General features: G+C 74.3%; 36 protein-coding genes, 2 tRNA genes and 1 pseudogene. 14 read left to right on the top strand and 25 right to left on the bottom strand.

Annotation, left to right across the window (positions count from 1 at the left end; translation table 11 throughout):
• A pseudogene (locus CCE02nite_RS20495) lies at window positions 1-466 on the top strand (hypothetical protein); the annotation flags it as partial.
• Between the two features lie 198 nt (window positions 467-664).
• Here CCE02nite_RS20495 and CCE02nite_RS13440 read toward each other — a convergent pair.
• A tRNA-Glu gene (locus CCE02nite_RS13440) sits at window positions 665-737 on the bottom strand.
• A 99-nt stretch (window positions 738-836) separates the two neighbouring features.
• Window positions 837-908, bottom strand: a tRNA-Gln gene (locus CCE02nite_RS13435).
• A 202-nt stretch (window positions 909-1110) separates the two neighbouring features.
• Here CCE02nite_RS13435 and CCE02nite_RS13430 point away from each other — a divergent pair.
• Both CCE02nite_RS13430 and CCE02nite_RS13425 read left to right on the top strand, forming a co-directional pair.
• Entirely contained in the window at window positions 1111-1890 is a 780-nt protein-coding gene (locus CCE02nite_RS13430; protein WP_141390132.1) for a class I SAM-dependent methyltransferase, read from the top strand.
• On the top strand, window positions 1887-2525 hold the full coding sequence (locus CCE02nite_RS13425) for a hypothetical protein (RefSeq protein WP_141390131.1): 639 nt from the start codon (window positions 1887-1889) through the stop codon (window positions 2523-2525). The genes CCE02nite_RS13430 and CCE02nite_RS13425 overlap by 4 nt, the downstream gene beginning before the upstream one ends.
• Before the next feature lie 22 nt (window positions 2526-2547).
• Here CCE02nite_RS13425 and CCE02nite_RS13420 read toward each other — a convergent pair whose 3' ends face one another.
• Window positions 2548-3474: a LysR family transcriptional regulator gene (locus CCE02nite_RS13420; RefSeq protein WP_141390130.1), complete on the bottom strand. Its 927-nt coding sequence runs from the start codon at window positions 3472-3474 to the stop codon at window positions 2548-2550.
• A 70-nt stretch (window positions 3475-3544) separates the two neighbouring features.
• Between CCE02nite_RS13420 and CCE02nite_RS13415 the strand changes: the two genes are divergently transcribed.
• Window positions 3545-4732 (top strand): YeiH family protein, encoded by a 1188-nt coding sequence (locus tag CCE02nite_RS13415; protein ID WP_141390129.1) that lies wholly within the window; start codon window positions 3545-3547, stop codon window positions 4730-4732.
• 83 nt (window positions 4733-4815) lie between these two features.
• Here the strand turns inward: CCE02nite_RS13415 and CCE02nite_RS13410 are convergent, their stop codons facing one another.
• The 5 genes from CCE02nite_RS13410 to CCE02nite_RS13390 form a co-directional block, all read right to left on the bottom strand.
• Complete coding sequence (locus tag CCE02nite_RS13410; protein ID WP_141390128.1) at window positions 4816-5610, bottom strand: HAD family hydrolase; 795 nt, start codon at window positions 5608-5610, stop codon at window positions 4816-4818.
• Window positions 5607-7109: a glutamate--tRNA ligase gene (gltX, locus tag CCE02nite_RS13405; RefSeq protein WP_174774916.1), complete on the bottom strand. Its 1503-nt coding sequence runs from the start codon at window positions 7107-7109 to the stop codon at window positions 5607-5609. Before gltX ends, CCE02nite_RS13410 begins: the two co-directional genes overlap by 4 nt.
• A 66-nt stretch (window positions 7110-7175) precedes the next feature.
• A complete protein-coding gene (locus CCE02nite_RS13400) occupies window positions 7176-7436 on the bottom strand; it encodes a hypothetical protein (protein ID WP_141390126.1) in 261 nt (86 codons plus the stop codon).
• Between the two features lie 26 nt (window positions 7437-7462).
• Window positions 7463-8245, bottom strand: a complete 783-nt coding sequence (locus CCE02nite_RS13395) for a fumarylacetoacetate hydrolase family protein (RefSeq protein ID WP_141390125.1) — start codon at window positions 8243-8245, stop codon at window positions 7463-7465.
• A gap of 57 nt (window positions 8246-8302) precedes the next feature.
• Window positions 8303-9193 carry a methyltransferase domain-containing protein gene (locus CCE02nite_RS13390; protein ID WP_141390124.1) on the bottom strand — a complete coding sequence of 297 codons (891 nt, stop codon included), beginning with the start codon at window positions 9191-9193 and terminating at the stop codon, window positions 8303-8305.
• 140 nt (window positions 9194-9333) lie between these two features.
• On the opposite strand from CCE02nite_RS13390, the gene CCE02nite_RS13385 reads away from it, so the two are divergent.
• The 3 genes from CCE02nite_RS13385 to CCE02nite_RS13375 all read left to right on the top strand — a co-directional run bounded on the left by CCE02nite_RS13385 (window position 9334) and on the right by CCE02nite_RS13375 (window position 12016).
• Entirely contained in the window at window positions 9334-10554 is a 1221-nt protein-coding gene (locus tag CCE02nite_RS13385; protein WP_141390123.1) for a heparan-alpha-glucosaminide N-acetyltransferase domain-containing protein, read from the top strand.
• A gap of 9 nt (window positions 10555-10563) precedes the next feature.
• On the top strand, window positions 10564-11568 hold the full coding sequence (locus CCE02nite_RS13380; protein ID WP_141390122.1) for an aldo/keto reductase: 1005 nt from the start codon (window positions 10564-10566) through the stop codon (window positions 11566-11568).
• Window positions 11569-11635: 67 nt separating this feature from the next.
• Window positions 11636-12016: an MmcQ/YjbR family DNA-binding protein gene (locus CCE02nite_RS13375; protein WP_141390121.1), complete on the top strand. Its 381-nt coding sequence runs from the start codon at window positions 11636-11638 to the stop codon at window positions 12014-12016.
• A gap of 18 nt (window positions 12017-12034) precedes the next feature.
• On the opposite strand, the gene CCE02nite_RS13370 is transcribed toward CCE02nite_RS13375, so the two are convergent.
• On the bottom strand, window positions 12035-12967 hold the full coding sequence (locus CCE02nite_RS13370) for a hypothetical protein (protein WP_141390120.1): 933 nt from the start codon (window positions 12965-12967) through the stop codon (window positions 12035-12037).
• 29 nt (window positions 12968-12996) lie between these two features.
• Window positions 12997-14070 carry a DUF4190 domain-containing protein gene (locus CCE02nite_RS13365; protein ID WP_141390119.1) on the bottom strand — a complete coding sequence of 358 codons (1074 nt, stop codon included), beginning with the start codon at window positions 14068-14070 and terminating at the stop codon, window positions 12997-12999.
• A gap of 212 nt (window positions 14071-14282) precedes the next feature.
• Between CCE02nite_RS13365 and CCE02nite_RS13360 the strand changes: the two genes are divergently transcribed.
• Window positions 14283-15308, top strand: a complete 1026-nt coding sequence (locus CCE02nite_RS13360) for a 3-methyladenine DNA glycosylase (RefSeq protein WP_371861928.1) — start codon at window positions 14283-14285, stop codon at window positions 15306-15308.
• Here CCE02nite_RS13360 and CCE02nite_RS13355 read toward each other — a convergent pair.
• Window positions 15286-15756, bottom strand: coding sequence for a peptidoglycan-binding domain-containing protein (locus CCE02nite_RS13355; RefSeq protein WP_141390118.1), 471 nt, complete (start codon window positions 15754-15756; stop codon window positions 15286-15288). The genes CCE02nite_RS13360 and CCE02nite_RS13355 overlap by 23 nt on opposite strands.
• Before the next feature lie 125 nt (window positions 15757-15881).
• Here CCE02nite_RS13355 and CCE02nite_RS13350 point away from each other — a divergent pair, with 125 nt between their 5' ends.
• Window positions 15882-16691, top strand: coding sequence for an aminoglycoside 3'-phosphotransferase (locus CCE02nite_RS13350; RefSeq protein ID WP_141390117.1), 810 nt, complete (start codon window positions 15882-15884; stop codon window positions 16689-16691).
• Between the two features lie 75 nt (window positions 16692-16766).
• On the opposite strand, the gene CCE02nite_RS13345 is transcribed toward CCE02nite_RS13350, so the two are convergent.
• Window positions 16767-17162 carry a nuclear transport factor 2 family protein gene (locus CCE02nite_RS13345; RefSeq protein WP_141390116.1) on the bottom strand — a complete coding sequence of 132 codons (396 nt, stop codon included), beginning with the start codon at window positions 17160-17162 and terminating at the stop codon, window positions 16767-16769.
• A 144-nt stretch (window positions 17163-17306) separates the two neighbouring features.
• Here CCE02nite_RS13345 and CCE02nite_RS13340 point away from each other — a divergent pair, with 144 nt between their 5' ends.
• Window positions 17307-18095, top strand: a complete 789-nt coding sequence (locus CCE02nite_RS13340) for an MmyB family transcriptional regulator (RefSeq protein WP_141390115.1) — start codon at window positions 17307-17309, stop codon at window positions 18093-18095.
• A gap of 9 nt (window positions 18096-18104) precedes the next feature.
• Here the strand turns inward: CCE02nite_RS13340 and CCE02nite_RS13335 are convergent, their stop codons facing one another.
• From CCE02nite_RS13335 to CCE02nite_RS13320, 4 genes are all read right to left on the bottom strand, one after another.
• Window positions 18105-18698, bottom strand: coding sequence for a YdeI/OmpD-associated family protein (locus tag CCE02nite_RS13335; RefSeq protein ID WP_141390114.1), 594 nt, complete (start codon window positions 18696-18698; stop codon window positions 18105-18107).
• Between the two features lie 156 nt (window positions 18699-18854).
• Window positions 18855-20990, bottom strand: a complete 2136-nt coding sequence (locus CCE02nite_RS13330; RefSeq protein WP_141390113.1) for an acid phosphatase — start codon at window positions 20988-20990, stop codon at window positions 18855-18857.
• A 208-nt stretch (window positions 20991-21198) separates the two neighbouring features.
• Window positions 21199-24684, bottom strand: a complete 3486-nt coding sequence (locus tag CCE02nite_RS13325) for a GH92 family glycosyl hydrolase (protein ID WP_141390112.1) — start codon at window positions 24682-24684, stop codon at window positions 21199-21201.
• Window positions 24685-24765: 81 nt separating this feature from the next.
• Window positions 24766-28449, bottom strand: coding sequence for a GH92 family glycosyl hydrolase (locus tag CCE02nite_RS13320; RefSeq protein WP_141390111.1), 3684 nt, complete (start codon window positions 28447-28449; stop codon window positions 24766-24768).
• Window positions 28450-28687: 238 nt separating this feature from the next.
• Here CCE02nite_RS13320 and CCE02nite_RS13315 point away from each other — a divergent pair, with 238 nt between their 5' ends.
• Window positions 28688-31426: a DEAD/DEAH box helicase gene (locus CCE02nite_RS13315; RefSeq protein ID WP_141390110.1), complete on the top strand. Its 2739-nt coding sequence runs from the start codon at window positions 28688-28690 to the stop codon at window positions 31424-31426.
• An 82-nt stretch (window positions 31427-31508) separates the two neighbouring features.
• Here the strand turns inward: CCE02nite_RS13315 and CCE02nite_RS13310 are convergent, their stop codons facing one another.
• Window positions 31509-31934: a carboxymuconolactone decarboxylase family protein gene (locus CCE02nite_RS13310; RefSeq protein ID WP_141390109.1), complete on the bottom strand. Its 426-nt coding sequence runs from the start codon at window positions 31932-31934 to the stop codon at window positions 31509-31511.
• 69 nt (window positions 31935-32003) lie between these two features.
• Window positions 32004-32930 carry a GNAT family N-acetyltransferase gene (locus tag CCE02nite_RS13305; protein ID WP_141390108.1) on the bottom strand — a complete coding sequence of 309 codons (927 nt, stop codon included), beginning with the start codon at window positions 32928-32930 and terminating at the stop codon, window positions 32004-32006.
• Window positions 32931-33035: 105 nt separating this feature from the next.
• On the opposite strand from CCE02nite_RS13305, the gene CCE02nite_RS13300 reads away from it, so the two are divergent.
• Both CCE02nite_RS13300 and ybaK read left to right on the top strand, forming a co-directional pair.
• On the top strand, window positions 33036-33761 hold the full coding sequence (locus CCE02nite_RS13300; RefSeq protein WP_141390107.1) for a VIT1/CCC1 transporter family protein: 726 nt from the start codon (window positions 33036-33038) through the stop codon (window positions 33759-33761).
• 25 nt (window positions 33762-33786) lie between these two features.
• On the top strand, window positions 33787-34296 hold the full coding sequence (ybaK, locus tag CCE02nite_RS13295) for a Cys-tRNA(Pro) deacylase (RefSeq protein ID WP_141390106.1): 510 nt from the start codon (window positions 33787-33789) through the stop codon (window positions 34294-34296).
• Between the two features lie 70 nt (window positions 34297-34366).
• Here the strand turns inward: ybaK and CCE02nite_RS13290 are convergent, their stop codons facing one another.
• Window positions 34367-34765, bottom strand: a complete 399-nt coding sequence (locus CCE02nite_RS13290) for a YccF domain-containing protein (protein WP_141390105.1) — start codon at window positions 34763-34765, stop codon at window positions 34367-34369.
• 109 nt (window positions 34766-34874) lie between these two features.
• Here CCE02nite_RS13290 and CCE02nite_RS13285 point away from each other — a divergent pair, with 109 nt between their 5' ends.
• The gene (locus CCE02nite_RS13285; RefSeq protein WP_141390104.1) at window positions 34875-35624 is read left to right on the top strand and encodes a YggS family pyridoxal phosphate-dependent enzyme; all 750 of its coding nucleotides are present in this window, start codon (window positions 34875-34877) and stop codon (window positions 35622-35624) included.
• A gap of 37 nt (window positions 35625-35661) precedes the next feature.
• Here the strand turns inward: CCE02nite_RS13285 and CCE02nite_RS13280 are convergent, their stop codons facing one another.
• From CCE02nite_RS13280 to CCE02nite_RS13255, 6 genes are all read right to left on the bottom strand, one after another.
• Window positions 35662-36642, bottom strand: coding sequence for an N-acetylmuramic acid 6-phosphate etherase (locus tag CCE02nite_RS13280; protein WP_141390103.1), 981 nt, complete (start codon window positions 36640-36642; stop codon window positions 35662-35664).
• Entirely contained in the window at window positions 36639-37946 is a 1308-nt protein-coding gene (locus CCE02nite_RS13275; protein WP_141390102.1) for an anhydro-N-acetylmuramic acid kinase, read from the bottom strand. The genes CCE02nite_RS13280 and CCE02nite_RS13275 overlap by 4 nt, the downstream gene beginning before the upstream one ends.
• Window positions 37946-39700, bottom strand: coding sequence for a glycoside hydrolase family 3 N-terminal domain-containing protein (locus tag CCE02nite_RS13270; RefSeq protein WP_141390101.1), 1755 nt, complete (start codon window positions 39698-39700; stop codon window positions 37946-37948). The genes CCE02nite_RS13275 and CCE02nite_RS13270 overlap by 1 nt, the downstream gene beginning before the upstream one ends.
• A complete protein-coding gene (locus CCE02nite_RS13265) occupies window positions 39697-40530 on the bottom strand; it encodes a carbohydrate ABC transporter permease (protein ID WP_255318860.1) in 834 nt (277 codons plus the stop codon). The genes CCE02nite_RS13270 and CCE02nite_RS13265 overlap by 4 nt, the downstream gene beginning before the upstream one ends.
• Before the next feature lie 56 nt (window positions 40531-40586).
• On the bottom strand, window positions 40587-41594 hold the full coding sequence (locus CCE02nite_RS13260; protein ID WP_141390100.1) for a carbohydrate ABC transporter permease: 1008 nt from the start codon (window positions 41592-41594) through the stop codon (window positions 40587-40589).
• Between the two features lie 86 nt (window positions 41595-41680).
• On the bottom strand, window positions 41681-42988 hold the full coding sequence (locus CCE02nite_RS13255) for a sugar ABC transporter substrate-binding protein (RefSeq protein ID WP_141390099.1): 1308 nt from the start codon (window positions 42986-42988) through the stop codon (window positions 41681-41683).
• Window positions 42989-43216 lie beyond the last annotated feature (228 nt).

The raw sequence follows: 43216 nt of genomic DNA, 5'->3' as shown, positions 1-43216 counted from the left end.
ACCGGCGAGCGGGCCCGGCCCGGCACTGGCCGGTCCCCAGGGCGCCGCACCCGCGACGGTCCCGCCGCCGGGCCCGCGCCCTCCCCAGCCGGCCGAGCCGGCGCCCGTCGAGCCCGCGCCCGCGTGGGACGGCCGCAGCCCGGCCGGGAGCCTGCCGCCGATCCCCGCGCCACCTCCCGCCGACCAGCGCGTCGTCGTGGTCCCCGGGCGCGCGTCCGGCGAGTCGAGCGGGCCGACGCAGCCCATCCCGGTCGCGGGACGGTCGGAGGCGACGCCGGGTGCCGCAGGACGCAGGGACGGGTGGCTCGGCGGCGAGCACCCCGCGGAGCGTCACGACGACGAGCCCGGCTGGGCGGTCTCCGGCGAGCACCGGGCGACCTACGTGCCCGTCATCCACCCGCGCCCCACGCCGACGCCGATCCCGAAGCCCTACGAGCCGGGCCCGGGTCGCGACGACGCGCCCTGACGGCACCTCGACGGGCTCGCGCCCGCGGGCTGACGGGTCGGTCGTTCCAGCACGGCGACCAGCCCTCCTCACCGTGGGCCGCGACCTTCGTCACACCGGCGCGCGCCAGCACCACGACACGTCGCGTCGAGCGCCGCTGTAACTTCTCCGCACATGACAAAGGCCCGGTCACCGTGATGGTGACCGGGCCTTTCTCTGTACCCCCAACGGGATTTGAACCCGTGTTACCGCCGTGAGAGGGCGACGTCCTAGGCCGCTAGACGATGGGGGCCTGTGGATCTCCGTACCGTTTCCGGTCCGTTTCTCCGTCGAGAACTCTACCTCATGTTTCGCGCGGTCTTGACCGCTCGATCTGAGCCGGAGCTCTTCGCTGGGGTACCAGGACTCGAACCTAGACTAAGTGAACCAGAATCACTCGTGCTGCCAATTACACCATACCCCAAGGGGGTAACCAGCCACTGTCGGAGAGCCGCCGTGACGAAGTTGAGACTCGTCCCCTGGCTCCCTCCCGTGGAGGTCCCACCGGCCGAGAACATTACCGGACATGACGACGCGGACCAAATGCGACCCGAACCGCTGAGCCAGGCACGCGGAGGTCCCCCTCCGGGTCGACGCGCGCCGCCGCCGTCTGGCACCGTCGAGGCATGAGCTCAGGAGACTCCCCCGACCCCGGCTCGCGCGCCGACCGCGCCGCGTCGTTCGAGCAGGGCGCCGCCCAGTACGCGTCCACGCGGCCCTCCTACCCGGACGCGGCGGTCGACTGGCTCCTGCCCGACGGCGCACGTCGCGTCCTCGACCTCGCCGCGGGCACCGGGAAGCTCACCGAGCGGCTCGTCGCCCGCGGGCTGGAGGTCGTCGCCGTCGAGCCCTCGGACGCGATGCGTGCGCGCCTCGCGGAGTCCGTCCCGGGCGCGCAGGCCCTGCCCGGCTCGGCCGAGGCGATCCCGCTCCCCGACGCGAGCGTCGACGCCGTGCTCGTCGCCCAGGCATGGCACTGGTTCTCCCCCGCCGCCCAGCCGGAGATCGCGCGCGTGCTGCGCCCCGGCGGCCGCCTCGGCATCGTGTGGAACGTTCGGGACAACGCGGTCGACTGGGTCGGCCGCTTCACCGAGGTCATCCACCGGGGCGACACCCTCGAGCACAGCTACCGCGAGCCCGTGCTCGCCGAGCAGCTCTTCGCCCCGCCCGAGCACCGTACGGTGCCCTGGGCCGACCGCGTCCCGACGTCGTCGCTCCGCCCGCTCGCCGCGTCACGCAGCTACCTCCTGACGCTTCCCGACGCACGCCGGGAGGAGCTGCTCGGCGAGATCGACGACCTCGTCGCGACGCACCCGGCCCTCGCGGGGCGCACCGACGTGGAACTGCCCTACCTCGCCGAGTGCTGGCGGGCCGACGTGCTCACGACGACGTCGGACGACGCGTGAGCGCCCGCACCGACCGCTCTCCCGACGTCGTCACCGGCGACGACGTCCGGACCGCGACGCGCTGGCTCGCGGACCACCTGGTGCGGCACCCGGTCGCCGCGTTCGACGCGCAGGCCGGCCCGGTGCGGTGGCCGTGCTGGACGACGGCGGAGCACGTCGTGGACGACCTGCTCGCCTACGCCCTCCAGCTCGCCGCGCTCCCGCGCCTGGCGTACGTCCCGCTCGTCGGGCCGCGCGGGGAGGACGAGATCGCGCACGTCGACCGCGCGGCGGGGACGGCGGGTCTGTGCGAGGCGCTGCTCGGCAGCGGCGAGCTGCTCGCGACCCTCGCCGAGACACGGCCGGGGGCCGCGCGCGCCTACCACCCCTACGGAACCTCCGACGCGACCGGTTTCGCGGCGATGGGCGTCGTCGAGGTCCTCGTGCACGGCCACGACGTCCTGCTCGGGCTCGCGGGCGAGCACGTGCCGTTCCCGGCGGATCTCGCGCCGAGAGTGCTCGCCCGGCTCTTCCCGGACGTCGAGCCCGGACCGGACGACGACACGGACCTCCTGCTCCTCTGGGCGACCGGGCGCGGCGAGCTGCCCGGCCGACGGCAGCGCACGCGCTGGCGCTGGGACGCGTCGGTGCGCTGAGGCGCCGCGGGACGGCGACCGCTCAGCCCGACGAGACGGCCGCCGCGGCCGCGATACGGCGTGCGGCCGAGGAGAGCGCGGTGCCGTCCTTCCACACCATGCGCAGTCGCCGGTCGAGCTCGAGCCCCGGGACGGCGACCGTGACCAGGGAGCCGCGTGCGACGTCGTCGGCGACGGCGAGGCTCGACAGGACCGCGACGGCGCCGCCGTGCTGCACGGCGGTCTTGAGCGCCGCCGTGGAGCCGAGGTAGGGCAGGTGGTCGGGCAGCCGCTCGCCGACCGCCGCGAGGCCGCGCTCGAGCGTCTCGCGCGTCCCCGAGCCACGCTCGCGCACGACCAGCCCGCCCGCGAGCAGCTCGTCGACCCGCAGCGCGCTCCGCCGTGCCCACCGGTGCGCCAGCCCGACGACGACGACGAGCCGGTCGTGCGCGACGGTGCGGCTGCGCAGCCCACGGCGCAGCGTCGCGCTCTCGACGAAGCCCAGCTCCACGCCGCCGTCGAGGACGAGGTCGGTCACCTCGCGCGAGTTGCGGACGACGAGCTCGACGTCCGGCGCTCCCCCGCCGGGTCCGGACCCCTCGAGCGCGAGGCGCGCGAGCCAGCGCGGCGCGAGGTACTCGGCGACCGTGAGGCTCGCCGCGACGCGCACCCGGGCGGCGGGGGCCTCGCGGAGCGCGGCGACCGACGTCTCGAACCGGTCCGACGCCTCGATCACCTCGCGCGCCCACGCCGCCGTGGCGCGACCCGTCTCCGTGAGGCGGGAGCCGCGCGTCGTGCGCTCGAGGAGCTCGAGCCCGAGGCGGCGCTCCAGCGCCCGCAGGCCCGCCGACGCCGTCGGCTGCGCGACCCCGAGGGCCCGGGCCGCGGCGCTGATCGAGCCGTGCGAGTCGGTCGCGACGAGCAGCTCGAGCGCGGAGAGCGAGGTCCGGTCGCGGGAGGTCTGGGCCATAGGGCCACTCTATGGGTTGCGAGGTAGATCGCTCTTCCGCGGCGTCGTCGCGCGCAGCAGGCTCGTGAGCATGACCCCTCCCGCACCTCGCACGACCCGCACAGCACCACCCGTCGCGACGGCGAGCGCGTCCCGCCACGTGGCCGGCTCCCGTGCGCTGCTGCCCGGGCTCGGGCTGGTCGCCGCGGCGACGGTCGTCGTGCTGCTCGGGGCGCGGCTCGTCCCGACGGTGTCCCCGCTCGTCGTCGCGCTCGTGCTCGGCGCGCTCGTCGCGCCGATGCTCGGCCGGGCGGGCAGGACGCGGCGCGGGACGGTCGCGGTCGCGGCGACCCGACCCGGCGTCGCGTGGACGTCCCGCGTCGTCCTGCGCACGGGCGTCGTGCTGCTCGGGTTCCAGCTCTCGGTGCCCGAGGTCCTCGCGCTGGGCTGGCGCGGGCTCGTCGTCGTCACGACGACCCTCCTCGTCACCTTCACCGGCACGCTCGCGCTCGGCCGCGCGCTCCGGGTGCCGCGTGTCACGACGCTGCTCGTCGCGACCGGGTTCTCGGTCTGCGGGGCCGCGGCGATCTCGGCCATGCAGGGCGTCGTCGCCGGCCCCGGGCGCACCCCCGGGCAGGTCCGCGAGGACGACGACGGCGTCGCCGCGTCCCTCGCGCTCGTCACCGTCTACGGCACGCTCGCGATCGTCGCGCTGCCGTGGCTCGCCGCGCTGGTCGGCCTCGGCGACGAGCAGGCCGGGCTCTGGATCGGCGCGAGCGTGCAGGAGGTCGCGCAGGTCGTCACGGCCGCCGGGACGATCTCCGACCCCGCCCTCGCGACCGCCACCGTCGCCAAGCTCGCGCGCGTCGCCCTCCTCGCCCCGCTCGTCGCGGTGGCGGGCGTCGTGGTCGCCCGCGGCGCGCGGCGCGCGGCGATCGCCCAGGTCGGCTCGGCCGGTGCGGACCACCTCGGCGCCGCCGGCACGGCCACGGACCCGGCGGCGGACCCCGCCACGCCGCGGGTCGCGCCGGTGCCGTGGTTCGTCGTCGGGTTCGTGGCGGCGGTGGCGCTGCGCAGCCTGGGCGTCGTGCCGGCCCCGCTGCTCGCCGCGCTCGCGTCGGCGACGACGCTCGCGTTCGTGGCCGCGATGTTCGCGCTCGGGCTGGGCGTGGACGTCCCGTACCTGCTGCGCACCGGGCGGCGCGCGCTCGTCCTCGGCGGGCTGTCGGCGCTCCTCGTGACGACGACGGCCCTCGTCGGGGTGCTGCTCCTCACCTGACCCGTCTCCGCCGAGAGCGAGGCCCGGTCAGCCGAGGTAGAGGCCTGGTCATGACCACACCTCTACCTCGGCGGACCAGGGCTCTACCTCGGTGCGGGGGCCTCGGCCGGGGCCGTGACCCCGAGGGCCGCGGGGAGGTCGGCCAGGGCGTGGACCACGTGCACGCCCGACGCGCGGGCCGACGCCGGGTCCTCCGGGTGCGGGCCGCCGCGGCGCGTGCCGGGGCGGTCGAGCCACACGCCGACGAGGCCGGCCGCGAGCGCGGCGCGCGCGTCGACGTCGAGCTCGTCACCGACGTACGCCGTGCGGGCCGGGTCGGTGCCGAGCCGCGCGCACGCCTCGGCGAACACGCGCGGGTCGGGCTTGCCGAAGCCGAGCGTGTCCACGCCGACGAGCAGCGGGACGTCGGGCAGGCCCGCCGCGGCGAGCTTGCGGGTCTGGAGCTCGACGCGGGCGTTCGTCAGGGACCCCACGCGGACCCCCGCCGCGACGAGCGCGTCCACGACCGGGCGCGAGTCGTCGAACGCCGCCCACGACGCCTCGAACGTGCCCCAGAAGAGGTCCTTCCACTCCACGTACGCGGCGTCGTCGAGCAGCTCGCCGCCGAACGTCGCCTGGAGCTCGTTGGCGCGCGCCATGCGCTGCGCGTCGAAGTCGACCTCGCCGCGCGTGTACGCGCGGTAGTGCCCGTTCGGGTCGGAGCGCCACAGCGCGAGCACCTCGTCGTAGCGGTCCTCGGGCAGGTGCGGCAGCCACACGCGCGACGCGGCGGCGATCGCCTCCGCGAACGCGGCGCGCGTGTCGACGAGCGTGTCGTCGACGTCGAACAGGACTCCCTCGACCGGCGCGGCGGCCGCCTGGACGCCGAGCTCCGTCACAGCGTGTCCCGCAGGCGCACGAGGCGCTCCAGCGTCGAGCCCTTGCCGAGCAGCTCCATGGACTCGAACAGCGGCGGGGAGACGCGGCGGCCCGTGAGCGCGACGCGCAGCGGCGTGAACGCGAAGCGCGGCTTGACGCCCATGCCCTCGACGATCGCGTCGCGCAGGCGCTCCTCGATGGCCGCGGTGACGAACTCGCCGTCCTGGAGCACGTCGAGCGCGGTGATCGCGGCGGCGAGGATGTCCTTCGCGTCGTCGCGCAGGGCGCCGCGCGCGTCGTCCTCGACCGTGAGCGCGTCGTCGGCCGTGAAGAGGAAGCCGAGCATCCCGACCGACTCGCCGAGCAGCACCATGCGCTCCTGGACGAGCGGCGCGGCCGCCGTGAGGATCTCCTGGTTCCGGGGCGACAGGTCCGCGAACGAATCCGCCGGCACGAGCCCGCCCGCGTGCAGGTACGGGACCAGGCGGTCGCGGAAGTCCTCCGGCGCGAGGAGGCGCACGTGCGTCGCGTTGATCGCCTCGGCCTTCTTGAGGTCGAAGCGCGCCGCGTTGGGCAGGACGTCGTGGACGTCGAACGCCTCGACCAGCTCGGTGACGGTGAAGATGTCGTGGTCCGGCGAGATGGACCAGCCGAGCAGCGCGAGGTAGTTGAGCAGGCCCTCCGGCGTGAATCCGCGCTCGCGGTGCAGGAACAGGTTCGACTCGGGGTCGCGCTTGGAGAGCTTCTTGTTGCCCTCGCCCATGACGTAAGGGAGGTGGCCGAACTCCGGCATCACCTCGGCCACGCCGATCTCGAGCAGCGCCCGGTACAGCGCGATCTGGCGCGGCGTGGACGACAGGAGGTCCTCGCCGCGCAGCACGTGCGTGATGCCCATGAGCGCGTCGTCGACCGGGTTGACGAGCGTGTAGAGCGGCTGGCCGTTGCCGCGCACGAGCGCGTAGTCCGGGACCGAGCCCGCCTTGAACGTGATCTCGCCGCGGACGAGATCGGTGAACGTGATGTCCTCGTCGGGCATGCGCAGGCGCAGCACGGGCTCGCGGCCCTCGGCGCGGAACGCGGCCTTCTGCTCGTCCGTGAGGGTGCGGTCGAAGTTGTCGTACCCCTTGGTCTTCACGCCCGCGGCGGCGTTGCGCGCGTCGGACTCCTCGGGGGTCGAGAACGACTCGTACACGTACCCGCCGTCGACGAGCCGCGCGATGACGTCCTGGTAGATGTCCGCGCGCTGCGACTGCCGGTACGGCTCGTGCGGGCCGCCGACCTCGACGCCCTCGTCCCAGTCGAGCCCGAGCCAGCGCAGCGCGTCGAGGAGCTGCTGGTAGCTCTCCTCGCTGTCGCGCGCGGCGTCGGTGTCCTCGATGCGGAACACGAACGTGCCGCCCGTGTGACGCGCGTAGGCCCAGTTGAACAGCGCGGTGCGGATGAGCCCGACGTGCGGCGTCCCGGTCGGGGACGGGCAGAAGCGGACGCGGACGGGCGAGGAACCAGGTGCGGGGATCACGGTGCCCAGCGTAGTTGCCCGACGCCGCCCGCCGCCCGGGCGTCCGGCGTCGCACCGGTCGTCGTCTCAGTCCCGGGCGGCACCCGCCGACGGCGCACCGGTCGTCGCCGGGCGAGGCGCGTCACGCCGTCGCGAGCCCACGAGGACGACCAGCCCGCCGACCGCGGCGCCCGTGAGGGCGCAGACCGGGACGCTGACGATCGCGAGGACGATCCCGTACGACAGGGCCTCCCCGGTGGGGACGCCCCCGGCGAGGACCGCCAGGACCACGAGCACGACGACGACCGCGCACGGCGCGAGCGCGCCCCACCCGGCTCCTCGCGCCACGGTCCGACCGGGGGCGGGTCGCACGCTCAGGCCCGCCGGACGACCGGGTTGCTCAGGACGCCGATCCCCTCGACCTCGCACTCGACGCGGTCGCCCACGTCGACCAGGCCGACGCCGGCGGGCGTACCGGTGAGGATGACGTCACCCGGCAGGAGGGTCATCGCCTCGGAGATGTACGACACCAGGAAGGGGATGTCGAAGATCATGTCGCTCGTGCGACCGTCCTGCTTCACCTCGCCGTTGACGCGGCTGCGGACGCCGACGTCCTCGGGGTTCAGGTCCGTGTCGATCCACGGGCCGAGCGGGCACGACGAGTCGAAGCCCTTGGCACGTGCCCACTGCCCGTCGGTCCGCTGGGCGTCGCGTGCGGTGACGTCGTTCGCAACCGTGTAGCCGAGCACGTACCCCGGCGCCGCCTCGGGCGACACGTCCTTGGCGAGCCGGCCGATGACGATCGCGAGCTCCGCCTCGTACGAGACCTCCTGCGAGAAGTCGGGCAGGACGATCGGGTCGTCCGGGCCGACGACCGAGGTGTTCGGCTTGAGGAAGAGCAGCGGGCTCGTCGGGACGTCGTTGCCCATCTCCTTCGCGTGGTCCGCGTAGTTGCGGCCCACGGCGACGATCTTGGAGCGCGGGATCACCGGCGCGAGGAGCCGGACGCCGTCGCCCAGCTCGATGCGCTCGCCCGTCGGCGTGACGGGCATGTAGAGCGGGTCGCCCGTGAGGACCGCGAGGTACGTGCGGTCCCCCTCCTGCTGGACGAGGGCGTAGCGGGGGTCGTCTCCGGTGGTGAATCTCGCGATGCGCACGGGCCCAGGCTATCCGGCCCGCGCCCGCGCGACCGCGCCGGACCGTGTCGCGCACGGTCACGCGCGGGCGAGGACCTCCCCGTTGAGGACCGCGAACCAGCCCGCGGGCTCCTCGGCCCAGCGCAGCCAGTCCTGCGCGAGCTGCTCGAGCGCGACGTCGTCCGCGAGCTCCGACTCCTTCGCCTGCACCGCGAAGTTCGAGGCGACGCAGCGCTCGGCCCACAGCCCGCCCCACCACGTGCGGTCGGCGGGGGTCGCGTAGCACCACGTGCTCGCGGTGGGCACGATCCCGTCGAGGTCGAACCCGGCGTCCTGCACCCACGAGAAGAGGCGACGGCCGGCGTCGGCCTCGAACCCGTACGCGTGCGTGACCTCGTGGTAGAGCGTGTTCCACTCCGTCAGGCCCGGGGACTCGGGGTACCAGGTCATGGCGGCGTAGTCGGCGTCGCGCACGGCGACGAGCCCGCCGGGCTTGGCGACCCGCTTCATCTCGCGCAGCGCGCCGACCGGGTCGGACAGGTGCTGGAGGAGCTGGTGCGCGTAGACGACGTCGAACGTGCCGTCCGCGAACGGCAGCTCGTACGCGTTCGCGTGCTGGAAGGTGATGTTCGCGGTGCCGCGCTGGGCGGCGAGCTCGCGCGCGCTCTCGAGGACGGCCTCGGACGCGTCGACCCCGACGACGCGTCCCCCGGCCACGCGGTCGGCGAGGTCGACGGTGACCGTCGCCGGGCCGCAGCCCACGTCGAGGACGCTCATGCCCGCGCGCAGGTGCGGCAGGAGGAACCCGGCCGAGTTCTCGGCGGTGCGCCACCGGTGCGAGCGCAGCACGGACTCGTGGTGGCCGTGCGTGTACGACTCGGACTCCTGCGCGGGGTCGCTCCCGGCCCCGGTGGGGGCGTCGGCGGGGTGGTCGGCGGCCGCGTCGGCGCCGTGGGGGGTGTGCGTCATACCCGCACCGTAGGCCGGACGTGCATCGTTCTCGACCCCGTTCTCACACTCTGGGCGCGCGGTCCGTGCACGGGTCGCGTCGTCGTCCGCTCCGGCGTGGCGGCCCGGTGGGAGCGCGCCCGCACGCGGACAATCCCCCCATGACGGCCGCGACCGGCACGACTCCCGCCCCCGGCGAACCCGCTCGCCCCTCCCCCGGGTTCGCGCGCCGCCACGCCGCGCTCCTGCTCGGCGGCCCGGGCCGCGTCACCGGCCTCGACGTCGCGCGCGGGATCGCGGTCCTCGGGATGTTCACGGCCCACGTGGGGTACACCTCCGAGGACTTCGGCGAGGTCTCCGGCTGGCTCTCGTTGTCCCACGGGCGGTCGTCGATCCTCTTCGCGCTCGTGGCGGGGGTGTCGCTCGCGATCGTCTCGGGAGGGCGGACGCCCCTCGACGGGCTCCCCGCGCTCCAGAGCCGCACGCGCATCCTCGTGCGCGCCGTGATGCTCCTCGGGCTCGTGGGCCTGCTGGACCTGCTCGGGACGCGCGTGCTGCTCATCCTCGGCTTCTACGCGGCGTACTTCGTGCTCGCCCTGCCCTTCCTGCGCTGGCGCCGCCGGGACCTGCTCGTGCTCGCGGGAGCGGTCGCCGTGGTCGGGCCGGTGCTCGCCTACTGGCTCCCCGAGGTGCTCGCGCGCGCCGGGCTGCACCTGCCCGACGACGGCTCGGGCGCCTTCACGGACTTCCTCGTCTCGGGCCACTACCCCGCGGTCGTGTGGATGGCGTACGTGCTGGTCGGGATCGCGATCGGGCGCTCCGACCTGTCCTCGACCGCCACGCGCGTCGGGCTCGTAGGCGGCGGGCTGCTCGCCCTGGGCATCGGGTACGGCCTCTCGGCGACGATGACCGCGCCGCTCGGCGGGGCCCAGGCCGTCGAGGACGCGGCAGCGGCGTGGTCGAGCAGCTTCCGGCCCGAGCCGCTGGACTGGTCCGACCCGTGGCCGACGAGCGCGTACCTGTGGCTCGCCGGCCCGCACACCGACACCCTGCCGGAGGTCGTGGGGTCGGGCGGGTTCGCCGTCGCGGTGCTGGGTCTGTGCCTGTTCGCGGGCCGGGTCGGGCGCTGGGTGCTCGCACCGGTCGCCGCGGTCGGTGCCATGGCGCTCACGGTCTACTCGGCGCAGATCGTCGTGCTGTGGGCGTGGGGCGACGCGGCCTACGAGCAGACGACGAACGGTCCCCTCCTCGCGCTCGTCCTCGCCACGCTCGCGATCGCGACGCTGTGGCGCTGGGCGCTGGGGCGAGGGCCGCTCGAACGGCTCTTCGCCGCGGTCGCGGCGCGTGCGTCGGCGGTCACGGCCGCCCGCGGCGCGTCGTAGGGTCGCCGCATGACTGCGAACGACGCGACCGCACCCCGCCCCGCCCTGCGCCGCCTCGGCCGGTCCGGACTGGCCGTGTCCGCCGTCGGGCTGGGGTGCAACAACTTCGGCCGCCCCCGCACGGTGACCGAGACGCTCGAGGGGACGCGCGCCGTCGTCGACGCCGCGCTCGACGCGGGGGTGACGTTCTTCGACACGGCCGACTCCTACGGGGGTCGACCCGGGCTGAGCGAGGAGCTGCTCGGCCAGGCGCTCGGGTCGCGCCGCGACGACGTCGTGGTCGCGACGAAGTTCGGCATGTCGATGCGCGGCGCCGCGGGCGACGACTTCGACGCCCGCGGGTCGCGGCGCTACGTCGTGCGCGCCGTGGAGGACTCCCTGCGCCGCCTCGGCACGGACCGCATCGACCTCTACCAGTTCCACACGCCCGACCCGCGGACGCCGATCGACGAGACGCTCGCGGCGCTCGACGACCTCGTGCGCGCGGGCAAGGTGCTCTACGTCGGGCACTCCAACCGGGCGGGGTGGCAGGTCGCCGAGGCCGAGCTCACCGCCCGCGCCGCGGGGACCGTGCGCTTCGTGTCTGCGCAGAACCAGTACAACCTCGTCGACCGCGCGGCCGAGCTCGAGGTGCTGCCCGCCGCGGCCGCGTACGGGCTCGGGGTGCTCCCCTACTTCCCGCTCGCGAACGGGCTGCTCACGGGCAAGTACGCGCACGGCGCGCGGCCCGACGACGGCCGCCTCGTCACGAGCAAGCCGCACCTCCTGGAGTCGGCGCCCTGGGAGGCGCTCGCGCGCCTCGGCGCGTTCTGCCGGGTGCGCGGGATCACCGAGGTCCAGGTCGCGTTCGGGTGGCTGCTGTCGCGCCCGCAGGTGTCGAGCGTCATCGCCGGCGCGACGAAGCCCGAGCAGGTGCGGCAGAACGCCGCGGCCGGGGCCTGGGCTCCCACGACCGACGACCTGGCCGAGCTCGACGAGATCTTCCCGCCGCTCGGAAAGGTCGCGCCCTTCTGACGCACCGCGGCCCGGCCAGGCAGCCGATCGTGTGGTCCGTCCTCGACGGGCGGCCTACCGTGGAGGCATGGCCTCGTGGGAGGACGTCGAGCGGATCGTGTCGGTGCTGCCGGACACGGACCTCAAGGGTCCGCGGCAGTGGACCGTGCACGGGAAGCTGTTCGTCTGGGAGCGGCCCCTGCGGGCGAAGGACCTCGACGAGCTCGGGGACGCCGCGCCCGCCGGACCGCCCGTCGCGTTCCGCGTCGCCGACGAGGGCGAGAAGGCGGCGCTGCTCGGCGACGACCCCGCCGTGTTCCTCACGACGAGCCACTTCGACGGGTACCCGATCGTGCTCGCGCGGCTCGACCGCGTCGCCGTGCCGGAGCTCGAGGAGCTGCTGCAGGACGCGTGGCTCTCCCGCGCACCGAAGCGCCTCGCGCAGGAGTACCTCGACCGCACGGAGTGATATCCGGCGTACGCGGGGTCACCAGGAGAACACGGCCACCGCGTAGTTCGCCCAGGTCGGCTCGAGCCCGACGACGACGTCCTCGGGGTCGTACACGTTGTACACGAGGTCCCACTCGGCGCTCGTCCCGCGGGCGATCGTGTCCGGGTCGTCGAGCAGCACGTCGGGGGCGTAGTCGAAGACCCTGCGGGCGACGAGACCGCCCGACACGGGCTGGAGGTCGAGCCCGCCCGGGTCGACCTCCTGACCGGTGCCGTTCGTGACCCGCACGCGGAGGCGGACCGCGTGCGGGTGGTCGTCCTCGCGCTCGGAGGCGTCCTCGGTCGGCGTGTACGGCTGGGGCGCCGAGACCGAGACGACGAGGCCGTCCGCGTAGCGCACGGACTCCCCGTACCAGACCCGGTCCGAGGCGGCGCCGATCTCGGGACCCTCGTCGTAGCCGCCACCCAGCGGGTACCCGCGCAGGGAGCTGCCGAGACCGTACCCGGTCCCGCCGCCCGTCATGACGTCGACCGTCACCCAGGCGGTGAGCACCACGGTGCCGGCGAGGAGCGCGACGAGCGCGCGCGTCGCGCCGGCCACGCCACGCGTGCCGCGCCGCCACACGACCGCACCCACCGCGACGACCGCGGCGCCCGCGACCGCGTAGAGGCCCCCCACGTGCGCCCAGCCGCGCCGCGCCGTCACCGCCTCGGTGGCGAGCACGGCGACGACGAGGAGGACGCCGAGCGTCGCGGCCACGAGCGCGGCCGTCGCCCACGACCAGCGCCCACGGGCTCGCGCCGTCGTGGCCGCCCCCGCGGGGTCGCTCTCGCCGGACGCCGGGGGCGCCTGCGGGTCCTCGGGGTCGGACGAGCCACCGACCTCGGCGGGCTCCGGCTCGGTGCCGGGCGCCGTCCCCCAGTCGGGCTCGCGCGAGCCGGCGCCGGGCGAGCTCGTGGGGTCCTTCACGCTCGGTCCTCCGTCCCGTGCAGCAGCCGTCAGTACGCGCTCGCCTGCGTCACCTCGAACGTGGCCGTCTTCATGGCCTCGAGGTTCTCGGCGTCGATGAAGTCGAAGATCTCCACGGTCTCGGACGCACCCGGCTCCAGCGTCTCGGAGTACGCCCAGTCGCTCTCGATCACGGTGCCGTCGGCGGCGACGGCGTCCACGTCGATGTCGAACGTGAGGGGCTCGTCGGACGTGTTGGTGAACGTGACCGGCAGCGAGGACTCGACCCAGCCGAGCTCGTCGGCCGTGCCCTCGAAGGTGCCGAACTCGACGCCGAGGTCGTTGGCGAGGACGTCCTCGGTGGCCTCGCCGAACGCGCGGTCGGAGTCCTCCTGGATCTCGGACAGCGTCTGCTCGTACTGCGTCGACGCCTCGTTCGCCGCGACGACGAAGACCACCCACATGAGGATCGTCGCCAGGACGGACAGCACGCCGAGCACGATCGCCGTGATCGAGAAGCCCTTGCCCGACCGCCCCTGCTTCACCTGCGACAGCCCGACGAACCCGAGCACGACCCCGGTGATGCCGAGCAGGGCCGCGAAGATGTTGACGAACGGGATCCAGCTCCCGAGGAAGCCGAGGATCGCCAGGACGAAGCCGACGATCGCGATCGTGCTCGTCGCCGGGGCGGGCGCGGTGTACGCCGAGTAGCCGTTGCCGTACGGGCTGCCGTACGGCTGCTGCGCCGGGTCGCCGTAGGGCTGGCCGTACGCCTGCTGCGCGGGGTCCGGGTACGGCTGCGGGTAGGGCTGCTGCGCGGGGTCGCCGTAGGGCTGGCCGTACCCGGGCTGCTGGCCGTACGCCTGCTGCTGGTCCGCGCCGTACGCGGGCGCCTGGCCGGCGCCGTAAGGTGCCGGGCCCGCACCGTAGGGAGCCTGCTCCGGCGCCGCGCCCTGGCCCGGGGCTGCGAACGCGTCGTTCGGCGAGCCGTACGGCTGCGTCGGCGCCTCGCCCTGCGGCGCCCAGGCGTCGTGCGACGGCGCCTGCTGCGCGGGGTCGGCGCCGTGCGGCCGGTAGGGGTCGAACTGGTACGGGTCCTGCGGTGCCGTGGGCGGCTGCGACATGGTGCTCCTCCGCGGCGTCGCCGCGAGATCGGTCCAACGGGTCGGGGTGACCGGTCGACGGGAGGTCGTCCGGTCGGGCGTGCCGGGCCTTCACAGCACGTTCACGGGCATTCTTCCCGCTCGCGCCCACATCGGGAAAACGCCCGCCCGGGTGAAACCGTCTCGTGGGCCGGCTCGTCGGCGGCGCCCCGGCGCTCTCGTACCCTGGAACAGTGCCCCCGACCGTCACCGCGACTGCCCCGACGCCCGCCCCAGCGACCGGCGTCGTCGGCCCGGTCGTGCTCGCGGCCGAGGCATGGACGGCGCGCGAGCACGCCCACGCGGAGCGGGCGGACGCGTTCACCGCCGGGTGGCGCGAGCGCAAGCCGCGCGGCGAGAAGCACGCGATCGAGGACTTCCTCTTCACCTACTACCCCACGCGCCCGGCGCAGCTCCGCCGCTGGCACCCGGGCCCCGACGTCGTGCTCGCCCCGCCGACGGGCCACGTGCCCGCACCCGAGACCGCACCTCGGCCCGACGACGAGCCCGCCGACCCGTACACGGCGCGCGCCACGTGGAGGTGGTACCGCCAGACCCCCGCGGGACTGATGCTCGACGCCGGCGCGTTCCTCGCCGACCGCGGCGACACGGTGCGCTACCTGCGCGCCCTGCTCGCCGCCACGGCGTCGCGGCCCGGCCGGTTCGGGTGCTTCGGTCTGCACGAGTGGGCGATGGTCTACCGCGACCGGGCCACCGGCCGCGACCACCGTCACCCGCTCCCCCTGCGCCTGGGGCACGACGGCACCGACCGCGTCGTCGAGACCCATCCCGTGCAGTGCTCGCACTTCGACGCGTTCCGGTTCTTCACCCCCGAGGCCGGCCCGCTCAACCGCCTGCAGCCGACGCGAGAGACCCAGCCCACCCTGGAGCAGCCCGGCTGCCTGCACGCGACCATGGACCTCTACAAGTGGGCGCTCAAGCTCACGCCCGCCGTCCCGGGGGACCTCGTGCTCGACTGCTTCGAGCTCGCGCGCGACGTCCGCGTGGTCGACATGCAGGCGTCGCCGTACGACGTGTCGTCGTACGGGCTCGACCCCGTGGCGATCGAGACGCCCGAGGGCAAGGCCGAGTACGTGCGCCACCAGCGCGCCTTCGCGGAGCGCGGCGCGGCCCTGCGCGAGCGGCTGCTCGCGGTGTGCGACGCGCTCCTCGGCAGCGAGCCGGGCGCGCGCGAGGTCAGTGCGACAGCATCCCGCTGACCAGGCAGCGCCAGGTCACGGGTCCGACGACGCCGTCGACGGCGACCTCCGGGAAGCCCGCGTGCAACGCGTCCTGGAAGCCGCGCACCCAGGCCTCGGTACGCGGGCCGAGCTGCCCGTCGATGGTGAGCACGGGGTCCGGTCCGCCGGACAGGTCGCGCGCGACGGCCTCGCGCTGCACCGCGCGCACGGCCTCGCCGACGCTCCCCCGGCGCACCACCACGACGAGCGCGGCCCACGTCGCCGGGCCCGCGACGCCGTCGGCGTCGAGACCGGCCGCGTCCTGGAAGACGCGCACCGCGCCCTCGGTGCGCGGCCCGAGCAGCCCGTCGACGGCGAGCTCGTGACCACGGTGGCGCAGCAGGTGCTGGAGCGTCTGGACCGGGTGCCCGTTCGCGCCACGTCGCACGCGCGGCCAGGTCGGCAGTGCCGTCAGGACGTTCGTCATCGTCGTTCCCTCCGTCGTCGCGGGACCGGCGGGCTCTCCCACCGTGGGGGTCCCGCGCCCCCGTCCGGAGGGAGGGCCGACGCGGCCTCCCTGATGCGCGGGACCGGCGTGCGAGGATCGCGCGCATGAGTCGCGTCCCGCTCGCCGCCGTCCCGACCGGCCCGGTCGTCGTGCCCGACGCCGTCCGCGCGCTCGCCGGCGACGACGTCGCCACGCCCGTGTGGCGCAACGAGCTCGGTGGCCTGACCTTCCGCCTCGACGGCGCCGACGACGCCCGGTTCGCCAAGTGGGTACCCGCAGGCACGCCCGAGATCGACCTCCCGGGCGAGGCCGCGCGTCTCGCCTGGGTCGGCGACCGCGCCCCGGTCCCGCGCGTCCTCGCCCAGGGCTCCGACGACGACGGCGCCTGGCTCGTCACGCAGGCCCTCCCGGGACGGTCGGCGGTCGAGCCGCGCTGGGTCGCCGACCCGGCGACCGCCGCCGTCGCGATCGGGCGGGGGCTGCGCGCGCTGCACGACGCGCTGCCCGTCGCGTCGTGCCCGTTCACCTGGGCCGTCGAGGACCGCGTGGCGAACGCCGACGCGCGCCTCGCCCGCGGCGACGGCCCGGACGGGTGGTTTCCCGAGCACCGCGGCCTGGGCGTCTCGGCGGCGCGGGCCCGGCTCGCAGAGGCCCCCGCCGTGGACCGGCTCGTCGTGTGCCACGGCGACGCGTGCGTGCCCAACACGCTCCTGCACGACGACGGCGCGTTCGCCGCGCACGTCGACCTCGGCTCGCTCGGGGTCGCGGACCGCTGGGCCGACCTCGCCGTCGCGGCCTGGAGCACCGAGTGGAACTACGGCCCCGGGTACGACGGCCACGTCTACGCGGGCTACGGCGTCGACCCGGACCCGGAGCGCATCGCCTACTACCGCCTGCTCTGGGGCCTCTCCTGACGCCCCGACCCGCTGAGTGCATGAAATAGTCGCCGTCGTATCGATGCGACAGCGACTATTTCATGCACTCAGCGGTCAGTGGTGGTGGGTGGCGAAGCCGTCGGGCGCGCGGTCCAGGAACGTCGTCACCGACGACACCAGCCCGTCCGGCCGGACGTGCAGGACGTCGGTGCCCGTCGCGAACTCCGACCCGTCGGGGGCGACCGCACGCCACTGCAGCCGCAGCCGGTCGTCGTGCAGGTCCGGCGCGGTGCGCGCCTCGAACCGGTGCCCCGCGACGTGCGTGAGCAGCTCGGTCGCGAACGCCAGGACCGCGTCGCACCCCTCGGCACGCGTCACGGGGGCGACGTACTCGACGTCGCGGGAGAACGTGTCGCACGCGAGCCGGTCGCGCCCGGCGGCGTCCGCCGTGTTCCAGAACTCCAGGTACCGCTCGACCGCCGTCGCGGCCCGCGTCGTCGTCTCGGTCATGATCCCTCCTCTGCCGGCGTCTGGTCCGCGGCGCCGTGGCGGTCCGGCGGGTGGCCGGAGCACCACCGTCGGCCGGAGCACGACACGGTGTCGATGACCTCGGAGGTAGTTGGCGGGCACCCCGAGGAACGGCAGGGTGGGTCCATGCCTCCCGTGGCCACACCCGCCGGATCGATGCTGCGCGAATGGCGCGTGCGGCGTCGGCGCTCGCAGCTCGACCTCGCGCTCGGCGCCGAGGTCTCGCCGCGTCACATCAGCTTCCTGGAGACGGGCCGCGCGCAGCCCAGCCGGGCGATGATCGACCGCCTGTGCGACGAGCTCGACGTCCCGCTGCGCGCACGCAACGACGTCTACCTCGCGGCGGGCTACGCCCCGCGGCACCGCGAGACGCCTTTGTCGACCGCGACGCTCGCCGCCGCACGTCGCGCCGTCGACCTCGTGCTCGCGGGGCACGAGCCGTTCCCGGCGATGGCGGTCGACGGGCGCTGGAACCTGCTGGCCGCCAACCCCGCCGCGGGCGCGTTCCTCGACGGGGTCCCCGACCGGCTGCGCGAGCCTCCCGTCAACGTGCTGCGGCTCACGCTGCACCCCGACGGCCTCGCGCCGCGGATCGCGAACCTCGCGGAGTGGGGCGGGCACGTCCGCCGACGCGTGCGCCGCCAGCTCGACCGCACGGGCGACCCCGCGCTCGTCGACCTGCTCGCCGAGGTGGAGGGCTATCTCCCCCACCCGGAGCACCGGCGCGACGATCGCTCCCCCGCGAGCGACGCCGTCGTGCCGCTGCGCCTCGCGACCCCGCAGGGCGAGCTCGCGTTCCTCTACACGATGACGGTGTTCGGCTCCCCGCGGGACGTCACGCTCGACGAGATCGCGATCGAGTCGTTCTTCCCCGCCGACGACGCCACGGCCGCCGCCCTGGGCGTCGTGCGCTGAGCGTTCGGGCTAGCGGCGCGGCTGGTGGGCCGCGACGCCCTGCTCGGCCTGCTCGGCGGTCTCCGCGATCCGGCGCGCGCGGGTCTCCGGCCGCTTCGCCTCGACGATCCAGCCGAGGATCGACCGCCGGACCCCGGGCGTGAACGCGTCGAAGTGCTCGCGAGCACCCGCCCTCTCGGCGAGCGCCGCGCCGAGGTCGTCGGGCACCACGAGGGCCTCGGCGTCGTCGTGCCGCGTCCACGACCCGTCGGCCTTCGCCGCGTCCACGACGGCGCGCCCGGCGTCGGTCATGCGCCCGTCCGCCTCGATGCGCGCGACGCGCTCCTTGCTCAACCGGGTCCAGCGGCTGCCGCGGCGGCGGCGCGTGAACCAGAGCGCGTGCCGGTCGGCGTCGACCGTCGCGGCCTGCCCGTCGATCCAGCCGTAGGACAGCGCCTCCTCGATCCAGGGCTCGTACCCGTAGGTCGCGCGGCCGCTCTCGCGCCGCCAGGTGAGGAGCCACACCCCGGGCTCGGGGTCGTCGTGGTGCTCGGTGAGCCACACCCGCCACTCCCGCGGAGTCTGCGCGTGGAACGCCGGCTTTCCCTGGTACTCCTCGGTCACTGCGCCTCCGTCGTCGGTGGGGGCACCAGCGTGCCCGACGTGCCGGCGGAGCGCCAGGTGGTCTCGACCGTGCAGCCCCGCCCCGCGAGCCGACCCAGGAACGACCCGGGCGAGTGACCCGGGAGGCGTTCCCTCGGCGTCTCCCGGGTCGGTCCGTCAGCCGCAGGCCGGGACGGCGACGTCCCGCGCGACCTCCTGGGTCGCGCCGCCCGGGCCGGTCGCCGTGACGGTCACGGGCACGTCCGCCCCCGTCTCCGTGCCGCGCACGGCGAAGGACTGGTACGCGTTGGCGCCGGGGGCCACCGCGGCGAAGGACTTCTCCCCCGCGCCGGTGACGAGCGCGACGGCGAGCGCCCCGTCGGACACGTTGCGAGCGCGGACCGCGACGTACGGCGCCCCGGCGAGGCACCGCGCGGACGTCTCGACGTCGACGAGCGGCGCCGTCGGCTCGCCCACGACCTCGCCGTCCACGGTGAGCGTGCCGTCGGCGTTCACGACGACGTCCGCCGCCATGGCGGCCGCGAGGTCGAGGCGCTGCCACTCGGCCTCGCCCGCGACGTCGAGCGCGTAGCCCGAGTCGAGCGCGGTCGCCGCGAGGACGAGCCGCCGCTGGTCGCCCATGAGGTCGGGGAACGCCGTGCGCAGCAGGTCCTCGGCGCCGGTGGGCACCCGGACCTCGCGGCCCGCCGCACCGACGCGCGGGAACCCGTACGTCAGGCGCTGGTCGTAGACCGCGAGCGCCTGGTCGGTGGGGAGGTAGGGCACCTGGTCCTGGGCGCACACGGCGACCTCGTCGCCGCACGCCCGCTCCAGCACGGTGACGAGCTCGGTCCGGGCCTGCTCGAGGAGCACGCGGAACGCGGGGTCGGACCAGCGAAGCTGCGCGATGTTCTGCCCGGCCATGCGGCCGCCCATGACGTCGAGCGGGTAGTGGAAACCGAGCACGAGGCGGTTGTCGCCGTACTCGGACGCGCGCGCGAGGATCTGCGGCGCGAGCTCCGGCAGGAGCGTGGCGAGCACGGTGCCCTGCGCGTAGCCGTGGTTGGTGTGACCGCTGGGGAACGAGCCGTTGTTGCGCAACCCCTCGTAGCTCCCGGAGGTCTCGAACGCGTTGACGTGACCGCCCGCGGACGCGAAGCCGAGGCGCACGAACGGGCGCTTGTAGTCGTACGCGGCCTTGGCGGGCTCGTGGTTGCCGACCGACTTCTCGACGCGCCCGGACAGCAAGGCCTTCGTCTTGGGGAGCTGGCCCGCCGCGAGCGCGTCGCGGTAGATCGGCCCCAGCTCGCTGCCGAGCGCGTCCGCCATGGTCTCGTACGCCGAGCCGCGCCCGTCGGTCAGGGCGCGCTGCACCTGCGGGTCCCCGGCGACGTAGGCGTTGTTGCGTGCGAGCGAGCCGAGGTCGTTGGCGCTCGTGGGCTGGCCGGGCTCGTTGGGCGAGAGGATCTCCGGGTGGTTCGCGCGCAGGTCGGCGAACCCGCGCAGCATCCAGGTGAACCAGTCCTGCCCCGCTGGGGCCGACGGCGTCGCGTCGGACGCGTAGGTCCGGTCGAGGACGTCCTGCGGGAACGGCATCGACGGGTCGTCCGTCGTGGAGAGCGCGAGGGAGAAGTAGACGTCCGAGCTCGTCTCGTTGCACTGGTGGATCTCGACCGCGATCGTGTTCTCGCCCGGGACGAGCGCGTCGGCGGGGATGACGAGCGTCTCGCGCAGCGGCGCGGTCGCGCCGGCCCTGTCCTGGTACTGGAGGTTCCGGGTGATCATCGAGTCGCCCCAGCCCGCGACGCGCTCGCCGTTGACGTACACGGTGGCGGAGTCGTCGTAGACGAGCGTGCCGCGCAGACCGGTGATCGCGCCGAGCGTCGCCTCGTCGAGGGTCACGGTCGTGCGGAAGAAGTACGCGGGCACGACGACCTTGGGGGTCTGCGTGATCCAGTAGTCGAGCAGCGTCGTGATGGTGTTGCCGCCACCGATGCCGCTCGCGGTCCCGTTGACCGCGCCGAATCCTGGCCGTCCGGTCTTCCAGGCCGCGTCGTCGAACGCCGGGTCCGTCCACACGGTCCGGTCAGCGTTCCCCGCGGCCGGGTCGGTGTTGTCGTCCAGGTAGCGCCAGGTCGTGCCGGCGCCGACCACCTCGGTCGGCGTGAACGCCTCCGCGGCGCGCGCCGCGGGCGCCTGGAGCGCCGCGGCGAGCAGGAGCGCAAGCGTCGTGAGCGCCGCCAGCAGGGCGAGCGGCGCAGTGGTCCGGCGGTCGCGGGGTCGCGGGGCCGGGTACGTCGTCGTACCGGTCATGGGTCGTCCCTCTCGTCGATGTCGGTCGTGCGTGGGTGCGGTCGGTGACACCGACCGGGCGTGCGGTCGTGCGGGTACTGCGGGTACTGCGTTCGAGCGGCACTGCGTTCGAGCGGCACTGCGTTCGAGCGGTACAGCGGTCGAGCGGTACGGCGGTCGAGCACGAGGACGGGCCCGCACCGAGCGGTCGGTGCGGGCCCGTCGTCGGTCAGGAGCAGCGCGGGACGACGACGGTCTGCGTGACCGTCTGCGTCCCTTCCTCCCCCGTGGCCGTGACGGTGACGTCGACGTCCCCGGTCGCGCCGCGGGCGGCGAACGACTGGTAGGCGTTCGCGCCGGGGGCGACGGCCGTGAAGGACCGCGAGCCCACGCCCGTCGTGAGGTCGACGTCGACGGCCCCGGCGGAGGCGTTCGCCGCGCGCACCGCCACGTACGGGGTCCCGGCGAGGCAGCGCGGGGAGACCGTCACGTCCACGAGGTGCACGTCCGCGGCCGGCTCGGTCGCGATCACGAAGACGTGCAGGTCGTCGACGTCGGGGAACGTCACGGCGACCACGCGCCGGCCCTCGGGGGCGGTGTACGGGGCCGTGGCGAACACGAACGCGCTGTCCTTGTCGCCGTTGCGCCGGTTCATCTGCGCGACGACGGAGTTGCCCTCCACGGGCGACCCGTCGGCGCTGGGCAGCACCCAGTCACCGAAGCCGATCGTCGTGGACGCGGTGCTGCCGTCGTCAAGCGTCACGACCGCGGTCCCGCGGTGGGTCCCGTCGGTCGCCGCGCCGACGAACGCGAGCCGGCTCGTCGGCGCGTCGAGCCGCACGGTCTCGCCGGTGAGCGTGACCGAGTCCGGGCGCCCCACGGGCGAGGACGGCCACGTGAACGCCAGGCCGTCGACCTCGTGCACCGACCCGGGCGTGAGCCCGGCGTCGGCGAGCGCCTCGCGCGAGAACGAGTTGCCGGCCGCGTCGAAGTTCCCGACGCCGCGGTTCGCCTCGGGCGCGGTGCCGACCGTGTCGTAGGCCGCGACGAGCGACCCGGGCGCGGCGACGAGGACGGTGAGGGGCACCTCGACGTCGTCGTCCCCGGCCGAGACCACGAGGCGCGCGTCGTGGTACCCGGACGCGACACCGGGACCCACCTGGACGGGGACCGTCCCGGTGAGGTGGCCCGAGTCGTCGTCGACGAGCGCGGGCTCGCCGACCCCGATGCCGTCAGGAGCGTCGACCGCGACGCGCACGTCCGCGGCGTCGGCACCGAAGAGCTGCACGGCCACCGACGCGTCGGCCGACCCGCCGGGCGCGACCGTCACGAGGCCCGGATCCGCCGCGGCGACGACGGCGGACTCGCCGCCGCGCCACGACGGCGGCGCGTCCTCGGCCGCGGTCCCCCACGTGGTGTCGCGCTCGGTCGACATCGCGAGCTCGACGACGCCGCCCTCGTGCGCGACGTGGCGCGGCAGCGAGGTCCCGTCCCAGGCCGCGCCGTCGACCGTGACGCCGCTGATGTAGCGGGCGCCGGTCGAGGCGCCGGGGGCGCGCAGGTCGAGGGTGTCGCCCTCGCCGAGGTCCACCACGACGCGGTCGAAGCGCGGCGCGTTGAGCGCGAGCACGTCCGTGCCGGGCGTCGTCGGGTACAGGCCCATGGCGGCCCACACGTACCAGCCGGCCTGGGCGCCGAGGTCGTCGTTGCCGGGCTTGCCGTTCGGCTCGGGGCGGAACAGCGTGGACGTCAGCTCGTCGACGAGCTCGCTCGTGCGCCACGGCTGGCCCACGTAGTCGTACAGCCACGGGACGCCGAAGTTCGGCTCGTTGCCGATCCACAGGTACGGCTCGTTGGGTCCGGCGTTGTGCTGGGCGGTGAACGCGTCGAGCCGCTGCGCGGCGGCCTCGCGCCCGCCGAGCGCCTCGGTGAGCGCCGCGACGTTCTGGGGCACGAGCCACGTGTACTGCTCCGCGTTGCCCTCGTCGAAGCCCTCCTGACCGAACCCGCCGCCGCCCTGCGACCGCACGAACGTGCCGTCGTCGTTCCGGGCGCCCGCCGTGCGGGTCACGGGGTCGTGGACGTTCTGCCACCACTGGCCGCGCGCGGCGTACTCGGTGGCGACGTCGTCCTGGCCGAGCGCGGCCGCGAGCTGGCCGATCGCGAAGTCGGCGATCGACCACTCGAGCGTGATGGACGCGCCGACGACGCGGTGGTCGCCGCGGAACTCCTCGGTCTGCGGCGCGTAGCCGCGCTCCAGGTAGGTCTCGATCCCGCGCCGCTGGACGTACCCGTTCTCCGTGGGCGCCGCGCTCGTCGCGCCCTTGACCATGTGGGCGAGCGCCGACTCCGCGTCGAAGTCGCGCGCCCCGAACGCGTACATGCTCGCGATGAGCGGCACCGAGGAGTCGCCGGTCATCTGGCCAGTGTGCTGGTTCGCGACGGGCCACCGCGGCAGCCATCCGGACTGGTCGGCGACCTCGACGAGCGACTGCGCCATGTCCGACGCGCGGTCGGGCGCCAGCAGCGCCTGGAGCGCGCCGAGCGACCGGTAGGTGTCCCAGTCGGAGAAGTTCGCGTACCGCTCGTGGCCCTCGGGGGCCTGGTGGACCGCGCCGTCGAACCCGACGTAGCGCCCGTCCACGTCGGTGAACGTGTTCGGGTGCAGCAGCGAGTGGTACAGCGAGGTGTAGAACATCGTGAGGTCGTCGGCGTCCTGCCCCGCGACGCGGACCTTCCCGAGCAGGTCGGCCCACGCGGCGCGGTTGGCGTCGCGCACGGCGTCGAAGTCGAAGCCCGGGATCTCGGCCGCGAGGTTGGCGCGCGCGCCCTCGACGCTCACGTAGGACATGCCGACCTTCGCGTGCACGGTCGCGCCGGGCGCGAAGGTGAGCCACGCGCCCGCGCCGTTGCCGTCGGCCGACGGGTCGCCGGGCGAGACGGTCGAGCCCTGCCACGTGCCGAACGCCTGCGCGTCCTGGTCGAGCTCGATCGCGAAGTACGTCGTGTGGGTGTTGTTCTTGCCGCAGAACCCGCCGCTCGTCACCGACCCGGTGACCGTGCGCGCGTCCTCGACCTGGACCGTCGCGTTCCGCACGCTCGCGAGCGAGCCCGCGGCGTTGACGATCACCTGCGACGCGGCGTCGCCCTCCGGGTAGTCGAACGTCAGCCCGCCCGAGCGGGTCGCGGCCGACAGCTCCGCCTCGATCCCCGACGACTGGAGCGTCACCGCGTACCGGCCGACCTCCGCGCTCTCCGCGTCGTGGCTGAACGCTTCCTTGCGGTCCCACGGGTACTGCCCGACGTCGCCCGTCACCGGGAGGATCGGGACGTCGCCGAAGATCCAGCACCCGGCCGCCGCGTGCGTCATGGAGAAGCCGCGGATCGCCTGGTGCGAGTACCGGTAGCCCGCGTACGCCTTGTCGCCGTTGCCCACGGAGACCTGGGTGTCGGGCGAGAGCTGCATCATGCCGAACGGCATCGACGGACCAGGGAAGTTGTTGATCTCCCCGACGACGCCCGTCGCCTGGCCGGTGCCGACGAACGGATCGACGAAGGAGACGGGGTCCTCGACGAGGTCGGGGGCGGCCGCGAGCGCCGGGCCCGCGAGCCCGACGGCGGGCGCGAGCGAGAGGCCGGCGGCCAGGACCGCCGTGGCGGAGACCGCCGCGACGGCACGCCGCACCGTGGTGCGCGTGAGAGGTGTTCGAGACATGCGGGTCCTCACGGACGAAGGAACAGGGGTCGCGGATGGAGGACGGTGGTGCGGGACCGTGCGGCCCCGCACCACCGTCGATCAGGAGCAGGCGGCGGCGTCGTACGCGGCCGTGACCTGCTGGGGCTCGCCGTCGGGCGTCGTCACGGTGACCGTGACCTCGCCCGCCTCGACGGCGGCGGCGCGGGTGGCGAACGACTGGTACGCGTTCGCCCCGGGCGCGACGTCGCCGACGAGCTTCGAGCCGTACGGCGTCGCGAGCTCGATCGCGGCGGCCTGCTCGCCGGTGTTGAGCGCGCGCACCGCGACGAACGCCTTGCCGCCGAGGCAGCGGGCCTGTGCCGTGACCTCGACCTGCGGCGCGGGGACGACCCCGGTCGCGTCGGTCGCGATCGCGAACACGTGGAACCGCTCGTCGTCCGGCAGCGTGACCGACGTCAGGACCTTGCCGTCGGGGATCGCGACGGGCGCGGTGGCGTAGAGCCCGCAGCCGATCTTCTGCACGTTCTCGCGGTCGCCGCGCGCCCCCGCCTTCACGACCGTGATGTTGCCGGGCTCGGGCGAGCCCGTGCACCAGTCGCTGAGGCGCACGTCGACGGTCTGCGACGTGCCGTCGGCGAACCCGAGCACGAGGCCTCCCCCGTGCGTGCCGTGCGTGCTCGTCCCCACCACCGAGAGGTGGCGGGCCGAGCGCAGGTGCTCGGGCACCTCGAGGACCTCGCCGCTCGCGGCGACGTTGTCGGGCGTGCCCGCCGGCGGTGCCCCGAGCGTGTAGGTGAGGTCCGTGCCCGGCACGGTGAGCTCGAGGCCCTGGACGGCGCCGAGGTCCGCGAGCAGGTCGCGCAGGAGGTAGGCGCCCGAGCCGTCGAGGTTCGCGTTCGCTGCCCCGGCGTCGCCGATGCCGACGTTGTCGAACGCGCCCGCGATCCACGACTCGCCGGACACCACGACCTGCACCTCGCGCACCGCCTCGGTGCCCGCGGCGTCGCGCACGACGAGCCGCACGGTGTGGAGCCCCGGCTCGGCGTCCGCGGGTGCGGCGAGCGTGACCGTGCCCTCGACCGTGGCCGGCAGGCCGTCGGACTCCGCAGTCCAGTCGGCGAGGTCGGTCGTCGCGGTGACCGCGCCGTCGGACGTCACCTCGAGCGTCCCGCTGGACGTCCCCGCGCCCTGCGCGACGACCTGGACGGCGACGTCGGTCTGCCCGCCCGGCGTGAGGACCGGCTGTCGCGGCGTCGCCCCGACGAACAGGCGCTCGACCGTGCCGTCCGCCGGCACGACGGCGCCCGGCGAGGCCGCGGGGTCGGTCGCCCAGGCGGACGGCTCGGAGCCGACCGCGACGTCGAGCGTGCCCGCGGCGGTGAGCTCTTCGCCCGTGACCCACGCGCGGTCGAGCGGCTCGCCGCCGAGCGACACGGACTGCGTGTAGTGCGCGTCCGGCGCGACGCCGTCCGCCGTGAGATGCAGCGTGTCGCGCCCGAAGACCTCGGGGTCGAGCGTGATCGTGACGTCGTCGAACAGCGGGGTCGTCAGGCCCCACAGGTCGGTGCCCGGCACGATCGGGTACACGCCGATCGACGAGAGCACGTGCCACGCGGACATCGTGCCGAGGTCGTCGTTGCCCGTGACGCCGTCGGGGCCGTCGGTGAAGAGCGTCGACGCGGCGCGCACGACGTCCGTCGTCTTCCACGGCTCGCCCGTCCACAGGTAGACGTACGGCGCGTGGAGGTTCGGCTCGTTGTTCGGGTTGTAGGTCTCCCAGCCGTAGTAGTCGTACGTCCCGTTGACCCAGACCTCGCTCGCGACGCGCGCGGGGTCGGCGACGAGCTCGTCGTAGGCGAAGAACGCGTCGAGGCGCTCGACGGCGGCGTCGGTGCCGCCCATGAGGTCGAACAGGCCGGGCACGTCCTGCGGCACGAGCCACTGGTACTGCACCGCGGTGCCCTCGTGGAACCCGTCCGAGTGCGCGGGGTCGGCGTCGCCCACGAAGAAGCCGTCGGCGTTGCGCGCCCGGAAGTTGTCCGTGCGCGGGTCGAACACGTTGCGGTAGCTCTGGCCGCGCGCCGCGTACCGGTCGGCGTCCTCGTCGTGGCCGAGGCCGCGGGCCATCGTCGAGAGCATCGCGTCGGCGAGCGCGTACTCCATCGTCGCGGAGGCGCCGTGCTGGAGGTCGTAGTCGCCGGGCTTGCCCGAGCGCGCGGGCTCGTGCGGGACGAACCCGTCGCGCAGGTACTCGACGTTCGCCGCGCGCCCGTTGAAGGGCGAGTCCGCGGGCGGGACGCCGTCGGCGTTCTCCTTGAGGACCGCGTACGCCTCCTCCTCGTGGCCCGCGAGAAGGCCCTGCCGCCACGCGCTGACGAGGAACGGCGTCGCCGGATCTCCCGTCATGATGTTCGTCTCGACCGTGCCGTAGCCCCAGCGCGGGAGCCAGCCGCCCTGCTGGCCCTGGCGCACGAGCGAGAGCGCCATGTCGGCCGACTCCTCGGGCGCGAGCAGGTACAGGAGCTGCTGCTGGGTGCGGTACGTGTCCCAGAGCGAGTAGTTCTGGTAGTAAGTGAAGTCCGGTTCGGCGGCGTGGACCTCCTGGTCCCAGCCGCGGTAGCGCCCGTCGACGTCGGAGCCGACGTTCGGAGCGAGGAAGCTGCGGTAGAGCGACGAGTAGAACGTCCGCAGGTCGTCCTGGTCGCCCTGCGCGACCTGGACGAGGCCGAGGCGCTCCTCCCAGGCCGAACGCGCGGCGTCGTGCACGGCGTCGAACGTGCCGGCCTCCGCGGCGAGGTTCGCCGCGGCGCCGTCGGCGCCCACGTAGCTCATCGCGGTGACGGCCTCGACGTCGAGGTCGCCGCCGGTCGTGTCGAACGTGACGTACGCGCCGCGACGGCCCTCGCCACCGGACGCGGCGTCCGAGCCCGCGGTGACGGTCGCGCCGTCCCACGTGCCGTGCGCGACGAAGGGCCGGTCGAAGGTCGTGCGGGTCCAGATCGTCTGCGGCTCGGTGTCCTGGCAGAAGCCGCGCACGGTGATGCGGGTCTCGACCGTGCGGTCGTCGACGACGCGCACGTCGGACTCCGTGACCCGGTTGAGCGCCTGGCCCGCGTTGAGCAGGACGTTGGCCTGCGCCGTCGCGGGGAAGGTGTAGCGCTGGACGCCCGTGCGCGCGGTCGCGGTGAGCTCGGCCTCGATCTTGCCCGCCGGCGCCTGGAGACCCACGCGGTAGTAGCCGGGCGAGGCCTCCTCGTCGCCGTGCGAGAAGCCGAGCGCGTACTGGCCGTAGTCGGTCGAGGTGATCGCGCCCGTCGTCGGCAGGGTCGGGAGCGGGCCGCCGAGCCCGCAGCCGACTCCCGACAGGTGCACGAGCGAGAACCCGCGGACCGACGTGCGGTCGTAGTCGTACCCGACGTTGTGCCCGTTGTCCGGCGAGAGCTGCACCATGCCGAACGGGACGGCGGCGCCCGGGTAGGTGTTGCCGTCGTCCTTGGTCCCGATGAACGGGTTGACGTAGTCGACCAGCGGGCCGTCGACGGCGGCCGCGGCGGCATCGGACCCCGTCGCTGCCTCCGTCCCGGAGGTGGCCGTGGGCGACGCCGCGAGCCCGGGCGCCGCGTACGCGGTCAGCGGGAGCGCGAGGCTCGCCGCGGTGGCCAGGGCGACGAAGGCTCCCGCCCGACGTCGGCGTCCGCCGGGACGCCACGGGCGCGAGCGTGCCGCTCCGGTACGAGCAAGGAATGGATCGCGAGCAGCGTTGACAGCGCTGTCTGTCCGCATGTGGTGCTCCCCTTGGTCCCACGGCGGCGTGGGTCGGTGGTCGTCGATGACTCGGAGGCGGGACCGGCCTCGACGGCGGTCCCGCGGCATACCCTCGCACACGTTGACAGCGCTATCAACCCCTCGCGCCGATCTCCCGGACTGACGAACCCGGGGCGCCTGGTGAGCGGCGACCCCGGACCCACGCTGACGTGCCGGGCCGACGGCCGCAGTCCCCCGCACCTGACAGACTCGTGCCGTGACCACCACGACCGGCCGCACCCCGGCTCTCCTCGCGCACGTGCCCGCACCGACGGGCAAGGCCCCCGACCCGGACGCGCTCTACGAGGGGTTCACGACGTGGGCGACGGAGCAGGGCCTCGAGCTCTACCCGCACCAGAGCGAGGCGCTCATCGAGCTGGTCACCGGCTCGCACGTCATCCTCTCGACGCCCACCGGCTCGGGGAAGTCGCTCGTCGCGATGGGCGCGCAGTTCGCCGCGCTCGCCGCGCACCGCTCGGGCCGTGGCGGCCGCACGTACTACACCGCGCCGCTCAAGGCGCTCGTCAGCGAGAAGTTCTTCGCGCTCGTCGCCGCGTTCGGCTCCAAGAACGTCGGCATGACCACGGGCGACTCCGCCGTGAACCCCGACGCCCCGATCATCTGCTGCACGGCGGAGATCCTCGCCAACATCGCGCTGCGCCGAGGCGGCGGCGACGGCGCGACCGGACCTGACGACGACGACGCGATCTCCCAGGTCGTCATGGACGAGTTCCACTTCTACGCCGACCCGCAGCGCGGCTGGGCGTGGCAGGTGCCGCTGCTCGAGCTGCCGAGAACCCAGTTCCTGCTCATGTCCGCGACGCTCGGCGACACGACCCGGTTCGTCGAGGAGCTCGAGGAGCGCACCGGTCGGCCGGTCGCGGAGGTGACCACGGCCCAGCGGCCGGTCCCGCTGCACTTCAGCTACGTCGTCGAGCCGCTGACCGAGGTCATCGAGGAACTGGTCAGCACGCGCCGCGCGCCCGTGTACGTCGTGCACTTCACGCAGAAGGACGCGGTCGAGCGCGCGCAGTCGCTGCTGTCCATGAACGTCGCGACGAAGTCGGAGAAGGAGGCGATCGCCGCCGAGCTCGGCGACTTCCGCTTCGGCACCGGGTTCGGCAAGACGCTCAGCAAGTTCCTGCGGCACGGCGTCGGCGTGCACCACGCGGGCATGCTGCCCAAGTACCGCCGCGTGGTCGAGCGGCTGACGCAGGCCGGTCTGCTCAAGGTCGTGTGCGGCACGGACACGCTCGGCGTCGGCATCAACGTGCCCATCCGCACCGTGCTGCTCACGAGCCTCGTGAAGTTCGACGGCGAGCGCATGCGCCACCTCACCGCACGCGAGTTCCACCAGATCGCGGGGCGCGCGGGCCGCGCCGGGTACGACACCGTGGGGGAGGTGCTCGTCATGGCGCCCGACCACGTCATCGAGAACCGCAAGATGCTCGCCAAGGCGGGCGACGACCCGAAGAAGCTCAAGAAGATCGTCCGCAAGAAGGCGCCGCAGGGGTCGGTGAACTGGACCGACGCGACGTTCGAGCGCCTGCGCGACGCCGAGCCCGAGCCGCTGACCAGCCACTTCACCGTGACGCACGCCATGGTGCTCAACGTCCTCGCACGCACGGCGCAGCACGGTCGCGGCCAGGTCGACGCGACGGACCCGCGACGCGACCCGGTCGAGGCCATGCGGCACCTTCTCCTCGCGAACCACGACACGGACACCCAGCGCCGCGAGCACGTGCGCCAGACGCTGCGCATCTACCGCTCGCTGCGCGTCGCGGGGATCGTCGAGCGCGTGCGCGTCGCAGACCCGTCGCGTCCGGAGGGCTACCGCCCGAGCGTGCGGCTCGTCGGCGACCTGCCGCGCGAGTTCGCGCTCAACCAGCCGCTGTCGCCGTTCGCGCTCGCGGCCCTGGACCTGCTCGACGTCGAGGGCGCGACCCACGCGCTCGACGTCGTCTCCGTCATCGAGGCGACCCTCGACGACCCGCGCCAGGTGCTCTACGCGCAGCAGAACGCGGCCAAGGGCGAGGCCGTCGCCGCGATGAAGGCCGAGGGGTACGAGTACGAGGAGCGCATGGCGCTGCTCGAGGAGATCACGTGGCCCAAGCCGCTCGAGGAGCTGCTGGCGCCCGCGTTCGCGATGTACAAGCGGTCCAACCCGTGGGTCGCGGACGCCGAGCTCTCCCCCAAGTCGGTGGTCCGCGACATGGTCGAGCGCGCGATGACGTTCGCGGAGTTCGTGTCCGTCTACGGCCTCGAGCGCACCGAGGGCGTCGTGCTGCGCTACCTCGCGGACGCCTACCGCGCGCTGCGCCAGGTCGTCCCCGAGGAGCACCGCACCGAGGAGGTGCAGGAGATCGTCGAGTGGCTCGGCGAGCTCGTGCGAGGCGTCGACTCGTCGCTCCTCGACGAGTGGGAGCGCCTCGCGCACCCGGTCGACGACGACGCGGACACCGAGGTCGGCGACGGCCCGCTCTCGGGCGCGGGGGCCGAGGCGCCGACCCGGCCGGTCACGGGCAACCCGCGCTCCTTCCGGCGCCTCGTGCGCAACGCGCTGTTCCGCCGCGTCGAGCTCGCCTCCCGCGAGGACTACCGCACGCTCGGCGCGCTCGACGGCGGCGCGGGCTGGGACGCGGACGCGTGGGGCGACGCGCTCGACCCGCTCTTCGAGGACCAGGGGGACGACGCGATCGGCATCGGCCCCGGTGCTCGTGCGGCGGCCCTCTTCCGGGTCGTGGAGGCGGGCGCGGAGCTGCCGGCCGGCCACGAGGGCCCGACGGCGGAGCACGCCCCGGGCGGGGTCGTCCCCGCGGGCACGTGGCTCGTGCGCCAGGTGCTCGACGACCCGGCCGGAGACCACGACTGGGCGATCACGGCGAGCGTCGACCTCGCGGCGAGCGACGAGGCGGGCGAGCCGGTCGTGACCGTGCTGGCCGTCGGGCCGCTGTAGGCCGCCACCGCGGCGAGCGTGTCACCAACCCGGCGCCGCGGTCGGGCGCCGCGGGTCGGGGGCGCCATCGCGCCCCGACCGCTCAGTCGACCGGCAGCAGCCCGCGCTCCGCGAAGACCTGCTTCGCCACGGCCGTCGCGTTGAGCGCCCGCGGGAACCCGCAGTAGACGGCCGACTGGAGGAGCGCCTCGACGATCTCTGCCGGTGCGAGGCCGACGTCGAGCGCGGTGCGGACGTGGATCTCGAGCTGGGGCTCGCACCCGCCGAGGGCGCTGAGCATCCCGAGCGTGACGAGCTGCCGGTCGCGCGGCTCCAGGTGCGGGCGCGCGTAGATCTCCCCGTAGGCCCACGCCGAGATCTGGTGCTCGAGCTCGGGCGACACGTCGGCGAGCGCCTCCGCGAGGACGGCGCCCGCCGTCGCGTTGACCGCGCCGAACACTCCCCTCCCGTGCTCGTAGCGCTCCGCGCGTGTGGTCGGCCGGTCGTCCGTGAAGTTCCCCTGCGTCACGCCGAGCAGCGTATGGGAAGGGCGTGACCTGCGTCGACGGTCTCTCTCCCGGCGTCGCGAGCGGCGTGGTCAGGAGCCGTCACGCCGCCGGTCGAACCGCTCCGGCAGGTGGGTGAAGCCCGCGGAGACGTACGTGGCGACGCCCCCGGCGTTGGACGCCGGCGTCGCGACGAGCGCGCTCGAGGCGCCCAGCTCGCGGAGCGCCGCCAGCCCGGCCAGGGTGACCGCGCGGCCGAGACCGCGGCCGCGGTGGTCGGCGTGCACCCCCATGGGCTCGATCAGCCCGGGTCGGCCCGGGCCGGCCGACCACACGCCGATCACCGCCACCGCGGGCCCCGGGGCGACGTCTGCCGCCTCGTCGTCGGACGGAACGCCGACGAGCGGGCCGCCGAGACGCGGGCCGTCGTGCACGACGAGGCACCGTGCGTCGGCGTACGGGAGCCCGGAGGCGAGCGCGTGCCAGCGCTCCGGGGCGGCCCGCGTACCGCCGAACGACGAGCGGAGCGTCTCGGCCCACGCGGCGGCCTCCGGCGGCCCGACCTCACGCACCCGGACCGCGGGTTCCTCCACCGGGGCGGCCAGGTCGCGGCGCAGCAGAGCCCACCGCTCGTCGACGCACCAGCCCGCCGCGGCCAGGTGCTCGTCCACACGGGCTCCCACCGGCGCCTCGACCGACGCCCCGCCCTCTCCCAGCACGCCGCGCTCGGGCCGGGCGGCGTCGTCGGCGAGGCGGTGCGCGAGCTCGTCGTCGTGCAGCAGGTCGGGTGCGATCGCGAGCCGGAGCAGGTCCGGCCCGTCGAGCAGCCCGACGGCGACGACCCGCCCGTCGCGGCACCACGTCCGCAGCGCGGCGGCGGTCGCCGGAGCACCGAACCGCCAGAACCAGCCCACGTCTCCGGGGTGCAGCTGGAGCGGCGTCGCGTCGTCCTGCCACGCGCGCAGCACGTCCACGACCGCGCCCAGCCCGTCGACGTCCGGAGTGCTCGTCTCGATCATGCGTCGATCACACACCACGGCCCTGGGCCCGAGCCCGCTCTTTTCGGCGTGCCGGGTCGCGCGTCCCCCGGTCGCGCCGCGCCGCTGGGCCCCTACGGTGAAACCATGAGCGACGCACCGCGCACCGGCCGGCACTCCGGCGAACCCCACGACCCGGAGAGCACGGGATCACGGCTCAACCGGCTGCGCGCCGGCGTGCTGGGGGCCAACGACGGCATCGTGTCGACGGCGGGCGTCGTCGTGGGCGTCGCGGCGACGAGCACGTCGATCCCCGTCATCGCGACCGCGGGCGGCGCGGCGCTGCTCGCGGGGGCGCTGTCCATGGCGGCGGGCGAGTACGTCTCCGTGAGCACCCAGCGCGACACCGAGAAGGCGCTGCTCGCGACCGAGCGGCGCGAGCTCGCCGAGATGCCGGACGCCGAGCTCGCGGAGCTCACGGGGATCTACGAGGCGAAGGGTCTGACGCCGGACCTCGCGCGCCAGGTCGCCGTCCAGCTCACCCAGCGCGACCCGCTCGCCGCGCACGCCGACGCCGAGCTGCACATCGACCCCGACGAGCTCACGAGCCCGTGGGAGGCCGCGGTCGCCTCCATCGTGTCGTTCACGGTGGGTGGCCTGCTGCCGCTCGCGGCGATCCTCCTCGCACCGCAGGCCGTGCGCATCCCGCTGACGTTCGTCGCGGTCGTGCTCGCGCTCGTGCTCACGGGGTGGGGGTCGGCCCGCCTCGGGAACGCTCCGACCCGGCGCGCGACGGTCCGGACCGTCCTCGGCGGCGCGGTCGCGATGGGCGTGACCTACGCGATCGGCTCGCTGCTCGACGTCAACGTGTAGCGGGTCACTGCGGCAGAATCGGCCCGTGGCCAAGAAGTCGAAGTCGTCCGCGCACGCCGGCACGCCCGCGGTCGCGCTCCTCGAGCGCGAGGGCGTCGCCCACACGCTGCACCCGTACGAGCACGACCCGTCGAGCGACCTGTCGTACGGCCTGGAGGCCGCGGCGGCGATCGGGGTGCCCGCGGAGCGGGTGTTCAAGACGCTGCTCGCCGTGGTCGACGGCGGCGCGCTCGTCGTGGGGATCGTGCCGGTCGACCGCCAGCTCGACCTCAAGGCGCTCGCCAAGGCGGCGGGCGGCAAGAAGGCGACCATGGCCGAGCCCGCTACGGCCGAGCGCGCGACGGGCTACGTCGTCGGCGGGATCTCGCCCCTGGGCCAGAAGCAGCGTCACCGCACGTTCCTCGACGACTCGGCGCTCGCGTTCGACCCCGTCTACGTCTCGGGCGGCCGCCGCGGCCTCGACGTCGGCCTCGCACCGCGGGATCTCCTGCGCCTCACAGCGGGCACCGCGGCCCCGATCGCGAGAGAGAACTGAGGCCGAGGGAGAACGCTGGTCCGTACCAGCGTTCTCCCTCGCGAGACCCGCGTTCTCCCTCGGCGGTGCGTCAGCGCTGGTAGGCGGTGTACGGGGCGTCGGTCGGGACGATGTCCTTGCCGAGCGGCAGGAGCGAGACGGGGATCATCTTGAGGTTCGCGATCCCGAGCGGGATGCCGATGATCGACACGAACAGCGGGATCGCGGTGACCACGTGCCCGATCGCGAGCCAGATGCCGGCCACGACCACCCAGATGACGTTCCCGATCGTCGACCACGCGCCCGCGGTCGGCTTGTCGACGACCGTGCGGCCGAACGGCCACAGCGCGTAGCCCGCGATGCGGAACGACGCGATGCCGAACGGGATCGTGACGATGAGGATGCAGCAGATGACGCCCGCCACGACGTAGCCCAGAGCGAGCCACAGCCCGGCGAACACGAGCCAGATGATGTTGAGCAGTGTCTTCACGGCACCGTCCTTTCCCCACCATTCTCGCCGACCAGACCGCCGCTGCCGATCCGGGACCACCCTGAGACGACCCGGATCCCGGAGGGCCCACCCGACCTAGACTGACCGCATGCCCCTCCCCGAGCCGTCGTCCGTGCTGCCCGCGCAGATCGCGCAGAACCTCGCCCGGGTGCGGACCCGGGTGGACGACGCCGCGCGCGCGGCGGGGCGCGCGCCGTCGGACGTGCGCCTGCTCGTCGCGACCAAGACGCAGCCCACGGACGCCGTGCGCGCGGTCGTCGAGGCCGGCGCGGACCTGATCGGCGAGAACCGCGTGCAGGAGCTCGTCGCGAAGGCGCCCGACCTCGCCGACCTCGTGGCGGCGGGGCGTGTCGAGGTCCACATGATCGGGCACCTCCAGCGCAACAAGGTCAACCAGGTCCTCGCGACGGCGACGGGGGTCGAGAGCGTGGACTCGCTCGCGCTCGCCGAGACGCTGTCTGCTCGCGCCGCCCGTGACGGCCACGTGCTCGACGTGCTCCTCCAGGTGAACGTCTCAGGCGAGGAGTCCAAGTCGGGCGTCCGGCCCGGTGATGCCGCCGCTCTCGCGACCGCCGTCGCGACGCTCGAGGGTCTGCGCCTGCGGGGCTTCATGACGATCGGCGCGAACTCGCCGGACGAGACGGTGGTACGCGCGGGCTTCGCGCGCCTGCGCGAGGTGCGCGACGCCGTCGCGGGCTCGGGCGCTCCCGGCACCGGGGACGTGCGCGAGCTGTCCATGGGCATGAGCGGCGACCTCGAGCTCGCGATCGCCGAGGGCGCGACGATCGTCCGCGTCGGCACCGCCGTCTTCGGCCCGCGCCCCGCCCCGCCGAGGTAGAGGTCCGGTAGACCGGACCCCTACCTCGGCAGGATCGTCATCGTGCGGAGAGGGCGCCCAGCCGGGCGAGGGCGTCGCGGACTCCCGCGGCGCCGTCGCCGCCGAGCGCGGCGCGCGCCGCGTCCGCGTCAGCGTCCGCCAGCAGCATGACGAGCGCGACGTGCACCTCGCCGTCGGCCGAGTGCAGAACCTCCTCGCACTCCGGGGCGCCGAGGCCCGTCGCTTGCACGAGCATCCGGACGATGCGGGCGCGCAGCTTCTGGTTGGTCGGGCGCACGTCGATCATGAGGTTCGAGTACGTCTTGCCGAGGCGGATCATCGTCGCGGTGGAGAACGTGTTGAGCACGAGCTTCTGCGCGGTCGCGGCCTTCATGCGCGTCGAGCCCGTGACGACCTCGGGACCCGTGTCGACGAGGATCGCGACGTCGACACCCGCCGCGAGCGGAGCGGCCGGGTTCGCGGAGACGAGCACGGTGCGGGCGCGCCGCTCGCGCGCGACGTCGAGCGCTCCGCGCACGTACGGCGTCCGGCCGCTCGCCGCGAGACCGACGACGACGTCGTCCGGACCGACCGCGTCGACGTCCGCCCGCCCGAGCGACACGTCGTCCTCGGCACCCTCGACCGCGAGCATCATCGCGCCGACGCCCCCGGCGAGGTGCGCGACGAACCACTCCTCCCCCACGCCGTAGGTGGGCAGGAGCTCGACCGCGTCCAGCACGCCGAGACGTCCCGAGGTCCCCGAGCCCACGTAGTGCACGCGCCCTCCCGCGCGCAGCGCCGCCACCGCGAGATCGACGGCCTCCGCGATACGGTCGCGCTGCGCGCGCACGGCGTCCGCGACGCCCGCGTCCTCGTCCGTGATGAGGCCGACGACGTCCGCGGTAGGCAACAGGTCGACGTCGGTGGTGCGCGGGTTGCGCTCCTCGGTCGGTGAGGCCAGGCGCACGAGCTCCTGCCACTCGTCGGCGCTCGGGACGGGTCGCGAGGCGGCGTCTGCGGCGACGGTCGGGTCGGTCATCGGGTGCTTCCCTTCGTCGGGTCCGACAGCGGGCCCTTGGTGCGCGGGCCCGGTTGCAGCCCGTGCGGGGTGTTGGCGAGCGCCAGACGGCGCACGGGCCCGCTCGCGGCGGGCCACGGCAACGGCGTGGGCGGGGTGAGCGAGCCGAGAACCACGGCGCGGCGGGCGCCGGTCGCCCGGCGGCGGTGCTCGCCCGCCGCGGTACCCGGCAGGCCGTGTGCCGAGAGGAAGCCGAGGAGCGCGAAGAGGTACGCCTCCTTCGCGTCCACGGGCAGTCCGAGCGCGTCGGACGTCACGACCTCGCACGCGTGCGGTCCGTGCGCGGCGAGAGCGACGCGCAGACGGTCGAGCAGGACGGGGTTGCGGGCCCCTCCGCCCGACACGACGACGCGGCGCACGTCCCGCCCGGAGAGCGCGTCCGCCACGCTCACGGCGGTGAGCTCGGTGAGCGTGGCGACGAGGTCGGGGCCGGTGAGACCGGGGCGCACGGACGCGAGACGGCGTGCGGTGTACGTGGTGTCGAAGAGCTCGCGCCCGGTCGACTTGGGCGCGGGCGCGGCGAAGTACGGGTCGTCGAGCAGCGCCGCGAGCGCGCCGGGGTCGACGGTGCCCTGCGCGGCGAGCTCGCCGTCCACGTCGTACGCGAGACGGCCGTCGGTGATCGCCGTGACCGCGACGTCGAGCAGGCAGTTCCCCGGCCCGGTGTCCCAGCCCGTGACCGGGTCGTCGACGCGGCCGACGAGCGACACGTTCGCGATCCCGCCGATGTTGAGCGCGGCGGTGAGCCCGGAGCCCGGCGCACCGCTCACCCCGGTCGCGGCGTCGTCGCGCCCGAGCCACAGCGCGTCGAGCACGCTGACGAGGGGCGCGCCGTGGCCGCCCGCGGCGACGTCGGCGACGCGGAAGTCGCTGATGACGGGCCGCTTGGTGTGCTCCGCGACCCACGCCGCGTTCCCGAGCTGGAGAGTGCCCCGGGCGCGGGCGCCGACGACCCAGTGGTAGATCGTCTGCCCGTGCGACGCGACGAGGTCGACGTCGCCGCCTGCGACGTCGTCGATCGCGCGGCGGCCCGCGCGACCGAGCTCCTGGCCGATGAGGGTGTCGAGCTGCGCGACCTCGGCCACGTCGACCGCGGCGGGCGGCAGGGCCTTGAGGATGCGCTCGCGCAGGGCCCGCGGCCACGCGTACTCGGTGTGACCGAGCGGCCGCATGCGCAGCACGCCGTCGCCGCCGAGCGTGAGCTCGGCCGCTGCCGCGTCGATCGCGTCGACCGACGTGCCGGAGGACAGGCCCAGGACGATCATCAGTGCTCCTCACCCTCGATGTCCGACGCGAACGCGCCCCGACCGGCAGCCTCGGACGACCAGCGTGTGCCGGTGAGCAGCGCGACGGCAGCGCGCGCGTTCGCCCGCCCCGTCCCGCACGCGACCACGACGACCGGTCGCGCGCCGTCGCCGGGCACGGCGCCCACGGGCACCGTCTCGTCGGCACCCCGGCCGAACCACTGCGCGACGGCGCCCGGGAACCCGGTGTGGACGACGACGGCGTCCGGGCGCTCGGCGAGCAGCGCGTCGAGCCGCCCGCGCTCGTCCGAGCCGGGTACGGGCTCGCGCGTGAGCACGACGAGCGGGCGGTCGCTCGACCGGACGGCGTCGAACGCCTGCGTCCACGCGGCGGCGTCGGTTGGTCGCAGGTGCCGGACGCCGGTGCCGAAGGCGTCGTCGAACGCGCGCTGGACGTGCTGGGCCGTCCGTCCGGCGGCGTGGTCGAAGCGCAGTCGGAGGTCGACGACGTCAGGCGCCGCGGTCAGGACCGGACCGGGGCCCGGCGCCGGGTCCGCGAACCGTACGGCGCGAGCCGCGACGTCGGACCCCACGCGTTCGAGCGCGTCGAGCGCGGTCGCCGCCGACTCCGGCGAGGGCACGATGCCGCTCGCGGCCTGGCGCGTGCGGATCGCGGTCCGCGCGGTCGCGGTGCGCGCGGCCGACGCGCGCAGCCGATCGAGCGGGACCCGCCCCGACGCGACGGCGGAGAGGAGCGCGACCTGGGCCTGGCGGAACAGTGCCTCGTCGTCGCGGCCGACGGTCGTGCCGAGGCACAGCAGGTCGGCACCCGCCTCGATCGCGCGCACGGCGACCTCGCCGATCCCGTGCGTCGGCACCCCCTCGGCCCCGGTCCCGCCCGGCCCCGTCTCGGCGTACGCGGCGACGGCGCCCATGTCGAGCGCGTCGGTGACGATCGGGCCGTCGTAGCCGAGCTCACGCACGAGTGCGCCGACCGCGGGCTCGAGCGTCGCCGGGAGCGGGCCGAGCGCGGGCACGACGACGTGGGCGGTCATGACCGCGTCGAGCCGGGCGTCGTCGTCCGCCCCCGCCCCGGAGGAGCCTCCGGGCGTCATCGTCGCGACGAACGGCGGCAGGTCGCGGGCGCGCAGCTCGGCGAGGCTCGCGTCGACGACGGGCAGGGCGAGGTGCGAGTCGACGTTCGTCGCACCGTGGCCGGGGAAGTGCTTGCCGCACGCGCCCGTGCCCCCGGCGTGCAGCCCGCGCACGAACGCCGCGCCGTGCCGGGCGACGAGCGCCGGGTCGGCACCGAAGGACCGCACGCCGATGACGGGGTTGCCCGGGTCGGAGTTCACGTCGAGGTCGGGGGCGAGGTCGAGGTCCACGCCGGTCGCGGTGAGGAGGCGGCCGAACGCGGCGCCCACCTCCTCGGTGACCGCGACGTCGTCGACCACGCCCAGGGCGGCGCTGCCTGGCAGGCTCGACCCGGTCGCCGCCTGGAGGCGGGACACGTCCCCGCCCTCCTCGTCGATCGCGACGAGGACGTCCGGCGACGCCCCGCGCAGGAGGCTCGTGAGCCGGGAGGCCGTCGCGACGTCGGGCGTGTTGTGCCCGAAGAGGACGACGCCGGCGAGCCCGTCACGCGCAGCCTCGTGGAGCCAGGCGGGCAAGGAGTCGGTGCCGGTGAAGCCGGGCAGGAGCACGCCGTTGACGGCGCGGACGACGTCGTCGTCGTCCACCGGTGCGGGGACCGGGGCGGAGGTCGCGTCGCTCATCCCTTCACCGACCCGGCGGTCAGGCCCGACGAGAGGTTGCGCTGCACCAGCACGAAGAACACGAGCACGGGCAGCGTGATGATGGTCGACGCCGCCATGACGGCGCCCCAGTCGGTCGTGTTCTCGCCGAAGAACTTCTGCAGACCGATCGGCACGGTGTACTTGCTCGACTGCTGCAGGAACGTCAGGGCGAAGATGAACTCGTTCCATGCCGTGATGAAGGAGAAGACGCTCGTCGCGACGACGCCGGGCGCCACGAGCGGGACGAGGATCCTCCAGAACATGCGGCCCCACGAGGCACCGTCGAGGTACGCGGCCTCCTCGAGCTCGACGGGCACCGCCGCGACGAAGCCGCGGAGCGTCCAGATCGCGAAGGGCAGGGCGAACGCGAGGTAGACGATCGTCAGGCCCAGGAGCGAGTTCAGCATGTTGAGATTGCGCATCTGGAGGAACAGCGGGATGACCAGGGCCTCGAGCGGGACCATCTGCACCATGAGGATGAGCACGAGCATCGACTTGCGGAACCGGAAGCGGAACCGGCTCACCGCGACGGCGGCGAGCAGCGCGACGACCGACGACGCCAGGACGGTGCCCACCGCGACGAGGACCGAGTTGCGCAGGTAGTGGCCGAACCCGCCGTCGTCGATCACGGTGACGAAGTTCTCCCACGTGACCCCGGCGGGGAGCAGTCGCGCGCCGCGGGTCGCGGCTTCAGGGTCGACCGCCGAGGAGAACATCCAGTAGGCGGGGAAGAGCGAGAAGGCGAGCAGGGCGACGAGCCCCGCGATCTTGGCGGTCGCGACGCCGGGTCGGCGCGGGTGGGTACGCAGGACCTGGTCCGTCTCGTGGGCGGGCCGGGGCGGGGTGCGGGTGTCGACGGCGGCGCTCACAGCTCCTCCTCCTTGAACAGGGTGCGCATGTACACGAGCGTGATGCCGAGCAGGATGAGCGTGAGCAGGACCGCGATGGCCGAGCCCATGCCGTACTTGCCCTGCGCGAACGACTCGATGTACGACCACACGCCGAGGTTGAACACGTCCTTGTTTCCGCCGTTGCCGCCGGGCATGAGGTAGATCTGCGTGAAGACCTTGAAGTCCCAGATGGTCGACAGGATGGTGACCACGGCGAACACCGGGCGCAGGATCGGCGCGGTGATCGCCCAGAAGCGCCGCCAGGCGGTCGCGCCGTCGACCTTCGCCGCCTCGTGGAGCTCGTGCGGGATCGTCATGAGCCCCGCGAGCACCGTGATCGCGACGAACGGGAACCCGTGGTGCACCACGTTGAGCGTCGCGATGGCGTAGAACGACAGGCGCTCGGTGAACCAGTTCACGGTCCCCGGCTCGATCGCGCCGACGCCCTCGAGGACCGACGCGACGAGTCCGTTGAGCGGGTCGAAGATCCACACCCACACGTAGGTGCCCGTGATCGCGGGCACCGCCCAGGCGACCATGATCGCCGTCGCGCCGACGCCCCGCCAGAACCCGCCGAGCGTGTTGAGGAACAGCGCGACCGCGGTGCCGAGCGCCACGGTGAGCACGACGCACGCGAGCGCGAAGAGGACCGTGTTGGGCAGGACGACGGTCCACAGGTAGCTGTCACCGAGGATGTCGGCGTAGTTCTGCAGCCCGATCCAGTTCGACTCGCCGCTCGCGATCTGCCGCAGCCCGTAGTCCTGCAGCGAGAGCAGGAACACCCGCACGAGCGGCCACAGCAGCAGTACGCCGAGCACAAGGAGTCCCGGTGCCAGCAGCAGCCAGGGACGCAGCGGGGAACGGTGGCCGAGGCCGCCGGGCCGGCGCCGGCGCGCGCCGGTCGACGGGGTGCCCGATGACGGCCGGTCGGCCGGGGCGGCCGGGGCCGGCGAGGCGCCGGGCACGGCTCGGAGGTCTGCCATGGAGAGGGTCCTGTCGCGTGGTACGGGAGGGCGGAAGAGCGCCGCGTCCGGCCGCGGGGTGCCCCCGCGGCCGGACGCGGGTCGGCTCAGGAGCCGAACGTCTCGTCCATGTCGGCGGCCGCGGTGTCGGCGGCCTCCTGGACGGTGGCGCTGCCCGAGAGGATCGACTGGAGCATCGTCTCGAGCGTCTTCTTGCCCTGGATCTGGCCGTAGAGCGGGGTCACCGGGACGGACCGGCCGGCCTCGACCATCTGCTGGGCGAAGGGCGCGACCAGCGGGTCGTCCTCCTCGATGACCTTCTCGAGGAGCGACGTCTGGCCCGGGAAGTAGCCGGACTGCTGCCCCCACTCCTCCGCGAACTCGCCGGTCGTCATCATCTCGACGAACTCCCAGGCGAGGTCCTGCTTCTCGCTCGCCTCGAAGACGCCGAGGTGCGAACCGCCGAGGAACGAGTCGGACAGTCCCTCGGTCTGGCCGGGGATCGGGAAGGCGCCGACCTTGCCCTCCATGTCCGGGACGTCGGCGACGATCTTGCCCGGTGTCCAGCTCCCGGAGATCATCATGCCGACCTGGCCCTGCTCGAACGCGGCGAGGAGGTCGGTCTCCTTCCACGTCGTCGCGGCAGCGGTCGAGAAGCCGTGCTCGGTCGCGAGACCCGTGTAGAACTCGAGGCCCTCGACAGACTCGGGCGAGCTGATCGCCGACGTCCAGGTGTCGCCGTCCTGCACCGCGAGGTCGCCGCCGGCGCCCCAGACGAAGGGCATCGCCCCGTACTGGCTGTCACCGGCGACGGGGAACGGGATGATCTCGGGGTTCGCGGCCTTGAGCGCGTCCGCCGCGGCGACGAGCTCGTCCCACGACGTCGGGGCCTCGATGCCCGCGGCCTCGAACAGGTCGGCGCGGTAGACGACCGAGCGCACGCCGGCGTACCACGGCATGCCGTAGACCCCGCCGTCGAGGGTCGCGGACTCGACGAGACCCGGGACGAGATCGTCCTCGAGCCCGGCCTCGGCGATGCGGTCGGAGAGGTCAGCGAGCGCGCCGACGTCGGCGAACTCACCGGTCCAGGTCGTCCCGACCTCGGCGACGTCCGGCGTCGTGCCGCCCGCGATGGAGGTCGTGAACTTGTCGTGGGCGCTGGCCCACGGCTGGAACTCGATCTGGAGGTCGGCGCCGGTCTCCTCCTTGAACGCGGTCGTCACCTCGTCGAAGAACGCGTCGGCGTCGGGGTTGGTGCCCTCCATGATCCAGACGGTGAGGGTCTCGCCCGAGAAGTCGGTGGCGTCGTCGCCCCCGGTCGCCTCGGATCCGGACCCGCCGCCGGAGCTGCACGCGGCCAGGCCGAGCGCGAGGACGAGGGTGCCCGTGACGGCCACCGTGCTGCGTCGCTGCATGCCGTGACACTTCCTTTCTGTCGGCCGATGGGGGACGGCCGGGTCGGGTGTCCTGACGGTCCCGCGCGGCCGGTCGGCTCGCGCGGCGTGAAACTTACTTCCATCAGAGGACGTATGCGTAGAGATTACTGCCATCGCCGCGCGAACGGAAGCCCGGTCGACAGATGTTGCACGTTCTTAACAATCGGCGGCGGGCAGCCACCCGGTCGCGCGAGGGAGAACCCCGGC

It is taken from the genome of Cellulosimicrobium cellulans, from assembly GCF_006539945.1.
In the GTDB taxonomy this organism is placed as follows: Bacteria; Actinomycetota; Actinomycetes; order Actinomycetales; family Cellulomonadaceae; genus Cellulosimicrobium; species Cellulosimicrobium cellulans.
This window is presented reverse-complemented; position numbering and strand designations above follow the sequence as displayed.

Excerpts from the sequence above, each read along its gene's own strand:
- CCE02nite_RS13430 (WP_141390132.1), top strand. The coding sequence starts at position 1,111 with ATGAGCTCAGGAGACTCCCCCGACCCCGGCTCGCGCGCCGACCGCGCC.
- CCE02nite_RS13420 (WP_141390130.1), bottom strand. The coding sequence starts at position 3,474 with ATGGCCCAGACCTCCCGCGACCGGACCTCGCTCTCCGCGCTCGAGCTG.
- CCE02nite_RS13415 (WP_141390129.1), top strand. The coding sequence starts at position 3,545 with ATGACCCCTCCCGCACCTCGCACGACCCGCACAGCACCACCCGTCGCG.
- CCE02nite_RS13390 (WP_141390124.1), bottom strand. The coding sequence starts at position 9,193 with ATGACGCACACCCCCCACGGCGCCGACGCGGCCGCCGACCACCCCGCC.
- CCE02nite_RS13385 (WP_141390123.1), top strand. The coding sequence starts at position 9,334 with ATGACGGCCGCGACCGGCACGACTCCCGCCCCCGGCGAACCCGCTCGC.
- CCE02nite_RS13380 (WP_141390122.1), top strand. The coding sequence starts at position 10,564 with ATGACTGCGAACGACGCGACCGCACCCCGCCCCGCCCTGCGCCGCCTC.
- CCE02nite_RS13375 (WP_141390121.1), top strand. The coding sequence starts at position 11,636 with ATGGCCTCGTGGGAGGACGTCGAGCGGATCGTGTCGGTGCTGCCGGAC.
- CCE02nite_RS13365 (WP_141390119.1), bottom strand. The coding sequence starts at position 14,070 with ATGTCGCAGCCGCCCACGGCACCGCAGGACCCGTACCAGTTCGACCCC.
- CCE02nite_RS13355 (WP_141390118.1), bottom strand. The coding sequence starts at position 15,756 with ATGACGAACGTCCTGACGGCACTGCCGACCTGGCCGCGCGTGCGACGT.
- CCE02nite_RS13350 (WP_141390117.1), top strand. The coding sequence starts at position 15,882 with ATGAGTCGCGTCCCGCTCGCCGCCGTCCCGACCGGCCCGGTCGTCGTG.
- CCE02nite_RS13345 (WP_141390116.1), bottom strand. The coding sequence starts at position 17,162 with ATGACCGAGACGACGACGCGGGCCGCGACGGCGGTCGAGCGGTACCTG.
- CCE02nite_RS13340 (WP_141390115.1), top strand. The coding sequence starts at position 17,307 with ATGCCTCCCGTGGCCACACCCGCCGGATCGATGCTGCGCGAATGGCGC.
- CCE02nite_RS13330 (WP_141390113.1), bottom strand. The coding sequence starts at position 20,990 with ATGACCGGTACGACGACGTACCCGGCCCCGCGACCCCGCGACCGCCGG.
- CCE02nite_RS13325 (WP_141390112.1), bottom strand. The coding sequence starts at position 24,684 with ATGTCTCGAACACCTCTCACGCGCACCACGGTGCGGCGTGCCGTCGCG.
- CCE02nite_RS13320 (WP_141390111.1), bottom strand. The coding sequence starts at position 28,449 with ATGCGGACAGACAGCGCTGTCAACGCTGCTCGCGATCCATTCCTTGCT.
- CCE02nite_RS13305 (WP_141390108.1), bottom strand. The coding sequence starts at position 32,930 with ATGATCGAGACGAGCACTCCGGACGTCGACGGGCTGGGCGCGGTCGTG.
- CCE02nite_RS13300 (WP_141390107.1), top strand. The coding sequence starts at position 33,036 with ATGAGCGACGCACCGCGCACCGGCCGGCACTCCGGCGAACCCCACGAC.
- CCE02nite_RS13285 (WP_141390104.1), top strand. The coding sequence starts at position 34,875 with ATGCCCCTCCCCGAGCCGTCGTCCGTGCTGCCCGCGCAGATCGCGCAG.
- CCE02nite_RS13280 (WP_141390103.1), bottom strand. The coding sequence starts at position 36,642 with ATGACCGACCCGACCGTCGCCGCAGACGCCGCCTCGCGACCCGTCCCG.
- CCE02nite_RS13275 (WP_141390102.1), bottom strand. The coding sequence starts at position 37,946 with ATGATCGTCCTGGGCCTGTCCTCCGGCACGTCGGTCGACGCGATCGAC.
- CCE02nite_RS13270 (WP_141390101.1), bottom strand. The coding sequence starts at position 39,700 with ATGAGCGACGCGACCTCCGCCCCGGTCCCCGCACCGGTGGACGACGAC.
- CCE02nite_RS13260 (WP_141390100.1), bottom strand. The coding sequence starts at position 41,594 with ATGGCAGACCTCCGAGCCGTGCCCGGCGCCTCGCCGGCCCCGGCCGCC.
- CCE02nite_RS13255 (WP_141390099.1), bottom strand. The coding sequence starts at position 42,988 with ATGCAGCGACGCAGCACGGTGGCCGTCACGGGCACCCTCGTCCTCGCG.